The organism is Romboutsia sp. (assembly GCF_035470145.1).
In the GTDB taxonomy this organism is placed as follows: Bacteria; Bacillota; Clostridia; order Peptostreptococcales; family Peptostreptococcaceae; genus Romboutsia_D.
The window spans coordinates 1-57,671 of the sequence record NZ_DATIRC010000245.1; the positions used below are offsets into that span (position 1 = coordinate 1).

Below are 57,671 nucleotides of genomic sequence, written 5' to 3' on the forward strand. Positions count from 1 at the left end.
CAGATGCAGACGCAGACGCCGATGCAGACGCCGATGCAGACGCCGACTCAGACGCAGATGCAGATGCAGACGCAGACGCAGATGCAGATGCAGATGCAGACGCAGATGCAGATGCCGATGCCGATGCAGACGCCGATGCAGACGCAGATGCAGACGCCGAAGCAGAAGCCGATGCCGACGCAGACGCCGATGCAGACGCCGACGCCGATGCAGACGCAGACGCCGATGCAGATGCAGACGCCGAAGCAGAAGCAGAAGCCGAAGCCGAAGCCGATGCAGATGCAGACGCAGATGCAGATGCAGACGCAGACGCCGAAGCCGACGCCGACGCAGATGCAGACGCCGAAGCAGAAGCAGAAGCCGAAGCCGATGCAGATGCAGACGCAGATGCAGATGCAGAAGTCGACGCCGAAGCCGACGCAGACGCCGATGCAGAAGCAGAAGCAGAAGCATAAGCAGAAGCAGAAGCCGAAGCCGAAGCAGAAGCAATGGCAGAATCTAATGCAAACAATAATAACCAATCTAATGCAAGTAACAATGTAGGACCTATAAATGTTCATACACCAATAAATATATATATAACTTGTGGTTGTTGTGGTAAAAAGCATAAGCATACAATAGACGAATGTGTTGAACATGAAGGATGTATTGAACTTCAAGATGAAGACTAAAAATTTAGATCAGTTATTAAAAACTCATTTGTAATAAGGAGCATATATTAATATGAAAAATATAGAAAACTCAAGTGATAGTAAACCAAAAAAAGATATAAAATTATCACATGATAGTCAACATTCGCATGATAGTAAATCAAAAAAAGATATAAAATCATCACATGATAGTCAGAATTCGCATGATAGTAAATCAAAAAAAGATATAAAATCATCACATGATAGTCAGAATTCGCATAATAGTAAACCAAAAAAAGATATAAAATCATCACATGATAGTCAACATTCGCATGATAGTAAACATTCAAAGGGTAATAAATAAGATTAAGGAGTGGTCATATTTGACCACTCTTTTTTTAGCACTCACTTTTTGTTTTTAGAGTATAAAAATTTATAGCAACGAACTAGATATTTTCACAAATAAAAAGGGTTCCAACTAAAACAGTTGAAACCCTTTAAAGCACTTATTGGTGCCGGATATGGGACTTGAACCCATACGGTATTGCTACCAACGGATTTTGAGTCCGTCGCGTCTGCCATTCCACCAATCCGGCAAAATATTGAATATACATATATTATATCAACTCAGCCAAACGTTTGCAATATATTTAATATTAATATCATCGTAATATTGTGGTAATATTAAATAATAGAATATTGGGATATAATAGATATAAAGAAAAGAATTTAAAAGATTTAAAGTATAATTTTTTCGGGATAAATATAAACTTGCTATATTTATCTGTAATTATAAACTTGCTATATAGTATAAAAAATAGAGAAGTAGTAGGAGAGATAAATTTGGATAAGAGATTAATTATAATAGATGGAAACTCAATAATAAATAGAGCATTTTATGCATTACCAGAGATGAATAACAAAGAAGGATTAAAAACCAATGCTATTTATGGATTTACAACAATGCTATTCAAGATTATAGATACATATAAGCCGACTCATATAAGCGTTGCTTTTGATAGAAAAGCTCCTACTTTTAGACATTTGGAATTTGAAGAATATAAAGCGGGAAGAAAAAAAATGCCAGATGAACTAAAAGTTCAATTTGAGCCATTAAAGCAATTATTAGATAAATTTAATATAAATAGGATAGAAATAGATGGATATGAAGCAGATGACATAATAGGAACAGTTTCTAAGCTAGGTGAAGATAATGGATATAAAGTATATATAGTTACAGGAGATAAGGATGCTATTCAACTTGCATCAGATAAAACAACTACTTTAATAACTAAAAAAGGTATTGGAGAAGTAGAAGAATATGACTTTAATTCTGTCATAGAAAAATATGAAATGACTCCAAATCAGTTTATAGATCTAAAAGGACTTATGGGTGATAAATCGGATAATATACCAGGAGTACCAGGCGTAGGTGAAAAAACAGGTATAAAGCTTATAAAAGAATATTCGAATATAGAAGGTATAATCGAAAATATAGAAAATTTAAAAGGAAGTATAAAAAAGAAAATAGAAGAAAATAAAGATTTAGCTATAATGAGTAAAAGGTTAGCTACAATAATAAGAGATGTTCCAGTAAAAGTTGATTTAGAAAGTTTACAATATGGAGATTTTGATAAAGAAAGTGTTGTAGAGGCTTTTAGATATTTAGGATTTACAAGCTTAATTCCTAGACTTGTAGATTTAGACGGAGGTCAAGAAAGAGAAGAAGAAGTAATACAATTAAATGTACAAAAGTTAGAAGATATAGATAATTTTATAAAAAAAGTAAATGAAAATAATAAAATAATACTAAAAACAGTTAAAAAAGAAGGTAATATTTTAGACAAGAATATAATTTATATGTTTGTAAGTATAGATGGCACGAATATATACTATTTAACCGAGGATGAAATAATTAAATTAGAAAGCATACTTTCTAGCAAAGAAATTAAGAAATTTGGGTATAATCTAAAAGATGATTATATAGCTTTAAGACCATATAAAGTAAAATTAGAAAATATGAATTTTGACATAACTATAGCAGAATATTTAATAGATTCAACTTCATCTACATCTTATGAATGTAGCGCAATAGCAATGAAGTACTTAACAAGAAAAGTTAAATCGAGTGAAGAGTTATTAGGGAAGGGTGTAAAGTCCAAAAAATATCAAGATTTAGACTTTAATGAATTAAGCAACCATATATCTCAAGTAATAAATACTATATATAATGTATCTTCTATCATGGAAAAAAGTTTAAACGAAATGGATATAGATGGATTATTTTACCATGTAGAAATGCCATTAGTTGAAGTATTAGGAGATATGGAATATGAAGGTATAAAGGTAGATAAGGAAAAATTACATGAATTAGGTACTGAATTTAAAGAAGTAATAAAAAAATTAGAAAAAGAGATATATGAAATAGCAGGAGAAGAATTCAATATAAATTCACCAAAACAATTAGGAGTAATATTATTTGATAAATTAGGATTACCTATAATTAAAAAAACTAAAACTGGATATTCAACTAATGCAGATGTATTAGAAAAATTAAGAGATAAAAACCCGATAATAGATAAGATTACAGAGTATAGACAAATAGTTAAGTTAAATTCGACTTATGTAGAAGGTTTATTAGGAATAATAAATCCAATAAGCCAGAGAATACATTCATCTTTTAATCAGACTATAACTACAACAGGAAGGATTTCTTCTACAGAGCCTAATCTTCAAAATATACCTGTAAAGCTTGAGATAGGAAGAAATATAAGAAAAGTATTTATAGCAGATAATGGATGCGAATTAGTAGATGCAGATTATTCACAAGTAGAGCTTAGGGTGTTAGCTCAAATGAGCCAAGATGAGAATATGATAGAAGCATTTAAACATAATGAAGACATTCATACAAAAACAGCTTCTCAAGTGTTTAATGTAGATATGAAAGATGTTACAAGTGAATTAAGAAGTGCAGCAAAAGCAGTAAATTTTGGTATAGTATATGGAAAGAGTGATTTTGGATTAGCAGATGATCTTAATATACCAGTTAAGCAAGCTAAAGAATATATTGAGAGTTATTTTAATAAATATAATAAAATAAAAGAATACATGGATGAAACTATAGAAAAAGCTACAGAAGATGGATATGTAACTACTATATTTAACAGAAGAAGATACATACCAGAAATAAAATCAAGTAATTTCATGGAGCGAAATCGTGGAAAAAGATTTGCTATGAATGCACCTATTCAAGGTAGCGCTGCAGATATAATAAAAATAGCAATGGTAAATGTATATAAAAAGTTAGAAGAAAAGAATTTAAAATCTAAACTTATACTACAAGTACACGATGAACTTATTGTTGAAGCAATAGAGGAAGAAATTGATATAGTAAAAATAATAGTAAAAGAAGAGATGGAAAATGCAGTTTTAATGGATGTTGATTTAGATGTAGACTTAAATGTAGGATATTCTTGGTATGAAACAAAGTAGGTGAAAGCGTGTTAATATTAGGCCTTACAGGAAATATAGGTTGTGGTAAAAGCAGCCTATCTAATATATTTAAAGAAAATGATATTGAAATAATTGATGCAGATATAATATCTAGGCAAATATTTGAAGATAAAATTCTTTTAGAAGAGGTTTTTATTCAGTTTGGTGAGGATATAAAAAATAGTGATGGAAGTTTAGATAGAAAAGCATTAGGAAGAATAGTTTTTAATAATAATAATAAACTTATAGAATTAAATAATTTAACTCATCCTAAAATTCGCAATAAAATATTAGACAAGATAGAAACGGCTAAAAATTACAATAAAAAAATTGTGGTTATAGATGCAGCACTATTAATAGAAAGTGGGTATTTAACTATAGTACATAAGTTACTAGTTGTAAATTGCAATAAAGAGGTACAGATAAAAAGGATACAAGATAGAGATAATTGTACAAAGGAAGAAGCTATAAGTAGAATAAATTCTCAAATGAGTCAGAAAGAAAAAGTTAAGTATGCAGATTATATAATAGATAACTCAGGTACTTTTGAAGAATTAAGGGAAAAGGCTAATAACTTTATATTGTACATGAAGGAGAATTGGTGTGAATAAGAAAAGGATATTAATAATTCTATCTATTTTCATGATTTTATTTGCAGCATTTTTGGCTGAAAGAAAGATAATACATAAAATAATTTATCCTAAAAAATATTCTGAATATGTAACAGAATATGCTAAAGAGTTTAAGATAGATGAGAATCTAGTATATAGTATTATAAAAGCAGAAAGTAAATTTAAAGAAGATGCAATATCTTATAAAAGTGCCAAGGGATTAATGCAGATAAGTGACATAACTAGGGACTGGGCAATAGAAGAGTTAGAATTAGATGAAATAGACATTTTCAACCCAGAAATAAATATAAGAATTGGATGTTGGTATTTAAATAAGCTTTATAAAGAATTTGGCAAACTAGATTTAGTTATAGCTGCATATAATGGAGGTTCAGGAAATGTGAATAAATGGTTAAGTAATAATAACTATAGTAGAGATGGTAATAAATTATATAATATACCATTTAAAGAAACTTCAAATTATGTACAAAAAGTAAAAAAGAATTATGAAAATTATAATAAGATATATGGCAAGAAAGGAACAAACTAATGAAAAAATTAAAGATTCTATCCATAATCTTAGCAATATCGATTATGGTAGTTGGATGTAGTGATAAAATAGAAAGTGGTCAAAAAAAAGATACAGATAAAAGTAGTATGAATTTAGAATATATAAATTTAACTATGGTAAAACCAACCACAATAAATCCAATATTAAATAAAGATAAATCTGTAGGATACATAACTAATCTGATTTATGATGGTTTATTTACAATAGATGAAAATTATAATGTGGTACCACAACTAGTTAAAGAATATGGTATATCTCAAGATGGTATGAGTATAGATATTAAACTAAAAAATGCAAAATGGCATGATGGAACTACAGTAACATCTCAAGATGTGAAATTTAGTGTAGATTTAATACAAAAAAACACAGATAGCCCATACAATGTATTAACACAAAATATAGCATCTATATCTATAGCAAACAATAGTGAATTTACAATTAACTTTAAAGAAAAATATGCTTTCTCAGTAGATACATTAATATTTCCAATAGTATCGCAATCTAAACTAGGTTCAGTATCAGATAAAGATATAAAAGATTATAAGAAAAATTTAATAGGCAATGGTCCGTATAAAATAGAAAAATATGAAGAACGAGATGGAATGATATTGACTAGAAATGAAGAATATTATAATGAATTACCGAATACCACAAAGGATATAAAGGTTGGAATAGTACCTGATGAAGAAGCTCAAGTTTCTATGGTTATGGCATTAGATAGTGATATAGCAGGTGTATCATTAAATGACTTAAGTAAATTTTATGAAAAAGAATTCAATATTACAAAATACGAAGGAAGAGATTATGAAAGTTTAATTTTTAATTATAATAATCCATTTTTAAGGGATGTTAACTTTAGAAAAGCAATAGCGCATGCTATAAATAGAGAAAAAATAGCAGAAGAAGGATATATGGGAGATGCTAAATTAATAAATTTCCCTCTTAATTCAAATTCAAAGTATTATAATAAGGATGTAAAAGTTGTTGATTATAACAAAGACAAATCAAAGGAATATCTTGATAAAGTTAAGCCAATAACAGATGAACAGATACAAAATTTAATTAATAAAGATAATGCAAATAAAAGTTATAAAGAAGCAGAAAAAAATAAAACTGATATAAAAGATAACGATCAAAAAAATAGTGAAGAAAACATTAAAAAGATGATTACTAAATTGAACTTAAAAATTATTGTTAATAAAAACAATACAGAAAGAGTTAAATCAGCTCATATGATAGGGGAATATCTAAAAACTATAGGTATAAAATCTACCATTGAAGAGTTAGAAGATAAAGACATAGAAGATGCTATAAATTCTAAAGATTATGACTTAGCTCTAGTTGGGTGGGAGTTATCTATTGTGCCGGACGTTAGAAGTATAATTGAAAGTTCAGGATATAATGATGAAAAATTAAATAATTATATGGAATCTTTATCAAGTGCAACTAGTCAATCACAAGTAGAGGATATATACAAATCAATACAAAAATATATAAATGATAATGTGATTTTCATGAGTTTAGTAATCAGAGATGATTATATGGTTACGAATAGAAGAGTCCAAGGTGAGATATCTCCAAATGACTTTGATGTGTATGAGGGAATAATAAATTTAACGATAAAAGATAAATAATAAACCTATTATGGTTTAAATTTAAAAATTTTAGATAAACTTATTGACTTATAGCATTAAAACGCATATTCTTTATTGTATAATAATGTATATGCGGGGATGGCGGAATCGGCAGACGCACTATCTTGAGGGGGTAGCGAGTTTATACTCGTGCGGGTTCAAGTCCCGCTTTCCGCACCAAAATATAAAAAGGGTAGGTTTAATTTGAGTTAAACCTGCTCTTTTTATATTTAAATAATATAGATAAAGATTTAAGATAGGTGAAAATTTTATAATTTATTTAAAGAAATTATAAAAGAGAATTATATTTGTAATATTTATAGGAAAATATAAAATATATATTAATTAAAATATGTTATAATACCCATGTAGGGTATATAAGGAGGTGGAAATATGAAAAAGAAGTTATTAATAGAAGGTATGAGTTGTGGGCATTGTGTAAATCATTTGAAAACAGCACTTACAGAAGATATAAAAGGTGTGGAAGTAATAGAAGTAAATTTAGATGAAAAATACGCAATAATTGAAATGGAAGATATAGTAAGTAAAGATGAATTGAGTTCAATAATAGAAGAATTAGGATTTGAGCTAAACGGAGTAGAATAATCACAAAAATAAGAACTAGCAATTTGCTAGTTCTTATTTTTGTGATTATTTAATGGTATAAAAAAAGACTTCTATTGGGGGAAAAGTAATAGAAGTCTAAAATGGGGGAGATTGAGTATGTTTGATTTTACCTTAATAGTATGTCCATACTCAGACTATATATACATATAAATACACAATTAATAATAAATCATATATATCGAAGAAGAATTTGACTTGAAATATAAAAAACATATTTGATGTATTAGAATTATTAAATTTGGCCAAGAAGGTAACTCACATTTTTTAAAAAGTTTGAATATAATATAAATAACTAAGGGGGGAGTATCATGGATGAAAGAGGATATAAAGAAAATTTAAGAATAATGATACTTGATATGGCCCAAAAAGAACTTGATAGCTATGTATCCCAAAAGGGAGTACAAAAGTACTTAGAGGGAAATGTTGATAAAATAATAAATGAAAATATCAAAAAGATAAATCAAGGTATAGGGGTGAACAAAAAATACTTGGAAATATTAAAAAAGGGTGCATGTCAAGAAAATATTTCTTCCATTGCAAGAACTATAAAATCAGAAGAAGTATTCAAATCTAAAAATGAATTAGTAAAGTTCGCAAGATATTTAGGTATAAATGCAAATATGAAGAATTCATACAATCAAACATTAAGAAAATTATCTACGCATATATATTCTAATAGAAATGAATACTCTAAAAAGTATTTTTCATATAAAAGAGGAGAAGATGAATATATATTAGAACCAGAAAAAATAAAAACAGACTTAATAGAAAGTTATAAATCAAAAACAAGGAATGATATGAGGTCTATAGCTAGATTACTAGATATAAAGGTAGAAGATGAAGATGGAGCAGAGGATATAAGGAAAAAAGTAATAAATTATATCATGAAGGAAAAGCTTGCTAAAAAATAAATAGAATAATGTAGAATTGAAGGCGCTTATAAAGCGTCTTTAATTTTGAAAATAGCATATAATATAAAAGAAATCAAACGAGGAGTTGATGGCATATACGTATTAAAAAAATAGGTATAATAATAACATTAGTATTATTAATTAATATAAGTTTCATTATAGAAAGGAATTATTTTCCGACTAAAAAGGAAATAAAGATAGTTAGTTATAATATTCATAGTGGATTAAATAAAGACATGTTTCCTACACTTTTTGATACAATTGATTTCTTAAGAATTTCAAATGCAGATATGATATGTCTTCAAGAAGTTAATGAATCTGCAAAGGCTGGTTTTCAGGTGAGTAGCTTTAAAGAAGAATTAAATATGTACTCTCATTTTGGAGCTAATGTAGTAGGTTTAGGATTAAACTATGGACTAGTTACATATTCAAAATATCCTATAAAAAGTGAAAATCATATTTATTTAAGCAGTGATAGAGAACAAAGAGGTATGTTACATACTGTAGTTAATGTTGAAGGTAGAAAGGTAAATATTATAAATGTACACTTGGGTCTTGGAGACAAAGAAAGAGAAATACAGCTCACTGAATTGGTAGATTTCATAAGTAAATTAGATAATGAACCATATATAGTAGTTGGAGATTTTAATCAAGGTAGTATGTCTTTAGATGATAGAGTTTTGAAAGATGTAGCAAAGGAGCTGAACAAAGAAAATATATTAACCTTTGCTACAGGCCTTGATAGAATAGACTATATATTTGTATCTCCTAAAATTGAAGTTTTAGATTATGATGTTTTAATAAAAAATATGTCTGATCACTATCCAATAATAGCAAAGATAAGAATATAAAACTATACCGAACATAATAAATATATAACAGGTGTAGTTTTATATTTTGAAAAATTTATAAATGGACTAACGATTTGCTTATTGAACGAAGCTAATTTATTATTTGTTAAAAAAAATAATAAATAATCATAAATTAATAATTTTAAAAATATATATTATTAATAATACTTTTAGGGGGGACAAACTAATGAATAAGAGAAAGACAATATACAGGGGGTTCAATAAAAGACGTAAGACAAAGATGATAAAAGTACTTTTAATAACAGTAAGTTTATGTCTAATTGGTGGATATGGGTACATAAAAGTTAAAGATAGTGATATTATTCAAAATTTATCTAAAAAAATATCATTTTTAAAATTGGACAACTTTTTTTCAAGAGAAGGTGAGTTTTTAAGTTATGATGATTATAAATTAAAAAATAATGAAACAGATGAAGATGTAGAAGTACAAAAAGACCCTGAAGATAAAATAAACAATGAAGAAAATAATAAAGTAAGTGAAGAGGTTAAAGTAGCAGTAATAGATTCATGGAATATTTACACTATTCAAGTAGCTTCAGTTAAAGATGGAAAAGATATAGATAAAATAGAAGCTCAATTAGTAGAAAATAAAATACCTTTTTCAGTAGTAGAAATGGATGGAGCAAAAAAAGTACAAACATATGCATTTTTTGATAAAGATATAACTAGAACTCATATGGAAAAAATAAAAACTGTATTTCCAGATGCATTTATATCAGAAATGAAAATACCTGTATTATCATTAGAATACACTAGTAAATACTCATATGTAGAAAATATATCAAAAGAATTAAATAAATTGATAAAAAACTTTAAAGAAGAATCTGAATTTTGGTCAACAAAAGAAGAAAAGAGAGACTTAAAAGCGTACAACACAATTTTAACAAATAGAAAGCAAATAATATCAGGTATACAAAAAGAAGCTGATAAAATTGATTATTCTAAAATGAATGTGTTTAAAGATAATTTAATAAAATATACAAAGGATGTAAATGATAAAATTGATATGTCATCAAAAGCGGCAAAAGAACAAAATTATAATATAAGTAAAAGTTTATATTTATCTTCTATGCAAGGTTATTTTTCATTTATTAATTCTATAAAGGAAGCATAAAAAGGTTACTTCATAACCACTAGAGCTGTGTCTAGTAAATATTTAAAACTTGATTTTTACAAAATTTATATAATTAAAAAATAACCTCCTTTGAATGGAATTAATTAAAAAATTCATACACAGGAGGTTATTTTTTATAATATTACAAAGAAAGTTAATCTATTATCAGTATTTATCTCCTAAATTGAATATAAATTTAATTTAATGTAAATATATATATATAGTTACTGAAATTCACTAAAGAATAAGTATATGAAAAATTAAAATGGAGTAATTTTAAACCACATAATCATAGAGCGTTAGCTCCAGAACCATGGGGTTTATTGTATAAAGTATTAAATTTCACAGTAATTCAACACTAGTAGCTTTATAGCAACTTTTTTTGAAGTGAAAAAACTAAAAATTATAAAAATATTTTAAAAACGGATATTTTTTTAACAATTGTTAAGTTTTTATATTATATATAGTATACTTATATTAAAGTGAAAATAAATTATTCTAATTTATAGATAAGGGGGTAAAAAAATGAAACTCTTAACTTTCAAGGGAGGTATACATCCTCCATATAGAAAGGAGTATTCTAATCAAAAGGCTATTGAAAGATTAGAAAATCCTAAAGTAGTATATATACCTCTTCAGCAGCATATAGGGGCTCCGGCAAAGCCTATTGTTGAAGTGGGAGATTTAGTAAAGGTAGGTCAAAAAATAGGAGAGCAACAAGGATTTGTTTCTTGTAATGTACATTCATCAGTATCAGGAAAAGTTATAGCAATAAAAGAACATGAGTTAGCTGGGGGCCCAGGCGTATGTATTGTTATAGAAAACGATTTCTTGGAAGAGGCGCATGAAAGTGTTAAGTCAAAAGGTGAATTAGACAGTTTGAGCAAAGAAGAGATAGTAGGAATAATAAAAGAAGCAGGAATTGTTGGTATGGGAGGAGCTACATTCCCAACGCATGTAAAGTTATCACCGCCACCAGATAAAAAAATAGACGTAGTCATATTAAATGGTGCAGAATGTGAGCCGTATTTAACAGCAGATCATAGGTTAATGCTTGAAAATCCTGAAGATGTAGTATTTGGATTAAGAGTCTTTATGAAAGCGTTAAATGTATCTAAGGGATATATAGGAATAGAGGTTAACAAGCCAGATGCATTAGAAGCAGTAAAAAAAGCAGCACAAAAATATTCTGACATAGAAGTAGTTAGTCTTGAAGTTAAATATCCACAAGGAGCAGAAAAACAACTTATTTATGCATGTACAGGCAGAGAGGTACCATCAGGAGGATTACCTATGGATGCTGGTGCAGTAGTTAATAATGTTGGAACAGCTGCTCAAGTAGCACAGACTATAAAAACAGGAATGCCATTAGTTGAAAGAATTACTACTGTAACAGGTAGTTGTATAAAAGAGCCTAAAAACGTAATAACAAAAGTAGGAACGCTAGTATCTGAAATTATAGAACAGTGTGGCGGGTTTAAAGAGGACAAAACAATTGGTAAAGTTATAATGGGTGGACCTATGATGGGAGTAGCACAGTATACAATAGACATACCTACTAATAAAGGGGCATCTGGAATATTATGTTTAGATGAAGAAGAATCTCGTACTCCAAAACCACAAAATTGTTTAAGATGTGGTAAGTGTTTAACTGTATGTCCTGCATTTTTACAACCATTATATATAAGTGCATATTCTTTAAAAAATGATTTTGAAAGTGCTGAAAATCATAGGGCATTAGACTGCATAGAGTGTGGGTCTTGTTCATTTGTATGTCCAGCGAGAAGACCATTACTTCAATCAATTAGAAATGCAAAAAGAGAAATAATAGCAAATAAAAGAAAACAATCAGCTAATAAATAAGGAGAGTTAGGAGGGATAAGAATGGATAGCAAATTGATAGTATCATCTTCTCCTCATGTGAGAAGTAATGAAGATACATCTTATATAATGAAGCAAGTTATAATAGCGCTTCTTCCTGCGACATTAGGATCATTGTACTTTTTTAGATTAAGCGCATTAAATGTAATATTCTTTTGTATAATTGGGGCAGTAGGTGCTGAATTTTTATATCAAAAAATAACAAAACAAGAAAGTACAATAGGTGATTTTTCGGCAGCAGTAACTGGATTACTGCTAGCATTCAATGTTCCAGCATCACTTCCATGGTGGATGTGTATACTAGGATCAGTGTTTGCAATAATAGTAGTTAAAATGGTTTTTGGAGGAATTGGTAACAACTTTATGAACCCAGCACTTGCAGCAAGAGCATTTTTATTAGCATCTTTCCCAGTAGCAATGACAGCTTGGACTAAAACTGGAGTTAACTGGGTAAGTTCTGGAAATATAGATGCGTATACAACAGCAACTCCGTTAAGTTTTTTAAAGAATGGGGTAGAAGGTATATCGGGTCTTGCTAGCAACGGAATAAGTCTTACAGATATGATGATAGGAAATATTGGAGGGTGTATAGGTGAGACATCAGTTATATTAATTTTAATTGGTGGACTTTATTTAATGTATAAAGGGATAATTAACTATGTAATACCAGTATTTTATATAGGTACAGTCTTTATATTATCATTTATACTCGGAGGATTTAATTTAAACTTTGCTATATATCAGTTAGTAGCAGGAGGACTTATGTTAGGTGCATTTTTCATGTTAACTGACTATACAACATCTCCTATGACTACTAAAGGTCAAGTGATATACGCAGTATTAGCGGGTGTAATAGCAACGGTTATAAGATTATATGGAGGATATCCAGAAGGTGTGTCATACTCAATATTACTAGTTAATGTTATGGCACCACTTATAGATAAATATGTAAAAAATAGAGTCTTTGGGGAGGTGGCTAAGTAATGAATAATATAGCGAAATTAGGTGCGAATTTATTTATTATATGTGCAGTGGCAGCCTTAGCACTTGGTCTTACAAATCAAGTGACAGCTCCTAAAATAGAAGAAAGAAGTATACAAGCCAACAATGAATCAAGAAAAGTTGTATTACCAGAAGCGAAAGAATTTAAACAACTTGAAAATAGTGAATTCGAAGGAAATGATGGTTTAGTAGCTGAAGTTTATGAAGGTACAAATGAATCACAATTAGTGGGATATACTATAAAAACACTTCCAAAAGGATATGGAGGTAATATAGAGCTTATAGTAGGTATATCAAAGGATGGAGTTATAACAGGCATTAATATAGGAAATATGTCTGAAACTCCAGGGCTTGGAACTAAGGCAGCAGAACCTCCATTTAAGGATCAGTTTAATCAAAAACCAGCTAAAGAGCTTAGTGTAGTTAAGGGAAAGGCATCAGGAGAAGACCAAATAGAGGCGATATCAGGGGCAACTATTACATCTAGTGCTGTTACAAAAGGAGTAAATGCAGCGATAGAAGTATTTAATAGTAGCCTTAGTAAATAGGAGGGTAAGCTTATGAAGTTAGCTAAAATATTTAAAAATGGGCTAATAGATGAAAATCCAGTATTTGTGCAAGTAATGGGTATGTGTCCAACATTAGCTGTTACGACATCAGCTATAAATGGACTAGGAATGGGGCTTTCAACTACAGCGGTTTTACTTTGTTCCAATGTAGTTATATCTTTAATGAGGAAAATAATACCAGGAAAAATAAGAATACCTGCATTTATAGTTGTTATAGCTACATTTGTTACTATAGTAGGAATGCTTTTAAAAGCGTATGTACCATCACTTGATGCAGCGCTTGGATTGTTCATACCGTTAATAGTTGTTAATTGTTTAATATTAGCGCGTGCTGAAAGTTTTGCATCTAAAAGTGGGCCAGTAGAATCTGCGATAGATGGTTTAGGTATGGGGCTTGGATTTAGTATAGCACTTACAATATTAGGTGCAGTAAGAGAATTACTTGGAAATGGTAGTTTATTTGGATTAAGTTTATTTGGAACATCATTCCAACCAATGTTATTATTTATATTACCTCCAGGTGCATTTTTAACATTAGGATTTCTTTTAGCAGGATTTAACAAGTTAAGAAGTAAGAACGTATAATGGGGGTGAAGTAATTGAATTTAGTACTTTTATTTTTAAGTGTTGTTCTTGTTAACAACGTCATAACATCTCAATTTTTAGGGATATGTCCTTTTTTAGGAGTTTCTAAAAAAGTTGATACAGCAGTTGGTATGGGGGTTGCAGTTACATTTGTTTTAACATTAGCTTCTGTAATTACGTACTTCATACAAAAATTACTAGTTGCAACACAAAATGAGTTTTTACAAACAATAGCGTTTATATTAGTTATAGCATCTATAGTTCAGTTTGTTGAAATGGTAATACAAAAAATGAGTCCATCTTTATATCAAGCGCTAGGAGTTTTCTTACCTCTTATAACTACAAACTGTGCTGTCCTAGGAATAGCCCTAGTTAATGTAAATAATGGATATAATTTAGTAGAAACAATAGTTAATGGATTTGGAGCAGGTATAGGTTTTACATTAGCAATAGTATTATTTGCAGGGATAAGAGAAAGATTAGAATTAGCGGATATACCGGAAACTTTCAAAGGAATCCCTATAACGCTTATATCAGCAAGCTTGATGTCAATAGCATTCTTAGGATTTGCTGGACTTATAAAACTATAAAATAGGGGGTGAAGATAATGTCTATACTTAATTCAGTTTTAGTTTTAGGAGTTTTAGGGCTTATATTTGGTGCAGTCCTTGCATATGCATCTAAAAAATTTGCAGTAGAAGTAGATGAAAGAGTAGAAAAAATACTTCAAGTACTTCCAGGTGCAAACTGTGGTGGATGTGGATTTCCAGGATGTGGCGGTCTTGCAAATGCTATAGTAGAAGGAAGTGCACCTATAAATGCATGTCCAGTTGGAGGAGCAGGTTGTACAGCTAAAATAGGTGAAGTAATGGGGCTTAAAGCAGAAGAAGGAGAAAAGAAAGTAGCTAAAATAATATGTAAAGGAAATTGTTTAAGCTCTAAAAATAAATACGAGTATGAAGGAATACATGATTGTAGATCGGCAAATACTTTGAATTTAGGAGCTAAATCTTGCAAATATGGATGCTTAGGTCTAGGAACTTGTAGAGATTACTGTAAGTTTGGAGCTATTTCTATAGTTGATGGATTAGCTATAATAGATGAAGAAAAGTGTGTAATGTGTGGAAAATGTATAGAAGTTTGTCCAAAAAGAATAATATCTCAAAAACCAGTTAAGCAAGAGGTAGTTGTAGAGTGTAATAGTGAAGATTTTGGAAAAACAGTAAAAGAAAAATGTAGTGTAGGATGCATAGGGTGCGGATTATGTGTTAAGGCGTGTCAATTTGAAGCTATAGAATTTGAAAATAAAATAGCAAAAATAAATTATGATAAGTGTGTGCAGTGTATGGCATGCGTTGAAAAGTGCCCAACAAAAGTTATAAAAGGGAACTTAGATAATAGAAAAAAAGTTACTGTAGATGAAGAACTTTGTATAGGATGTACAATTTGTAAAAAGCAATGCAAATTTGATGCTATAGAAGGTGAATTAAAAGGAAAACATAAAGTAGATGAAAAAAAATGTGTTGGATGCCATTTATGTATTCAAAAATGTCCTAAAAAGGCTATTAAAACTATATAATATGGATAAGATAAAGGTATGGGTTTCCATACCTTTTGTTTTATTTTTAAATAAACAGGTTAAGTATAGAGTTCGTAAATATATAGTAAAAATATTATGAAATTTAAATTTTATTTTGTATCTAAAACTATATCCAAGGATAAGTAAACAAGAGATTTAAAACTATCATAAAAATATAATAGCATTTAATAATTATTAATATGAAAATATGACGATAGTGTAATAAAATCGTTCGACATTTGTGTTGAATTTTTTACAATATAATGATAGACTAAATAAGTATAAATTTGAAGTACCAAATGAGGTGAAAAAATGAATATAATCTTAGCATCAGCATCGCCTAGAAGAAAGGAAATTCTAGAAAATACAAATGTTAAATTTGACGTAGTAAAAAGTGAAATAGATGAGGTTATATTGGATCAGGAATTGCCATCTCAAGTAGTAATGAGACTTGCATTTGAAAAGTGTATGGATATAGCAGGTAGATATGAAGATGATTTAGTTATAGGTGCAGATACTATTGTCGTATTAGATGGTATTATCCTAGGTAAGCCAAAAGATAAAGATGATGCTACATCTATGATTAAAAAATTATCAGGCAAAACACATCAAGTTATAACTGGTATTAGCCTGATAAATTTAAATGCAAATAAAAAAATAATTGATTATGTAGTTAGTAATGTTAAATTCAAAGATTTATCTGAAGAGGACATAAAAGATTATATACAAACTAATGAATCACTAGATAAGGCCGGAGGATACGGAATACAAGGATATGGAGCATTATTAGTTGAAGAAATACAAGGCGATTACTTTAACATAGTGGGACTTCCTATATCAAGATTAAGTGATTTATTAAAAAAATATTTTAGTATAAATCTTTTTTATGGAGGGTGATCTAGCTGAAGGAGTCTTTTAATGTACAGATGACAGTAAAGGAAATGGCATTAGAAGAAAGACCAAGAGAGAAAATGCTTGCTAAAGGAGAAAAGAGTTTATCAAATGTTGAGTTGTTAGCAATTCTTCTTAGAACGGGTACTAAATATAAAAATGCTATAGAATTAGCTAACTATATTATAAACAAGGATACGCAAGGATTAAGATATCTACAAGATATGACTATAGAAGAATTATGTGAAATAGACGGAGTAGGGCTATCTAAAGCAACTATGATAAAAGCAGCACTAGAGTTAGGAATTAGAGTTGCAAGTATTAAACCAAATAAATATAAGGTTAAAAATCCTTGGGATATATATAAATATTATATGGACAGTTTAAGATATCAAAAACAAGAGATTTTTAAGGTAGTTTTTTTGAATACAAAAAATGAAATTATATCGGATGTAGATGTATCTAAAGGAACTTTAAACTCATCGTTAGTTCATCCGAGAGAAGTTTTTAGAGAAGCAATAAAAAGAAGTACAAATAAAATAATTTTAATGCACAATCATCCATCAGGTAATATAGAACCATCAAATGAAGATAAGAGCGTAACTTCAAGACTTATTAAATGTGGAGAGTTAATAGGGATAGAAGTTATTGATCATATAATTATAGGAGATGGATTATATTTTAGTTTTAAGGAAAACATGATAATTTGATTTGATAGAGCAGGAAGGAGTAGCAATATGGCTAAGGAAAAGAAAGAGAAAAAAGAAAAAAGAGGACTTATGTCTATGTTCGGATTTAATAAAATGACAAAGGATATGGGTATAGATTTAGGAACTGCAAATACACTAGTTTATATAAAAGGACAAGGAATAGTAGTAAAAGAACCATCTGTTGTGGCTATAAGAGATGATAGCAAGGAAGTTTTAGCAGTAGGTGAAGAAGCTAAGAAAATGATAGGTAGAACACCTGGAAATATAGTAGCTATAAGACCTATGAAGGATGGAGTTATAGCTGACTTTGATATTACTCAATCTATGTTAAGTTATTTTATACAAAAAGCAGCAGCTAAAAAAGGTGTTGTAAGTCCTAGAATAGCTATATGTGTTCCTTACGGAGTTACAGAGGTAGAAAAGAGAGCAATAGAGGAAGCTGCTAGACAAGCAGGGGCTAGAGATGCATATCTTATAGAAGAGCCAATGGCAGCAGCTATAGGAGCAGGTTTAAGAGTTGAAGAGCCAGAAGGAAATATGGTAGTAGATATAGGAGGAGGTACTGCAGAAATAGCTATAATATCTTTAGGTGGTATAGTTACTGCTAAATCAATAAGAATAGGTGGAGACGAGTTTGATGAATCTATAGTAAATTATGTTAAAAGAGAATATAACTTAATGATAGGTGAAAGAACTGCTGAAGACGTTAAGATAAGCATAGGGTCAGCATTTAAAGATGATCAAGAAACTAGTATGCAAATAAGAGGTAGAGATTTAATATCTGGATTACCTAAAACAATAGAAATAGGATCTGCAGAAGTTAGAGATGCTTTAAAAGAGCCAATAAACTCAATAGTAGATGCTATAAAATCAACTTTAGAAAAAACACCACCAGAATTAGCATCAGATATAATGGAAAATGGAATAATGTTAACTGGAGGGGGAGCATTACTTAGAGGGCTTGATAAATTAGTTAAGCAAGAAACAGGAATGCCAGTACAAATAGCTGAAAATCCACTAGATTGTGTTGCCTTAGGAACAGGAAAATCAGTAGAAGATCAAGAAATATTTGAAAAAGTATTAATGATGAATGCTAGAAAGTAATTAAAAGTTGGTGATATCTTGAAATTTGATAAGAATAAAAAGGAAAAAAAGAGGATTAACATTAAAGTGATAGCAACGGGGATTGTTGCTATCACTTTAATTGGAATTGTAGGAATATCAATAGGCAAATTTTCTGGAACTAATCCTGTAGGCCCAGGAGTATTATTAGATGGAATAACAGTAATAGAAGGAAACTTTAATAAAGGATTTACATTTTTACAAGGTAGCTTTAAAGATTTAATAAATTATAAAAAAAATGCTAAAGAAATATCAGAATTAGAAAAAGAAAATGATAAGTTAAAACAAGAAGTAATAGATTTAAATAACAAACTAGATGAAGGAGAGTCTTTAGGTAGCTTAAAAAAATCGCTTAATTTTATTGATGAAAAGTATAAAACGAAAAGTATATCAACTAGAGTAGTAGGGAAAAACGACGGCAACTGGTATAATAGTTTTACAATAGGTGCAGGAAGTAGTGATGGCGTAAAAAAAGAAAGTATAGTAGTTAATGGAAATGGATTAGTAGGTATAGTATATGAAGTTTCAAAAAATTATAGCAAGGCAATTTCTTTATTAGATACAAAGTCATCTGTAAGTTTTAAATTATTGAAAGATTCTAACTTTAAGGGTATTATCACTCAAAATTTAACTTTAGATCATAAAGAAAGTTATAAGAATAAAGGATATTTACATGGGTATATGTTTGACACATCTTACGATGTGTTACCTGGAGATGTAGTTGTAACTTCTGGGCTAGGTTTATATCCAAAAGGAATACCAATAGGCGAAATTGATCAAGTGATAGATGATAAAAATAAATCTATGAAATATGTAGTCGTAAAACCATATGTTAATTTTAAAAATTTAGATGATGTTATGATTATTGAGCCGAGAAATATAGGATAAAGGAGACTAATTAATAATGAAAAAAGTTTTACTTTGTCTTTTAGGTGTTTTATTGGTAATGGTAGAAAATAGCATTACTAATTATTTAGATATACTTAGTATAAGTTTTAATATAGTTATTATATATATGACGATTATTTCATTATATATAGATGAGTTAGAAGTAGGTGTAATAGGTGCCATATTGGGGTTAATAAAAGATATAACTGTAGGTGGTATATTTGGAGTTAATGGTTTGATTTTATTTGTAATAGCATATTCAATAAGTCATTTAAAAGATAAAATATATAAAGAAAGTAGTATAACTATATTTGCATTAGTATTTATAACTAATTTATTTGACTCTATGGTAAATATAGCTACAGTTAGTGCAATTTATAATAACTATGGAATAATAACTCTAGCAATAAAAGGAATAATTATAATTCCTCTAGCAAATAGTTTGCTGAGTATATTGCTATACAAGATATCAAAAAAATCTGTATTAAAACTTAAAGAAGATTAGTTGGTGATTTGATGGAAGAAAATAAAAAAGTCGATAGATTATCTATAATGAAAAAGATTATATTAGCAGCTTTTATAGTAATTTTATCGAAGGTAATATATATGACAACGTTTAAGCATGAACATTATACTCAATTAGCTGAGAATAAAACTTACAAGGAACTTCCTATAAAGGCTCCTAGAGGAGAAATCAAAGATAGATATGGAAGACTAATAGCCGGAAATAAAAATTTATTTACGGTTCAAGTATCTGGAGATGAAATTAACAAAAAAAACTCTAATGGAGAATCTATAGCAAATGAAATATGCTTAAAGCTTATAAATCTTTTAGAAGATAATAAAGAAGAGTATATAGATGAATTTCCTATATACCTTGAAAATGGGAAGTATTATTATACATTTGATAAAAATATAAGAGAATATAAAAGTAAATCTGAAAATAATATTCCTCAAGATTTAAATGCAAAAGAAAGTTTTTATTTTATTGTTGATAAAGCTATAATAGATGGAAAACTTACACAAGAAGATAGAAAACTAGAACCTAGCAAGCTTCAAAAAAAATTAAATGAAAATGCGATTTATCCTCCAATACTTGTAAGCAAGTGGATGTTTACGGAAGAAAAAAATAAGAAAGATTGGTTAGAAAGCTATAAAATAAAAAATTCTAACATAAGTGCAAAAAATGCTTTTAAAGAAATTAGAAACAGTAAAAATTATCAAATTAATAAAAAGTTAAGTGACAAAGATGCAAGAAAAATACTTATTGTAAGAGACCTTATAAAATCACAAGGATATTCGGGATACAAACCAGTAACAATAGCTAAAGACATTAATCAAAAAACAATAGCTCAAATAGAAGAAAGTGCTATTGAATTACCGGGGATTTCAGTAGCTGTTGAACCAGTAAGAGATTATCCAGAAGCAAATTTAGCATCACATATAGTTGGATATGTAGGAAAAATGTCATCAAGTGACGAGAACTATTATTTAACTGATGATTTAAATAAAGAAGAAGACAAAGAATACTATGAAGGTGATAAAAAATACTATAAAGGCGATACTGTAGGGAAAACAGGAATAGAAGAAAGTTTTGAAGAACAATTAAAAGGTGTTGATGGATATAAAAAAGTTCAAGTAGACGCTTTAGGTAGAGTTACTAAAGAATTAGAAGTTTCAGAACCTAAATCTGGAGATACTGTATATCTTAGTATAGACAAAGACTTACAAGCAACGGCAGAAGATGTATTAAAAAGGACTATAGATGCTGCTAGAACAGGAGGAACTTTCCAAAGTCCATTTGGTAATAAGAACTTCTCAACACCAGCACCAAATGCAAAGTCAGGAGCTTTAATAGCTATAGATGTAAAAACTGGAGATGTTTTAGCTATGGCAAGTTATCCTGATTATGATCCAAATAAGCTTGTAAATGGTATATCATATGACGATTACAAAAAATATTTTAAACGTGAAAATGAAAATGATGTGTTATCACCAAGTGCTCAGGTGAACTTAGCTACACAAGGGGTTTTCCAACCAGGCTCTACATTTAAAATGGTAACAGGAATGGCGGCAATAGATAATGGGTTAGATCCTAATTATGCAATAAATGATACTGGTGTAATTAAATTAGGTTCAAGACCTTTTGCAGATTATATATGGCATAAATCTAGAGGCAATCACGGATATACTAATTTATATAAAGCAATCCAAGAATCATGCAATATATATTTCTATACAATAGGAAGTGGTAAAAATTGGATAGGTGGTAAGGATCCACAAGTGAAAATTGGACCAAATGATATATTAGAATATGCTAAAAAGTTTGGATTGGATGATTATACAGGACTAAATGAAGAAATATATGAAAGAGAAGGTAAAGTTCCAAGTATACAAGCAAAATTAGAATCAGCAAAAGCTTTATTAAGGAGATTTCTTGATAAAGAGATGGCTAATGCTTTTACTGATATAACAAAGAAAAAAGATAAAGGTAAGTATGAAGCTAGAATAGAAGAGATTATTAAATGGGCGGAAGAAGATAAAACAGTTAATAGAGTTGAAGCTATGAACAGATTAGCTAAACTAAATGTTAAAGAAGATAAAATAGAATACTTTGCTGATAAAATAGTATTTGATCATTTAAAATTTGCTAAATGGAGTACTGCAGATACATTTAACTTAGCAATAGGACAAGGTGAAAATCAATATACACCAGCACAAATAGCAAGGTATACAGCTGCTATTGCTAATGGTGGTGATTTGGTCGAACTATCAGCTGTAGATAAAGTAATATCAAGTGATTACGCATCAGTAACGATTGATGAAAATAAAAAAGAAAAAATAGAATTTAATGATAGTGAAAATTTAAAACATTTAACTGAAGGTATGAAAAGAGTTACAACTCAAAGTTCGGCTAAAAGTTTATTCGTTAATTTGCCGGTTAGTGTAGCGGGAAAAACTGGTACGGCAGAAAAAAGTGGTAAAATACCTACTGAAAATGAATATGAATATTTGATAAATCATATGGCATCATATGGGGTATCTACTGAAGAAGCGATTAAACTTTCTAAAAAAATGAAACTAGAAAGAGAAAAGGAATTATCAAAAGAAAGAGAATTAGAAATAAAAGAAGAATTAAAAAATAAAGAATTAAAAGAAGAAGAAATAAACAAATTAGAAGAAGAATTAAAAGATGGTGTACATGTAAAATTAGAGAATGTAGATAGAGTTAATGTGGCTTACTTAAGAAAAGCGATAAAAGAATTAAACCCTAAAATTAATGATGAAAAGATAGATCAGTATAAGGAAAGTTATGGAGCATTTGCATGGAGTGTAGGATTTGCGCCAGCAGATGATCCTGAAATTGCAGTAGTAGCTATGATACCACAAGGTGAAAGTAGTAGCTATGCAATGCTAATGGTTAGAGAAGTTATGGGTAATTACTTTGGATTAGGTGAAGATAGAGTAAAATCAGAAGAAAGTAAAGTTAAAGATGATTCTGATAAATTTAAAAATAAAGATATAAATTTTGTATCACAAATGAAAAAATAAGAGGAATTAAGGTTTTTTTGCAGAATATATAAAATGATATATCACTCTGGAGGTTGTTATGTCTTTGAAAGATTTTGATGTCAAAGAACTAGTTGAGTTCAAAGGTAGTAAAAGAGGGATAATAGTAAATATTAAAAGAGTTGCGTCTTTTGATGAGATAAAGCAAGGTATAGTAGATAGGCTAGAATCATCTGTAGGTTTTTTTAATGGTGCTAAAATTTGTGCAATTAATTGTGATTGTTTAAGTGATATACAAATTATAGAGATAAAAGACGATATTTTATCCAGGTTTGATGTAGAGTTTGTTGAAGCGTATGAAAGGAAAGAAGATTGTAATTTTCAAACTAAATATGTTAATAATCTTAGATCAGGAGAAAATATTGAATTTGATGGTGATATAATTGTAATGGCAGATATGAAATCAGGTTCACAAGTAAGCTCCACTTCAAATGTAGTTGTTATGGGAAATGTAGATCCTGGTGCAAGGATTGTAGCTAATGGGAATGTTATTGTAATGGGAAGTGTAAAAGGATTTATACATGCAGGATCAATAGGTAATGAAAATGCATATGTTGTTGCTAATAATCTTAATGCAAAAGTATTGCAAATAGCAGAAAATATAGCAGAAGCTCCAGATGATGAAAATTATGAAGAAGAAAAACTAGTTAGCCCAGAGATAGCCTTGGTAAGTGATGGTACAATAGTGATAGAAAGTTATTTACCAAAAATAATAAAATAATAAGGATAAATCCATAGGGGGTAGTAATATGAGCGAAGTTATAGTTATAACATCTGGTAAAGGTGGAGTTGGAAAAACTACTACCGCAGCAAACTTAGGAACTGCTCTAAGCTTGGAAAACAAGAAAACAGTTATAGTAGATGCAGATATCGGACTTAGAAACTTAGATGTAGTTATGGGTCTTGAGAATAGGATTGTTTATGATATTGTAGATGTTGTTGAGGGAACATGCAGATTAAAACAAGCATTAATAAAAGATAAAAGATTTGATAATCTATATTTACTACCAGCTGCTCAGACAAGAGACAAAAATGCAGTGTCAGTAGATCAAATGTCTGAGTTATGTGACAAACTTAGAGAAACATTTGATTATGTACTAATAGATTGTCCAGCAGGTATTGAACAAGGATTTAAGAATGCTATAGCTGGAGCAAATAGAGCGATAGTAGTAACAAATCCAGAAGTATCTGCTGTAAGAGATGCAGATAGAATTATAGGTTTATTAGAAGCACATGAAATTAAAGATATTCAACTAGTTATAAACCGAATAAGACAAGATATGATAAGACGTGGAGATATGATGGATAAACAAGATATCATAGAAATTTTAGCAATAAAATTATTAGGATTAGTTCCTGATGATGAAAGTATAATAGTATCTACAAATAAGGGAGAGCCAGCAATTTTAGATTCCAAGTCTAGTGCAGGACAATCATACAAAAATATTGCTCAAAGAATATTAGGTAATGATGTACCTTTAATAGAAGTAGAAACTGATAATAATATCTTTAGTAAAATTAAGAAAATGTTTGGTATGGCCAAGTAGTAAGGGGGGATATATCCGTGTTAGATTTATTTAAAGTTTTTTCTAACGAACCTAAGGCTAGTAAATCTGTTGCAAAAGAAAGATTAAAATTAGTTTTAGTGCATGATAGGGTGGATTGTTCTCCACAACTTTTAGATATGATAAAAACAGATATTCTTAAAGTCATAGCAAATTATGCAGAAATAGAAGAAGAAGGTCTTGAAATTAAAATGTCTAAGGCAAGAGGGAATGAAGATGATATGCCAGTATCTGCGTTAGTTGCGAATATACCGCTAAAACATATAAGAGGTAGAAGTATATAAATATATTTTAAGGGGGAATAAAATCCCCCTTTATTTTCATTAATAAAGAAAATGATTTTATATTCATAAAGTTAGGAAGATGGTGAGCTCATGATAGAATATAAATCTACCATTAAATTAATAAAGCGATTAGATTGGAAACTTATAATTACAGTCCTTGCTATATTTTGTTTTGGATTGGTAGTATTAAGTAGTGCTACCCATGTACAAGATACAGGGAACTATGGACAAATATATAAACAAAGTTTAGCTTTTGGATTAGGAATGGTTATGATATTAGGAATACTTTTGTTTGACTATAATTTTTTAGGAAAACATTACAAAGCATTATATATAATTAGTTTGATATTATTAGCTATAATTTTAATTCCAGGAATTGGAGCGGAAAGAGGAGGAGCTAGATCATGGCTAAATTTAGGGCCACTAGATTTTCAAACCTCGGAGCTAGTTAAATTAACATTTATATTAAGTTATGCGAAAATAGTAGAATATAGAAAAGGCAAGTTAAATACTATAAAGGAAATAGTACCTGTGATTGTATATGCGGTTCCTTTTTTAGGTTTATTATTTGCTCAACCAGATTTAGGCACAGCTATAGTATTCAGCTGTATAATAGTAGGTATGTTATTTACAGCTGGGCTAGATATAAAGTTAATAAAAAGAGGAGTAGTAGTTATACTAGTATCATTACCTCTTATATATCTGGTTATGGCACCTCATCAAAAAGATAGAATAGAAGCTTTTTTAAATCCAGAAGATCCTACATTAAAAGGTAATTATCAAGTAATGCAGTCTATGATTGCCATAGGTTCAGGAGGCGTAACTGGAAAAGGTCTATATAATGGAACTCAAAATCAAGAAGGTTTTTTACCAGTTCAAGAAAGTGATTTTATATTTGCAGTTATAGGAGAAGAGTTAGGAGCTATAGGAATGATAATTGTAATAAGTTTGTATGCTCTATTTTTAACTAGAATGATTGTAATATCTCGGGAAGCAAAAGATTTTTATGGTACACTTATTGTAATTGGAGTTATGAGTATGTTTGCTTACCAAATTATCCAAAATATAGGTATGACGATGGCGTTAATTCCTGTAACTGGTGTAACACTACCATTTATAAGTTATGGAGGTAGTTCATTGCTAACATCTTTAGCAAATTTAGGATTAGTTTTAAATGTATGTATGAGAAGAAAGAAAATAAACTTTTAATAAATTTGGAGGACATATGAATATTGCATTAATAGCACATGATGAAATGAAGAACACAATGATTGGCTTTTGTATAGGATATGAAGCTATATTAAAAAAATATGGAATATATGCAACTGGAACTACAGGCAAAAAGATTATGGATGCAACTGATTTGAAAATAAATAGACTCGCATCAGGTCCGCTTGGAGGTGACCAACAAATTGGTTCATTGATAGTATCTCAAGATATAGATTTAGTAATTTTTTTAAGAGACCCACTTACATCTCAAGCTCATGAACCAGATATACAAGCATTAATTAGATTATGTGATGTTTATCATGTTCCTGTAGCTACCAATTTAGCTTCAGCGGAGATATTTGTAAAGGCGTTAGATAGAGGAGAACTTTCTTGGAGAGAAGTTAGAAAAACTGAAAGTCAAAGAACTTAAATTATAAAATTAAAAAAATAGAGTATTATGTTAAAAAACATAATACTCTATTTTTATAGTAAGGGAAACTATCATATTATTTAATTAACTTACCGTATTCAACACCGAAATTAAAACATTCATTTAAAGTATCTTGACTTGGAAAAAATTTCTTCTTAATTGTCTCAACAGGCATTTTAAATGACATTGATTTTAATAAATTTTCAGCCATAGTTATACCTTCTCCACTCCAACCATATGAACCGAACACTCCTGCAAATTTACCTTGATTAGCCATAGGATCTATTGTAGAAAATAAGTCCCACATAGGTTTAACCATAGTTCTGTTTATAGTTGGAGATCCTAATAATATAACTTTTGACATTACGACAGCATCATGCATTTCTTTTAAATTCATAGTTTCTAAATCATATAAAGTAACTTTAGCTCCTTCAGAAACTAGTCCTTCTTCTATTTTTTTACCCATTTCTAGTGTATTAGTATAAGCGGATAAGTAGAATATAGCCACTTGATTTTGGTTAGTAGTATTTATAACTTCCGTTGACCAATCTAAATATCTTTTAACGGCTGCCATAGGATCTTTAGTAAGTATTGGACCGTGAGAAGTTAAAATTGTATCGAAATCTATCTTTAAGTCAACCACCTTATTTATAGCATTTAACACATGCTTAGCAAAAGGCTTCACTATACAATCATAGTAGTGTTTAGTTGATTTTAAGTAATCTTCATTTTCTACAGCATCAGCATCAATATTAGCAAAATGACATCCGAAAGCATCACAAGTAAATAAAGTCTTATCTTCCTCAATATAAGTAAACATTGTATCTGCCCAGTGTAAGAATGGAGCAGTTATAAATTTAATATTTCTTTTGCCTATATTTAAAGTTTCGCCATCTTTTATAACATGACACTTAAATGGTTTATTTATCTGTTCACTTAAGTACATCTTGGCTGCATTCGTACAGAAAACTTCTATATTAGGATTTAAATCTAAAAGATACTTTAAGCTACCAGCATGATCAGGTTCCGTATGATGAATTACAACATAATCTATATCAGCTATATCAGTAACTTCTGATACATTTTTCAAAAAGTCTTCTTTAAAGTTTGGTTTTACAGTATCAAACAAAACTGTCTTTTCATCTTTTATTATATAACAGTTATAAGTAGTTCCAAACTCTGTTTCCATTATTATATCAAATACTTTTAAATCTTTGTCTACAACACCTGTAAAATAAATATCTTTCTTTATTTCAAATACATTACTCATTATAAATCCTCCTAAAAATAACATTATATTAAGATTATACCCACATAGTATGTACTCAAACAAAATAATTTAATGTAGGATAAAAACTATGATTATAAATATAATATAACACACTTTTAATAAAAAAATGTTAGAAATATAACTTTAAAATAGATTGTTACAGTATAAATAAAAACATAAATTTTAAAATCTACTTTTCACGGTAGCTTTTAAAATAAAATTTAATATTATTTACTATAATAAGGAAACAAATTGGAAAAACTATATTTAAATAGTTAATAATATTTTGATACATAATATCATATCGTGTATAATAATATCTATGTCTAGAAAATAATAAACTTATTGGAGGTTTTAAGATACATGAACAAGGTAGACTTAAAAAGAATTTTAAAGAAGGTTGAAAAGCCTGCTAGGTATCTTGGAAACGAGATTAACTCAGTACATAAAGATACATCAAATGAAAGCCTAATAAGATATGCTCAATGTTTCCCGGATTTATATGAAGTTGGGATGAGTCACTTAGGAAGTCATATATTATATGATGTAATAAATAAAGATGAAGACGTATTTTGTGAAAGAGTATATTCTCCAGCGGTTGATATGGAAAATATAATGAGAGAAAAAAATATACCTTTATTTGCATTAGAGTCAAGACAACCAATAACTAATTTTGACTTTGTAACATTTACGCTTCAATATGAACTTTCTTATACTAATATATTAAATATATTAGATTTAGCTAATATACCGCTACTAAGAGAAGAACGAAAGTTAGAAGATCCATTCATATTAGTTGGTGGACCTTGTGCATACAATGCTGAGCCTCTAGCTGATTTTGTTGATATAGTAATATTAGGAGAAGGTGAAGAAGTAAACTTAGAAGTTGTAAATGCTTATAAAGAATGGAAGAAAAATAAAACTACTAGAGAAGATTTCTTATATAACATATCTTCAATAGAAGGTGTTTATATACCAAGTTTCTATGATGTTGAATATAATGAAGATAATACAATAAAATCAGTACTTCCAAATAGAGAAGGAATACCAGCTAATCCTCATAAGAGAATAATAAAAGATATGGAAACAGTATCATATCCTGAAAAACTAATAGTACCATTTATTGATACTGTGCATAATAGAATAGTTTTAGAGTTATTCAGAGGATGTACAAGAGGATGTAGATTCTGTCAAGCTGGTATGATATATAGACCGATAAGAGAAAAAAGTGTAGAAAGACTTAAAGAAGTATTAGCAAACATGGTTAAAAATACAGGGTATGATGAAATATCATTATCATCTTTAAGTACAAGTGATTATAGCCAATTAGAAGAACTTACAGATTATTTAGTAAATGAATATGCCTCTAGAAACATAGGAATATCACTTCCATCACTAAGACTTGATAACTTCTCTATGGAAATAGCAGAAAAAATTCAACAAGTGAGAAAATCAGGACTTACTTTTGCTCCAGAAGCAGGAACTCAAAGATTAAGAGATGTTATAAACAAAGGTGTAAGTGAAGAAGACTTAGAAAATGCAACAAGAAAAGCATTTGAAATGGGCTGGAATAGTGTTAAATTATACTTCATGATAGGTCTTCCGACAGAAACATATGATGACTTAGATGGTATAGCTAAACTTGCTTATGATGTTATAGATACCTATAGACAAGTTCATGGTGGGAAATTAAAGAGAAGCTTTGGGGTTACAGTAAGTACATCTACATTTGTACCAAAGCCATTTACACCATTCCAATGGCATGGCCAAGATAGTACAGAAACAGTTATAGAAAAACAAAGACATTTAGTTAGGAAACTTAAAAATAATAATATAAAGTACAATTATCATGATTCTAAGACTAGCTTAATGGAAGCCGTAGTAGCTAGAGGAGATAGAAGAATTGGTAAAGCTATATATGATGCATTTAAAGCAGGAGCAAAATTCGATGGATGGTCTGAACACTTTAATTTAGATACATGGAAAGAAGCTATGGAAAAAAATAACCTTTCTATAGAATTCTATGCAAATAGAGAAAGAGAATATGAAGAAGTATTCCCTTGGGATCATATAGATGTAGGAGTAACTAAGAAATTCTTAGTTAGAGAAAACGAAAAAGCAAGACAAGATGTAATTACTCCTGACTGTAGACATAAGTGTAATGCATGTGGTATAAATGCGCATGATATCGGAAGGGGGATGTGTTAATTATGAGTAAAATAATAAGAACTAAGTTCAATAAAGAAGGAGATATGATATACATATCACATCTTGATTTACAACAATTGTTACAAAGAGCATTTAGAAGAGCTGAGATAGAGTTGGTTCATTCTCAAGGGTTTAACCCTCACCCGAAGATAAGTTATGGAAATGCCTTAGCTTTAGGGACGGAAAGTCAAGGAGAGTATGTAGACGTTGAAATAGAAGATGATTTAAGTGTAGAAGAATACTTAAGTAGAATGAATGAACAATTACCAAAAGGTATAGAATTCATAAAAGCTATGGAAATAACTAAGCAAACTCCATCGTTAGCATCAACTATAGAATATGGAGAATATATATTTACTATAGAACTTGAAAAGATTTTAAGTAAAGAGTTTATAAAATCTAAAATATTAGAATTTATGAGTCAAGAAGAAATAATGATAACTAAGAAAAATAAAAAAGGAAAAATAGTAGAATCTAATATAAGACCAATGATAAAACAGTTTGATGTATTAGACTTAAGTGACAAGATTATAACTTTAGAAGCTATGATTGCTACAGGATCTAAAGCAAACTTAAACAATTCTGTGTTTATTCCTAAAATATTAGAAATGTTAGAATTGGAAATAGACCCATTAGATGTAGATATATTAAGAAGAGATTTATATGTAGTAGAAGATGGACGATTAGTATCTCCTATGTAGATAAAAAGGTGGGTAAAACCACCTTTTTTTATATAGTAAGATATTTTATTTAGATATATATTGTTTATGCAAGGAGCAAATTTATGAAAAAAATAATAATAGAATCACTAGTAGCATCTCAGAAGACTGCTATACTTGAAGACGATAAATTAAGTGAAATATTTATAGAAGATAATAAAAAAGAAAAAAAAGTATCTAACATATATAGAGGCATAGTAAAAAAAGTACTTCCTGGAATAGATGCTTGCTTTGTAGATGTTGGTTCTGAAAAATTAGCATATCTTCAATTAAAAAAAGACAATATTATAAAGTCTGGACAAGAAATTTTAGTACAGATAAATAAAGAAGAGGTAGGAACTAAAGGGGCTAAGTTGAATCTTGAAATAAGTCTAGCTGGAAGGTATTTAGTTTATATACCGTCAAATGACAGGACAACTATATCAAATAAAATCACTGAAGAAAAAGAAAGATTTAGATTAAAGAAAATTGCTAAATCTATAAATAAAGAAAATTTAGGGTTAATCATAAGAACAGAAGCCGTAGGGTGTAGTAAAGAAGAATTAGAAGCGGATATAGAAGAATTAAAGAAACAATATGAAAATATTTTGAAAGAATATAAATTAGGGATGGGCCCTAAACTTTTATATAAAGGTTTAGACGTTGCAACTAAATATGTAAAAGATAATGTAAATGAATATGTAGAAAAAATAATAACTAACGATAGTGTGAAATATGAAGAATTAAAAAGCATATTAAAATCTATAAACAAAGAATATGTAGAAAAACTAGCATTAGAAGAAGATAAAGATGTGTTTGATTTATATAGAGTTAATAATCAAATAGAAAAATGTTTAAATAAAAAGGTATGGCTAAAAAGTGGAGGATATTTAATAATAGAAAAAACAGAAGCTCTTACAGTTGTAGATGTTAACACAGGAAAGTTTACAGGAAGTTTAAAGCTAGGAGAAACAGTGTATCAAACCAATATAGAAGCAGCAGTAGAAATTGCAAAGCAATTAAAGCTTAGAGATATTGGTGGAATAGTTATAATAGACTTTATAGATATGCATAAAGGTAAACATAAGGAAGTACTTTTAAAAACACTAGAAGAAGAATTGCAAAAAGATAAAAGAAAATCTGAAGTTTTAGGTATGACTAGGTTAGGGCTAGTAGAAGTAGCAAGAAGAAGGGAAAAAGATTCTATAGATAAGTATTACTTAGATGAATGTATTGAATGCGAAGGTAAGGCTTATACAAAATCAGTTAATTATTTAATAGATACTATAGAAAAAGAAGTTATTAGGATTAGTCAACATACATCATACAATGATATTACTATTCAATTAAATGATAATTTATATAATGTAATAAATAAAAAATTTATGGACATAATTGAAAAAATTAGCAGAAAATATGATATAATAATAATGTTAGAGAATAGCAGTAAATTAAATTACGAAAAAATAAATATAATTTATAATACTTAGTTGACAAATCGACAACAAAGTAGTAATATTAATAACTGTAATGCCGCACAGAAGAGGTTGAAACTTCCTAGGGGAAGTACCTACATGGCGAGTTTAAGACCGAGGAGGTGTATTTAATGTACGCTATAGTTAAAACAGGTGGAAAGCAATATAAAGTTGCTGAAGGTGATGTATTATTCGTTGAAAAGTTAGAAGCTAACGCAGGTGATGTTGTTACTTTAAACGAAGTATTAGCTTGCACTAAAGATGGAGAGTTAGTAGTTGGAGCTCCTGTTGTTGAAGGTGCTTCTGTTCAAGCAAAAGTTGTTGAACAAGGTAAAGCTAAGAAAATAGTAGTTTTCAAGTATAAAGCTAAGAAAGACTACAGAAGAAAGCAAGGACATCGTCAACCATACACTAAGATAGTTATCGAAAAGATAAACGCTTAATTGTTGGTTTAAGTAATGATAAAAGTTAAATATTATTATGATGATGACTTTTCACTAAAAGGATTTTGTTTAAAGGGTCATGCTGATTTCGCTGAAATAGGTTATGATATAGTATGTTCTGCAGTTACATCTAATGCTATTGCAGTTATAAATTCTTTAGACAAATTAGTGAAGGTTGAATTTGATAAAGTAATAGGAAAAGAAGGTCATATAGAGTGTATTGTCAAAGATGATTACTTAAAAGATTCTCAGCTATTATTAAACCATTTTCAATTATCTATTGAAGGAATTAAACGGGAATATCCCAAAAATATAAAAATCTTAAAAAAGTAGGGGGTGACTCCATATGTTAAACATGAACTTACAGTTACTTGCATCTAAGAAAGGGGTAGGATCTTCTAAAAACGGTAGAGATTCTATAGCTAAGAGATTAGGTGTTAAGAGATTCGACGGACAAGTAGTAACTGCTGGTAGTATAATAGTAAGACAAAGAGGTACTAAGATACATCCAGGAACTAACGTAGGTAAAGGTGGCGATGACACTTTATTTGCATTAGTTGACGGTGCTGTTAAATTCGAAAGAAAAGATAAGAAAAGAAAGAAAGTAAGTGTATATCCAGTATCAATAGCTGAGTAATATGCCAAAAAGGAGTGTTAATACACTCCTTTTTCTTGTAAATAGATATTTATAGAATTATATATGTTTGTTTTGGTAAAAATAAATAAAAAAGTTATAATCAAGTAGGTGATTAATGTGTTTATAGATAAAGCAAGGATTTTCGTTAAAGCCGGAAATGGTGGGAATGGTGCAGTAGGATTTAGAAAAGAAAAGTACGTTCCAGCCGGTGGTCCAGATGGTGGAGACGGAGGAAATGGTGCTAGTGTTATATTTGAAGTTGATTTAGGTCTTAGAACATTAATGGATTTTAAATACCAAAGAAAATATTTAGCAGAACCAGGTGGAGACGGAACAAAAGGAAAAAGAGCAGGTAAAAATGGAGATGATTTAACTCTTAAAGTTCCTGCAGGAACAATAATAAGAGATGAAGCGACAGGTCTTATTTTAGCTGACTTAAAAGAAGAAGGCGATAGAGCGGTAATTGCAAGAGGAGGTAGGGGTGGAAAAGGAAACCAACACTTCGCAAACGCAGTAAGGCAAGCTCCAGCTTTCGCAAAATCAGGTACGGATGGACAAGAAAGATGGATAACTTTAGAGCTTAAGATGATAGCAGATGTAGGTCTTTTAGGATTCCCTAATGTAGGTAAATCTACATTCTTATCAGTTGTTACTAAAGCTAAGCCAAAGATAGCTAATTATCACTTTACAACTTTAACTCCTAATTTAGGGGTCGTTCAAACGAAGTTTGGAGATAGTTTTGTATTAGCTGATATACCAGGTCTTATAGAAGGTGCTGCTGAAGGTGTAGGATTAGGTCATGATTTCTTAAGACATGTTGAAAGAACTAAAGTATTAATACATATAGTAGATATATCTGGACTAGAAGGTAGAGATGCGTTAGAAGATTTTGATAAAATAAATGATGAACTTAAAATGTATAATGAAAAATTATCTTCAAGACCACAAGTAGTAGTAGCTAATAAGATAGATATATTAGAAGATGAAAGTATATTTGAAGAATTTAAAAACGAGTTAGAAGGTAGAGGTTATAAAGTATTTAAAATGTCTGCAGCTACTCGTCAAGGCATAGATGATGTAATAGCATATGTCTCTCAATTATTAAATGAAGTTGAAGATATAGAGTTAGTTACAGAAGAAGAAATGTATAAACCAGAATTAGATGTACAAGAAGACGAAGCATTAACGATAGAAATAGAAGATGGAGTATATGTTGTTAAAGGTAAAGCACTTAGAAGAATTATGTACTCTGTTAACTTTGACGATATGGAATCACTTCAATTCTTCCAAAAAGCTATGGAAGGTCAAGGTGTATTTGACAGACTTAGAGAAATGGGAATTGAAGATGGAGACACTGTTAGAATTTACGAATTAGAATTCGAATTCTACAACTAGAATAAAAGAGGTGGAAATATGTTAAAAGGAAAACAAAGAGCATACTTAAGATCAATAGCAAATACTTTAAAGCCTGTTACTCAAATAGGTAAAGAAGGTGTAACAGAAAGTTTCTTAGAGCAACTTGATGATATGTTAAGAACTAGAGAAATAGTTAAAGTAACAATACTAGAAAATGCAGGACTTGACACTAAAGAAACTGCAAATGCAGTATGTGAAGCTTTAAGAGCTGAATTTGTTCAGGCTATAGGATTTAAGTTTACTGTATATAAAAAGAATTTAGAAGAGCCTAAAATAGTGTTCCCAGGACATGAACAAGCTAAGGCTAAGGTTAAAGCTGAAGATGTTACTAAAAAAGGGAAACCAACAAAAAGAGCATCAAGAAGATAGTTCAAATAAAGCATCTGTTTTTACAGATGCTTTTTATTTTTTACTTAAAATAATTAAATGAAATTACAAAAATTGTAATGAAATGTATTATGATGTGAATTTTCATATAAAAAATATGTTAATAGGATAATTAGAAATGGGTATATATAATATTAATGAAAACATAAACTTAATATATGAGTGTGACTATTTTAGGAGGATTAAAGATGAGAGTTATAATAGTAGGGGCAGTTGCGGCGGGTATGAGTGCAGCCGCAAAATTAAAAAGAATGCAACCAGAGTATGAAGTTGTGGTTTATGAAAAAACTGAGGTAGTATCATTTGGAGCATGTGGATTACCATATTTTGTTGGTGGTTTCTTTGATGATGCAAATAATATGATAGCAAGAAGTCCAGAAGAATTTAGAGAAACTGGAATTGATTTAAATATATTTCATGAGGTTGTTAATGTTGATGTAATTAATAAAAAGGTTACAGTTAAAAATATAGAAACTGGAGTAGAGTTTGAAGATTTTTATGATAAATTAATGATAGCAACGGGAGCAAGTAGCATAATACCTCCTATAAAAAACGTTCAATTACAAAATGTTTCTACATTAAAGAGTATGGCAGATGGAATAAAGATAAAAGAATTATTAAATAAAGAAGAAAACAAGAATATAATTATAATAGGTGCTGGGTTTATAGGGTTAGAAGCAGTGGAAGCAGCTAAGCAATTAGGGAAAAATGTAACTGTATTCCAAGCAAGTGATAGAATACTAGAACAAGTTTTTGATAAAGAGATAACAGATATTTTAGAAGACGAAATAATAAGACATGATGTAGACTTAAGGTTAGAAGAACTTGTTTCTGAATTAGTTGGAGAAACTAAGGTAGAAAAAGTTATAACTAATAAAGGAGAAATTGATGCAGATGTAGTTATAATAGCTACTGGAGTTAGACCAGCTACAGCATTCTTGAAAGATAGTGGTATAGAAATGTTACCAAATGGTGCAATAGTAGTTGATGAGTTTGGTAGAACTTCTATAGAAGATATATACGCAGCAGGAGACTGTGCAACTATAAAAAATATAGTTAGTGGTAAAGATACTTATGTACCATTAGCAACGGGAGCTAATAAATTAGGAAGAATAGTTGGGGAAAACTTAGCAGGAACTAACAGTACATTCCAAGGTTCATTAGGTTCGAGTTGTTTAAAGGTTATGAACATGGAAGCTGGTTCAACTGGTCTTACAGAAGGTCAAGCTCAAAAACTAGGACTAGATTTTAAAGTTAAATTTATATCTGATTTTAACCAAACTAACTACTATCCTGGTAGAGATAAGATATATGTAAAGATTGTTTATGATACAAATACAAAGGTAATATTAGGGGGACAAGTGGCTGGATTTAAAGATGCAGTTCAAAGAACTAACGTAATAGCTACAGCTATATTTGGAAAGTTAACAACTAGTCAATTAGGTATGTTAGATTTATGTTATGCACCACCATTTGCTAGAACGTGGGATATATTAAATGTAGCAGGAAATGTATGTAAATAATAAACAAAACTTATTATAATCAACTATGCTAAAATGTAATTCTTACAAAATATTTAAAAGAGTATAGTTTCTATGACACTCATACAATTGAGTGTCATAGAAAATTTAAAAAAGTTTAGTATAGAACAATACTTGGCTCTATTACATAATGAAATTAATCGTTTATTAAGTTAATCTTTAAAATTTAAATTAAGTTCTAACTGATCATATCCAATTATTGTGTTTTGAAAAATAGTAGTAGCATTGTCTATATACTTATACGGATCTTCAAGAGAAGGACTAAAGTGAGTTAAAAGTAGTTTTTTAACATTACCTAATCTTGCTAAATTTGCAGCTTCTCTAAAAGTCATATGATTATTTTTAACAGCCTTAGAAATATCCATATCATCACCATACATAGCCTCGCAAACAAATAAATCACTATCTTTTATAAATTCAGGTATTGAAAATATAGGCCTAGTATCTGTTACGAAACTAATTTTAATACCTTTTCTATCATCTCCTAAAACCATCTCTGGTTTGTATTCAAATCCATCCATTGTAATACTTTTTCCTGATTGAAGTTTTTGCCATAAAATAGTAGGCACATTATTTAAAGTAGCTTTATCTTTATTAAACTTCGGGCATCTTTTAAAATATAAGCTGTAGCCTAAGCATTCTGTTGAATGTTCTAGCTCAATAGTTGAAATCTCTATATCTTTTAAATACTCATGGCACAAAGAGAAGGATCCATGAGGATTTTCAATGACATTTATATTGTATGGCAAGTATTCAACTAATACTCTAACGGCATTCATATGTTCTTTTATTCCATATGGACCTATTATAGTTAAATCTTCAGTTCTAGAACTATTTGCAATAGTGGATAAAAGTCCAATAAGTCCATTAAAATGATCCCCATGAAGGTGAGTTATACATATTAAGTCTATATTTTTAAAACCACAATTTTTCATTTTCATAGAAATTTGAGTTCCTTCACCGCAATCTATAAGTATTTTTCTACCTCTATAATTTATAAATAAAGAAGATAAAAATCTATTAGGCATTGGCATATTACCACCAGATCCAAGTAAAACTAAATCTATCATAAAATTCTCCTTATATTTTAGTAGTTAATATAGTATTTGTATTTTGAAATATATTTATTATTATTGTATCATTTAATATAGCGTACTATTAAATAATGAAAATAAAATTGATTAAAATAAATAAGTAAATATGAAAAGACATAGAGGCTTAACAAGAATAGAAAATAAATGATTTTTTATAAAAAATCAACGTTATAAGAATTAAAACTATAAATAAATAGAATATGTTATAATTTTAAATGTATTTACTAAGAAAAAATATTTACAGGGAGAATTTTAATGAAAAAAAGCAGAAGATATTTAGTGTCATTGATGATTACAATAGTGATTATAACACAGATATTTACTATTTATGCACAAGAAGCTACTAATGGAGAATCGGCACAACCAATAATAGTTGACTCTAAAATAGAAAAAGAAGAAGATAACAATGAAAATACAAAAGATGAAAGTGATAAAACGGAAATAACAATATTTCATACAAATGATATACATGGTAGATATGTGCAAGAGGGCAATAAAATTCAAATAGGAAATATAGCTACTTTAAAAAAAAATGTACCAAATTCGATGTTAGTAGATGCAGGAGATAACTTACATGGACTACCATTCGTTAACTTAAACAAAGGTATGGATGCGGTTACTTTGATGAAATTTGCAGGATATGATTATATGGTTCCTGGAAATCATGACTTTAATTATGGATATGAAAGGTTATTAGAATTAGCATCTATAGCAAGCAAAGATAATGGTTTTGAAATAATAGCATCAAATATATCAAAACAAGGGAGCAATATATTAAAAGAAAATGATATAAAATATATAAATGGAGTTAAAGTAGGAATTTTTGGCCTATCAACTCCAGAGACTACATATAAAACTAATCCTAAGAATGTTATAGGATTAGACTTTGAAAATCCTATAGAAAGTTCTAAAAAGCAAGTAAAATCTTTAAAAGGTCAAGGTGCAGACGTTATAATAGCACTTTCTCATATTGGTATGGATGAATCGATCAACCCAACAACTATAGATATAGCAAAACAAGTTGAAGGCATAGATGTAATAATAGATGGCAATAGTCATACTGTATTAGATGAAGGAAAAATAGTAGGCAATACATTAATAGTTAGTGCCGGAGAATACCTTAATAATATAGGGGAAGTAAAAATAACTATAGATAATAATGAAAAAACTATAGTAAACAAAAGTGCAAGGTTAATCGGCAAAGAAGAAGCATTATCATATGAATCAGATGAAATTATTGATGCAAAGATTAATGAGATAAAGGAAGCTCAAAAGCTAATGTTATCCAAAGTAGTAGGGAAAACTACTACGATATTAGATGGAGATAGCCAAAATGTAAGAACTGGTGAAACTAACTTGGGTAATTTAATAAACGATGCAATATTATATGAAACAAATGCTGATATAGCTATAAATGCTGGTGGGAATATAAGAAAGACTATACCTAAAGGAGATATAACAAAAGGAGATATAATAGATGTTCTTCCTTTGAGTAATATAACAGTAACAAAGACTCTTACAGGGTCGCAAATAAAGCAAGTATTAGAACATGGTATAAAAGACTATCCAGCCCCCAGTGGAGGATTTCCACATGTAGCAGGAATATCATATTCATTTGATCCTGAGCAAAGTGCAGGATCAAGAATAGTTAGTATAATAAAAGATGATAAACCGTTAGATATGAATAAAAAATATGTAGTAGCAACCAATTATTTTCTATCAGAAGGAGGAGATGACTTCCCTTGTTTTGATGATGTACCTATTATAAATGAATTTGGAGGATTAGAAGAATCTCTTGAAAGGTTCATAACAAAATTAGGAATAGTTTCATATGAAAAAGAAGGAAGAATAACTATTGAAGCTATGCCAAACCAAGATTCAGTAAATGCTGTTATAGAAATGATAGATAAGCTACCAGAAGAAATAACTATAAAAGATAAACCTCAAGTAGCAGAGATTGTAGATGCTTATGAAAGACTTACAGAAAAAGAAAAAGAATTAGTAACTAACTTAGAAAAACTAATTAAAGCAGAAGAAAAATTAAAAGAACTCGAAAATATAAAACCAGATAAAGATATAAGTAAGTCTGATGATAATAAACCAGACAGTGGAAATGAAAATTCAATAAAACCACCCCAAACAGGGGATGTAGAATTAGCTGTATTACTATTTGGATTAGTATCTTCAAGTATAGGATTATACAATTTTAATAAAAATTAATAATACAGGAGAAAGGGAGAAAATATAAAGTTACCTCTATTTTGAATTTCCTAAAAAATAGTATTTTGGTGTTTTATGTAATAATAGTATTTATTTATGATTTTCTAAATTAGATGATATATAGTTTATATTTTCGGCGGTTAATTTAATTGAATAAAAAAATTTCAAAGTATAAAATAATATAAGATAATTAAATTAGCGAATAGATAAGAGGATAAAAGATGGATATTAAAGTTAAAGAAAATATAATTAAAATTATATTATGGAAAGAAGTTTTTGCTATACCTACATATACAGTACTATTTAATCACTTTAAGCTTGAGTTTTGGGTATTATTTATAATTGATAGACTTATAGTGCTAGCTATGATTGCAAAATCTATAAATATAGAGAAATTAATAGAATACATTTTCGAAAATAATAATAGTGAACTAATCAAGTTAGCTATATTTTCAGTTATATGTAGTATCGTATTATACATTATAACCTTTATAAAAAATAAACCCTTATTTTACATACTTATAGTATCGGAAATGGCAGATTATATAGTAACAAAAATTTTGGATAGATGAAAATAAAAATCTTATCGTGTTTAGTTCCCTTAATTAAAATCATATTATAGTTATAGGATTAGGTGTTAAAGAATATATTAGAGTAAAAAAGAGATTATTGTTTAATAATCTCTTAAAATTTACTTTATGATATCTTGTTTATATAGTTGAATAACATTGTATAATCCTATCGCTAAACTAACTGCACCTATAATTAATCTTTTAATTTCACCCAAAATAAAGCCTCCTATTTAGTAATAATATGCATATTATACATTATACTCATCTATATTTAAAAGCTTATTTAATACTCTTTTTATAATATCGTAATTAAATCCTTTATAAGCAAGATGTTGAGAAATTTTTTGATATATTTTTCTTTTATCTTCATTTTTTACTCTATCGTATCTTTTTTTTGCTAAATATAAAGCATTTTCAAATTCAACATCATTATCTATATCAGCAATAGCTTCATTAATAGATTGTTTATCAATACCTTTATTATATAGATTTTGTTTAATTCTATTTTTACCACATTTATTTAAATTAATATTAGTATTGACTATTTTCTGAGCTAGTAAATCATCATCAATAAATTTATTTTTCTTAAGAAATTCTATGACAGTATCTATTGTATCTTCTTCAAAGTCCGAAGATAATTTTTCTCGTATCTTTTTCTCTGATTGGTCAGCTTTAGATAAAATATTCAAAGCTTTATTTTTTGCTTTGGTGTACATTTCCTCTTTTAAAATATGTTTTAAATTTTCCTCTTCTATAGTCATACCCTTTTTTAGATTAAATGCATATACTAACTCAGTAAATATAGCAATGAAAAATTCATCATTTACATAAATGTTAACTCTGTCACTATTTTTCTTTTGTACTTCGATTTTAGTAATTATAGCCATGAAAAATCTCCTTTATGTTGTGTATAACTATAAGTATATACCAAAAAATAATTTATAACCTTTAATATTATGAAAATAATGATACAATAATAATATAATTGCTATAAAGGAGAAGAAAAATGAGTATTGACAATCTGATTAAGGAAGCAGAGATAAAAAATACTGTTAAATTAGAATATTTTAAAAAAACCAATAAAAAAATCAAAATAGGCATAATGGGAGGAACTTTTGATCCTATACATTATGCACATTTAGCTACTGCTGAGTTTATTAAGGATAAATATAAACTAGATAAAATTATTTTTATACCATCAGGAAATCCACCACATAAACAAAGTAACATAACTAATAAATATGATAGATACAAAATGGTGACTATTGCAACTATGAATAATGATGATTTTTTAGTTTTAGATTTAGAAATAAAAAGAAACGAAAAAACATATACAATAGATACACTAAGATATCTTAAACAAGCATATAAAAATATAGATATACATTTTATAACGGGTGCAGACGCTATATGTGAAATTGAAACGTGGAAAGATGTAAGTGAAAATTTTAAACTAGCAACATTTATAGCTGCTACTAGGCCAGGAATAAGTTTACTAAGAGCTCAAGAAAAAATCGAAAACTTAATAAAAAAATATAGTGCAAATATTATAAGTGTTTATGTTCCTTCATTAGATATTTCATCTACATATATAAGAGACCAATTAAAAGAAAATAAATCTGTAAGGTATTTAGTTCCTGAAGATGTTGAAAAGTATATATATAATAATGGATTATATAAAGATGGAGATGAATAAATGAATTTAGAGAATATTAATAATAGAGTAAAAGAAATGTTACCAGAAAGAAGATTTAAACACTCATTAAACGTAGCAAATTGTGCTATGAAGCTGAGTGAAATTTATAATTATAGTAAAGAGAAAGCATATTTAGCAGGAATTGTACACGATTGTGCAAAGTATTTAAGTAATGAAGAAGTAGAGTACTATGTAAATAAATATAAAATTGAATTAGATGAATTAGAAAAAGGAAATTTAGCATTGTCGCATAGTGTAATAGGTTCATACATTGCAAAATATGAATTAAACATAGATGATGAAGATATAATTAATGCAGTTAAATACCATACTACAGGTAAACAAAATATGAATTTATTAGAAAAAATAATTTATATAGCAGATTTGATAGAAGAAGATAGAGATTTTCCAAGTGTAAATTTATTGAGAGAATTAACTTATAGTGGCAATTTAGATGAAGCTTTATTAACATCTTTTAATAATACGATAAAATTTGTTATTCATAATGGACAACTGATACATCCAAGAACTGTAGAAGCTAGAAATTATCTTATGCAAGAAAAATCATTATAAGGTAATAATAATATTAAAAAATAAAATACCATGGTGTATAAATATATATTTATGGTATAATATTTAAATGTGTTTAAAATTAGGAAAGTGAGGAAATAATATGACAGTAGAACAAATGACAAAAGTTATATACGATGCAATAGATGATAAATTAGGACAAGATATATCTATAATAAACATAGGTGCGGTTTCAAGTTTATGTGATTACTTTGTTATAGCTACAGCTTCTTCTCAAAGACAAGTAAAAGCTATAGCTGATAACGTAGAAGATGAATTAACTAAACTTGGAATAGAGCCAAGAGGAAAAGAAGGATATGATTCTCAAGTTTGGGTACTTCTTGATTATGGTGATGTTATGGTTCATGTATTTAATGAAGAAAATAGAGGATTCTATAACTTAGAAAAGTTATGGAAAGATGCTCCATATATTGATGTTGACACGCTATCATAAAGATGATAATATAAATTATTATAGTTAGAAAATTTAAAAATATTAAATAGACTAGAGTAGTAAAAGAATATATTTTTTCAGAGAACTAGTGGTGGTGAAAACTAGTAAAATATACCTTTGAACTTGCTAGGTAATATCTATTTAGCCGTAGTTGGCATAAAAACTATCTAAGAGAGTCTAGAAATAGGCTAATTAGGGTGGTACCGCGAAGATAATCCTCGTCCCTAAACATTATGTTTAGTGATTGAGGATTTTTTTATATTCTAAGGTATTATAACTTATTTGGTTTGTGGATAAGTTTTAATACTAACTGCTAAGCTTGAAATAGTTCGCCAACATGTTGCTTAAGCAGCGAACCTGGTTTATAGGTCATTGGCGGCATGAGCGAAGTAAATTTTTTATTAAAATAACTAATTATATAAGGAGGAAATTTGAATGAGCGTTTATAAACCAAATGAAGTTGAAGCTAAATGGCAAAAAACTTGGGTAGAAAATGAACAGTATAAGACAAATACAGAGGATTCATCAAAGCCAAGTTACTACACACTAGAAATGTTACCTTATCCATCAGGGAAAATACATATGGGACATGTTAGAAATTATTCTATAGGTGATGTTATAGCTAGATTTAAGAAAATGGAAGGATTTAATGTTCTTCATCCAATGGGATGGGATTCATTTGGTCTTCCAGCTGAAAATGCAGCTATAAAGCATGGAATACATCCGCATAAGTGGACTATGGAAAACATAGAAGATATGAAGGGTCAATTAAAGTTATTAGGACTTAGCTATGATTGGGATAGAGAAGTTGCAACTTCAACTCCAGAATACTATAAGTTTACTCAAGAAATATTTTTAAAATTCTTAGAACATGGATTAGCATATAAGAAGAAATCTTTTGTTAACTGGTGCCCTTCTTGTGAAACAGTTCTTGCTAATGAGCAAGTGGTACAAGGTGAATGTGAAAGATGTGACTCAGTAGTTGTTAAGAAAGACTTAGAACAATGGTATTTTAAAACGACTCATTTTGCAGAAGAACTATTAAATGACTTAGATACTTTAGATGGATGGCCAGACAAGGTTAAAACAATGCAAAGAAACTGGATAGGAAAGAGTACTGGAGCAGAAATAACTTTCGATATAGATGGAAGTGATAAATCTGTAACAGTATTTACAACTAGACCAGACACTACATATGGAGTTACTTATATGGTACTTGCTCCAGAGCATGAATTAGTTAAAGAATTAGTAGCTGGAACAGAATATGAAGAAGCAGTAGACGCTTTTGTTGCTAAAATGTATACTATGACTGAAATTGAAAGAACTTCTACAGATACTGAAAAAGAAGGTATGTTTATAGGAAAATATGTTATAAATCCATTAAACGGAAACAAAGTACCTTTATGGATAGCAAACTATGTACTTGCTGACTATGGTACTGGTGCAGTTATGGCAGTACCAGCTCATGATGAACGAGATAATGAATTCGCTACTAAGTACGATTTAAATATAGTTGAAGTTATAGATGAAGACAATAAAATGGTAAATTCAGGAGAGTTTGATGGATTAGATGCTTCTGAAGGATTTGAATCAATAGTTGGAAAGATAGAAGAAATGGGCAGAGGAAAGAAAACTATCAACTATAGATTAAGAGACTGGTTACTTTCTAGACAAAGATACTGGGGATGTCCTATACCTGTAGTTTATTGTGAAGAATGTGGTGTAGTTCCAGAAAAGCAAGAAAATCTACCAGTATTGTTACCAACTGATATAGAGTTCACTGGAAAAGGAGAATCTCCACTTACTACTTCTAAGGAATTCATGACAACTGAATGTCCTTGTTGTGGTAAGTCGGCTAGAAGAGAAGTTGATACAATGGATACATTTGTTGATTCTTCTTGGTATTTCTTAAGATATATAGATCCTAAAAATACTACTGAGCCATTTGGAAAAGACGTAGCTAATAAGTGGATGCCAGTAGACCAGTATATAGGTGGAGTAGAACACGCTATAATGCACTTACTTTATGCTAGATTCTTTGTTAAGGCATTTAATGAAATGGGAATGATAGACTTTAATGAACCATTCAAAAACTTACTTACTCAAGGTATGGTACTTAAAGAAGGTGCTAAAATGAGTAAATCTAAAGGAAATGTTGTATCTCCTCTTGAAATAATAGATGAATATGGAGCAGATACTGCTAGATTATTCGTATTATTTGCAGCACCACCAGAAAGAGACTTAGATTGGTCGGAACAAGGTGTTGAAGGATGTTTTAGATTCTTAAATAGAGTTTATAGATTAGTAGATGAATTAGTTGACGTAGCTAAATCTAACATAGAAATGGGAGACGTAACTAAAGACGATAAGGCTATGAGATATACTATACATGCAACTCTTAAGAAAGTTACAGAAGACTTAAGTGAAAAGTTTGGATTTAATACTGCTATATCTGCATTAATGGAATTAATAAATGAAATGTATAAGTACAAAGAGTTAGATAATAGAAATGAAGCGGTTATAAAAGAAGGTATAGAAACTATAATAACTATACTTGCACCATTTGCCCCTCATATTGGTGAAGAGTTATGGACTATGATAGGTAAAGAAGGCAGTATATTTGATATATCTTGGCCAAAATACGATGAAACTGCATTAGTTAAAGATGAAGTTGAAATAGTGGTTCAAGTAAATGGAAAAGTTAGAGGAAAATTAAGTGTTGCTACAAATATTTCAAGAGAAGAAATGGAAAAGATAGCAATGGAAGATAATAAGATAAAAGCACTAGTTGAAGGAAAAACTGTAGTTAAAGTAGTTGCAGTTCCTAAAAAATTAGTTAATATAGTTGTTAAGTAAGTAAAAATTATAAATGATTTATATTTTTAGAATTATTGAAAAGGGAGATAGCCTAGGCTATCTCCCTTTTCAATATGAGTTAATAGACTTTTTAAATATGAATAATTTACATGATACTCTAAGAAAATTTACAAAATATGAAAAAATAGTACAAATTTTAAAAAATAAAATGTATATTAAAATAATATAAGAATATATTAAAATTATAAATTAGACTTAATAGTGTATAAAAATATATAAGATAAGGGAAAAATGATATATAATCTTAAAAAATAAAATATAATAAAAAAATATTTAATAAATTAAACAAATTTTACTAATTATAGAATTTATTTAGAAAAATAAAAAGATTATGAAATAGCGATTTCCTGTTGATTTTTGTAAAAAAAAAGTATAAAATAAGAATTGTTAGAAATGAAATAATTAAATTTATTATATAAGGGAGATAAATACAATGACAAAAGTTACTTTACAAGACATAAAAAATGCTAGAGAAACTATAAAAGATATAGTAAAAAAGACAGATGTGTTAGAAAGTGTTAAACTTAGTGATATAACAGGGGCAAATGTTTTCTATAAATGTGAAAACTTACAAAAAACTGGTTCTTTCAAAGTAAGAGGAGCTTGTAATAAAATAGCTTGTTTAACTGCTGAAGAAAAGGCAAACGGTGTTATAGCATCAAGTGCTGGAAATCATGCACAAGGGGTTGCATTAGGAGCAAAAATGAGTGGAATAAAAGCTACAATAGTAATGCCAGCTACTGCACCACTTGCAAAGGTTACTGCAACTAAAGGATATGGAGCAGAAGTAGTACTAAATGGATTAGTATATGATGATGCTTATGCAAAAGCTGTTGAAATACAAAAAGAAACTGGAGCTACTTTCTTACATCCATTCAATGATAAAGAAGTTATAGCAGGACAAGGAACTATAGCTCTTGAAATATTTGAACAATTAAATAATGAAATTGATACTATATTATGTCCAATCGGTGGAGGGGGAATAATAGCTGGTGTAGCAGTAGCAGCTAAAGCTTTAAACCCTAATGTAAAAATAGTAGGAGTTCAAACTGCAAATATACCTTCAATGCAAGAATCAGTTAAGAATGGAAAGGTAACAACTGCATTTAAAGACACTACAATAGCAGATGGTATAGCTGTTAAGACGCCTGGAGATATGACGTTTGAAATAATAAAAGAATTAGTTGATGAAGTTGTAGTTGTAGAAGAATCAGAAATTGCACAAGGTATGTTATTCTTAATGGAAAATCAAAAAGTTGTAGCAGAAGGTTCTGGAGCAGTAACTACAGCGGCGTTATTAAATAAGAAATATGTACCTCAAGAAGGGGAAAATGTAGTTTGCATAATATCTGGTGGGAATGTTGATGTTAACACATTATACAGAGTAATAGGAACTGCTTTGGCTAAAGAAGGAAGAAGATATTCATTTAATACGGTAATACAAGATAAGCCAGGTGGACTTGCTGAATTAACTAAAATAATAAGTGAAAATAATGGAAATATATTAAGTGCTAACATATCAAGATTAGCAATGGGTGGAGCGTTAGGAAAGCAATCTGCTGAAATAGTGTTAGAAACATTCACTACAGAACATATAGAAACTATAAAACAATCTGTTAAAAATGCAGGATTTGAAATAGTAGAAATGTAAATTAATTTACAAACATACAAAAAAAGACAAAAAACTTGAAATTAAATGCAGGCTAAAGATAAAATGAAAAAAAGATTATATTTTTAGCCTGCATTTTAAAAAAATATGTGCACAATGACTTATAAAATAGTATAATAGTATTTGAAAATGAATACGATATACATAAAAAATTATATTTACAGGGAGGAATTACAAAATGAAACATCAAGTAATACACACAGATAACGCTCCTAAAGCAATAGGACCATACTCTCAAGCTGTTAAAGCTGGAAATATGTTATTCGTATCTGGACAAGTTCCATTTGTACCAGAAACTATGGAAATAGTTGAAGGAGATGTTAAAGCTCAAACTGCTCAATCTTTAAAGAATGTTAAAGCTATATTAACACAAGCTGGATTAGATTTTTCACATGTAGTAAAATCTACAGTATTCATAAAAGATATGAATGAATTTGCAGCTATAAACGAAGTTTATGCAGAATACTTCGGAGAAAACAAGCCAGCTAGAGCTTGTGTAGAAGTTGCTAGATTACCAAAAGACGTTAAAGTTGAAATAGAAGTAATAGCTATAGGATAATTCTTTTTAAGAATAATTAAAAAATGACCAGCTAAGTAACTGGTCATTTTACAATTAAATCAATAATTGGAATAAATTTCCTTTTGAATTATAGTTTTAAAAAAACTTCATATAATGAAGATATTATTAATTTTTATTTATAATTTAAGTAAGATAAGCTTAATTTTTCACTAGAAAATATTTAGATATTGTAAAAAAATATTTTATAATATTTAGTTTATATATAGTTTTAAGGATATAAATAAAATATGTATATATATTAACTTTAGATAAATAATATTTATAGAAGTTATCTAAAAGATAAATATTTTATATACTAAGAATTTATAACTAATCTGATTTGTAGGTAAGTTATAAATGTAATCACTAAGCTTGGCAATGGACCTGTTTTTGATCCACATATTTGCGAATATGTTTAAGGTTGTTGGTGACATGAAGTAATTCGCCGACACGTCGCTCAAGCGAAGTGAGTTTTTTGTTTATAGGTTTTAAATATATAATAGACACTAAAGAGATATTTAGATTAATTTAAATAAGACATTAAAGAAAAAGAAAGAGGTAATATAATGGCTAAAGATTATAGTGTATTTGATATCGTAGGGCCTAACATGATAGGTCCATCTAGTTCTCATACAGCAGGAGCGGCTAGACTTGGAAAAACTGCTTCTAAAATAGCAGGAAAGCCTGTAAAGGAAGTGAAATTTTTACTTCATGGTTCTTTTGCAGAAACTTATAAAGGTCATGGTACTGATAAAGCGATAGTTGGTGGAATACTAGGATTCCAACCAGATGATGCTAGAATAAAGGATTCTTTTGAATTAGCACAACAAGCAGGTGTTAAATTTGAATTTATAAAAACTGATTTAGGTGATAGTGTACATCCTAACACAGTAAAAATAGAAATGGTTTTAGAAGATGGATCAAAATCAACTGTAATGGGTGCTTCTATAGGTGGAGGTAACATAAAGCTTACAGAAATGGATGGACTAGCAATAGACTTTAACGGAGCAAGATCAGCTGTAGTAATAGAAATAAAAGATATCCCTGGTGCAGTATCGTTCGTAACAGGATTACTTGCTCATAATAATAAAGATATAGCAACAATGTCAACAAATAAGCCAGCTAGATCTGAATATACATTTGTTACAATAGAAACAGTTGATGAGTTAGAAGAAAGTCTGATAGATCAATTAAGAAAATTTGAAGTAATAGCAAAGATTGTAGTTTTAGATAAATTCTAATAAGTAAGGAGAGACATAAAAATGAAATATAACTTCACAAGCGGAGCAGAATTATTAGAAAAATGTAAAGAATTTAACATGTCAATACATGAGATATGTTTAGAGAGAGAGGCTGAACTTTCAGGATTATCTAAAGAAGAAGTAAGAGAAAAAATGAGAGTTAGTTTAAATATAATGAAGGCGGCTACTGAAAGAGCTGTTGAAGAAGATATAAAATCTATGGGTGGACTTATAGGTGGAGAAGCTAAAAAATTAACTAAATACAGAGGTTTATCAAGAAGTGTATGTGGAGAGTTAATGAATAAGGCTATGGTTGCTGCTATGGGGACTATGGAAGTTAATGCTTCTATGGGATTAATAGTTGCTGCACCAACAGCAGGTTCTTGTGGTATACTTCCAGGAGCTGTTGTAACTATAGGTAAAGAGTATGGATTTAGTGATGAAGAAATGATAGACGCTTTATTTGCAGCTTCTGCAATAGGTGTTATAATAACTAGAAATGCTACAGTATCTGGAGCTGAAGGTGGATGCCAAGCTGAAACTGGAGCAGCAGCAGCAATGGCTTCTGCTGGTGTAGTAGAAATGATGGGTGGATCTGTAGAGCAAGCTATACATGCTGCATCTCATTGTTTACAAAATGTAATGGGGCTTGTATGTGACCCAATAGCAGGACTTGTTGAAGCTCCTTGTCAAGGAAGAAATGCAATAGGAGTTGCAAATGCTTTAATATCAGCTGAATTATGTTTAGCAGGAATATTAAACATAATACCATTTGATGAAACAGTTGCTGCAATGTACAAAGTAGGTAAAACACTTCCAATGGAGTTAAGAGAAACTGCATTAGGTGGAGTAGCTGCTACTTGTACTGGATGTTCTTTAACTACAAAAATATTCGGATAGTATATAATATAAAAAAGCTGGTTATGCTAATGCATACCAGTTTTTTTGTATTATTGACATAAAATTTCAAATACAATAAAAAAGAAATAGGTTCAATGTAGAATGAATACTATTTTTAAATTATGAATATTTCAATTTGATTATTTTAGAATTATTTAGCTGAAAATTAATGAATACTATAACAAAATAGAAAAAATGTACAGACTAATAGTATATTAAATTATTATAAACATGAAACAATTAAATAAAAATATTACAAATTAGAATTAAATAATAGAAATAGAGTAACAATTTGAGAATGTGGAACAATAAATAAAGACACATTAGAGAAAAAATTAAGGCCATATGATTCTATTTATATAAACTAATGTAATGTGCAATAAAATTATAAAGGATTGATATTATGCTTAACTGGCAATGGAAATTTGCAGATGAATATGAAGATTGTGGAGATTGGATTAGTGCAAGGTCATATATGTACAAAGAATGGATTAATGATAAATATAATATAAAAAAATTATTAAGGTTAAGTTTTTTATGTTGGATAGTAGTTATTGATGTAGGGCATTTAGTAGATGAGAGAAAGATAAATAAAAAAGAGTTTGAGCAAACATTAAAAGAAATATTTAATTTTGGACTTAAATTTTTTAGAAATAATGTTCATTTTTTATGGTTATATGGATATATGATTTCTATAACTCCTTCATTATTTGGAGAAGAAAGTATGTTTGAACAAGTAGGTAAACAATGGACGTATGAAGCATATTTAAAAGTACCACAGGATCCTATAATTAAAGGTATTTTCTTACAAGGTATAGAACCTAAATTTAGAGATAGGTTGGGATACAAACAAGTTTGTAGAGAAATTATGTCAATTATTAATGATAATTTTAAAGGAAATGGATATATGCAAAAATATTTTAGAAGTTTATTTTTAGCAGAGGTATTATCCGAAGATTAATAAAAAACAAGCTCATGAATTTATATAATGAGCTTGTTTTTATTAGTATTACAACATTCACAACTCATAATAAAGCCTCAAAAGTATACATAAATTATTTCATATTATAGATAAGTATTAAATAAAAGTCTGTAACAGATGATATAAATTTATATAAAAAAGATTTCATTAAAAAGGATAGCAAGATAAATTGCTATCCATATTTTTGTTATAAAATTTTAATGTTAATAAAAGCTTTTATCTTCGTCTTTTTTTGTAATGATATTTTTTGTTAGAATAAATATTTTTGGTTTTTCTTCTATTTCTTCTATTTCTTCTATTTTTCTTTTTTACAATAATAAAAATAACAAATATTATTAAGATGAATAAAATTAATAATAATATTTTTAGAGCTGCCATTATAGCTTTATTTTCAGTAACAAAAGCAAATATGCTATTAACATTATCCTTAGCTACTAAATTTATAGTATGTTCTACTTTATTTCCGTTATGTATTTCTAAAGTACCTACTTTATCACCTTTACGAATAGGTAAATCAACATTATCTAATTTAATCTCTGTAGTATATTCACTTTCTTTAGTTCCTTTAGGTAAAACTAATTTATAACTATATTGAGGTTCATAAACTAATTTCTTTTGTTGGCTAAATAAAACTTTTTTACTATCTATGTAATCTTTTTTATTAATTATAGTAGTAGTATAAAAATTATCAAATCCATAATCTAATAAGGTTCTAGAGTCTAAATACAAATTATTTCCATTAGTTTTAAAAACTGCAGAAATAAGTCTCATGTTATTTTTAACAGCACTAGACAAAAGGCATCTACCAGCTTCATCAGTATACCCGGTTTTTATCCCATCAACTATATCATATTTGATAGGTATTTCTTTGCCTTTATAATTTATCGTTTCCTTATCTGATGTTAAAAATTTATTAGTATTTCCAAAATTTCTTATATAAGGATTTTCTTTAGTGGATTCAAAATGAACAGAATCAGTTTTGACAATTTTTCTAAAAATCTCGTTACTCATAGCCTCTCTTGCCATAAGAGCCATATCATATGCTGTAGTGTAATGATTCGCATCTGGCAATCCGTTGGAATTGTTAAAATGAGTGTTTTTAGCACCAATAGCCTTGGCTTCTTCATTCATTAGCTTAGCAAAATTCTCTACAGAACCACTCACATAATTAGCTAATACAACAGCTACATCATTAGATGAGTGAATTAATAAACCATCCAATAATTGTTTAACAGTGAAAGATTCACCATTTTTTAAATACATACTAGATCCTTCTATAGGTGGCAAGTCTTTTATTTCAATGACTTGATTTAAATCAGGAACATGCTTTATAACGATATAAGCTGTCCAAGCTTTCGTAGTTGAAGCTGGATAAAGCTTAGAATTACCATTTTTACTATATAAAACTTTTCCAGTTTCGTAATCCATCAAAACTGCATATTTAGCAGTGAGATTAAGTTTTGTATCAGCAGCAAAGGACTTACCTGTATTACCAAAAACAGAGGTAAGTGTTATAAGGAATGCTACTAAAAGCGATAGAATTCTTTTCATGCGGGAACCTCCAAATTTAAAACTTATATTTTAGTATATCATATTTTAGTCAATAATAAAAATGAAGGAGTGATTTAAGTTTGAATAAATTTGGTAAAATTATAATATTTTCAGTAGCAATTATTTTGAGTATATGCACAATTATATTAAAACAAGATTTGGCAATTAAAGAAAATGTATATATAGTTAGTAAAAGTGAAGATAAAAGAATAGATATACCCAAAGGTATAAATAAAGAAGTAGATAAAGAAAAGTATAAAATAGATAGAGAAAAAATAAGTGAAAATAATAAAAATATGATAACAATATTCATAAGTGGAGAAGTAAAAAAACCTGGGGTTGTAACTATAGAAAGTAATAAGAGATTACATGATGCTATAGAACAACTAGGGGGTTTTACAAATGAAGCAGATTTAAACCAAATCAATTTAGCGATGAGAATTGAAGATGAAAATCACTATATTATACCTAAAATAGGTGATAATACAGAGACTAATGATGCCTTAACAGATATAAATTATAATATATCTATTAAGGATGATAATCAAAGTAAAACACAAAAAATAAACATAAATACTGCAAGTATACAAGAATTAGATACCTTGCCAGGAATAGGTGAATCAACTGCAAATAAAATAATAAACTATAGAGAAGAAAAAGGAAAATTTAATACAATTGAAGCAATAAAAAATGTGAATGGAATAGGTGATAAAAAATATGAAGATATCAAAGATATGATTAGTGTAAACTAAAAATAGATATTAAATGAAAGTTAGTTTAATAATAAGAAGAATATCTACTAAATAATTTAAAGAAATACATTAAAATATGATATCATAGTTATATAAAAGATATATCAAGGAGATACACAAATGGAAATTATAAAAAGACTTACAGATATGACGACTTCAGGTGGGTGAGCTGCTAAAATAGGGCCAGAGGTTCTGGCTTCAGTTTTATCTCAGTTACCAAAGAATGAGAACACAAATAAATTATTAGTAGGATTAGAAACATCAGATGATGCAGCTGTATATAAATTAAGTGAAGAAATGGCATTGATACAGACATTAGATTTTTTTACACCTATGTTAGATGATCCATACATATTTGGACAAATAGCTGCATCAAATTCATTATCAGATGTATACGCTATGGGTGGAGTTCCTTTAGTTGCAATGAATATAGTTTGCTTTCCAGGGTGTCATGATATGAATGTACTAGCTCAAATACTAAAAGGCGGATTTGATAAAGTAAAAGAAAGCGGAGCACTTTTAGTAGGAGGACATACTGTTGATGATAAAGAGCCTAAATATGGACTTTCTGTATCAGGTATAGTACATCCTAAAAAAGTTTTATCAAATGCAACTTCGAGAGTTGGAGATAAGCTAGTTATAACTAAGCCTATTGGGGTTGGTATATTAAACACGGCTATGAAAGAAAATCTAGTTGAGAAGGATCTAGCAGATAAAGTTATTGAAGTAATGGTACATTTGAATAAATATGCAGCAATGAGTTTTGATAAAATAGAGGTAAATTCAGCCACAGATGTAACTGGATTTGGACTTTTAGGACATGCCTTAGAAATGGCAAAGGCATCTGATGTAAGTATTGAGATAAACTCAAAAGAAGTTCCTATATTAGAAGGTGCTGTTGATATGGCGAAAATGGGAATTATACCAGCAGGTATGTATAGAAATAAAGAATATGTAGGTAAAGATGTTGAATTACAAAACATAGAAACTGAAATAGAAGATATTTTATATGATCCACAAACATCAGGAGGATTGCTAGTATCAGTTGATGCTAATTTAGCAGACATACTTGTTGAAGATATGAAAAAGAATGGATCTATAGAAGCTAAAATAATAGGTGAAGTAAAATTAAGGGGAGATAAATATATTAAGGTTATATAAAAATAACCGTATTTTATGTTATAAGAATTAATTTCTTATTCATTTAAAATTAAAATAAGAGAGAGTGATTATTTTGAATAAAAGAGAGTTATTTGCTATGTTGCCATCAGTAGATGAAGTTCTGGGAGATAAAAGGATAATAGATGTACTAAATGAATATCCAAGAAACTTAGTTCTAGAGTCAGTAAGACAGATTATAGACTTAAAAAGAAAAGAAATTGTAAATTTAAATGAAGATAGAAAAGAAAAGTTAAATATAGAATTTAATGATATAATTGAAAGTTCGATAAATAAAACTAAAATAAATTATTCTTTGTCTTTAAAAAAAGTAATAAATGCTACAGGAACAGTTATACATACTAACTTAGGTAGGTCATTGCTTAGTGAAACTATAAAAGAAGAGTTATGGAATTCTGCATCTAGATATTCTAACTTAGAATATAATTTAGAAAAAGGAGAAAGAGGTTCAAGATATTCTCATTTAACAGAAACTATAAAAAGGCTTACTAAAGCAGAGGATGTATTAGTTGTAAATAATAATGCAGCAGCAGTACTTCTTGTTTTAAATACATTAGCAAAAGATAAAGAAGCTATAGTATCTAGAGGAGAGCTTGTAGAAGTTGGAGGTTCATTTAGAATACCAAGCATAATGGAACTTAGTGGAGCAAAATTAGTAGAAGTTGGAGCAACTAACAAAACACATTTAAAAGATTATGAAAACGCTATAACTGAGGATACTAAGGTTTTAATGAAAGTACATACTAGTAACTATAGGATATTAGGTTTTACACAAAACATAGAAATAGATGAATTATCACAACTTGGTAAAAAACACAATATTCCGGTTATAGAAGATTTAGGAAGTGGAGTTTTTATAGATTTATCTAAATATGGGCTATCTTATGAACCAACAGTTTTAGATTCTATAAATCAAGGAGCAGATATAGTTACATTTAGTGGTGATAAAATGCTTGGAGGACCGCAGGCAGGTATAATTGTAGGTAAAAAAGAATACATAGAAAAGATGAAGAAAAATCAACTTACAAGAGCGCTAAGAGTAGACAAACTTACTATATGTGCTCTAGAGGCAACTCTTAGAATGTATTTAGATGAAGAAAAAGCTATAAAAGATATACCTACGTTAAGAATGCTTACATACAAGATTGAAGAATTGCAAGAAAAAGCAGATACTTTATTAAATAAAATAAAAGTATTAAATTTAGATGCAAGTATAAAGATAGAAGATGGATTTTCTCAAGTAGGGGGAGGATCTATGCCTTTAGAAACCATAAAAACAAAGGTAATAGCTATAACTCCTAATAAGATGAATGTATCTGCACTAGAAAGAATACTTAGAGTAAGCGAATCTCATATAGTAGCTAGAGTATATGATAATAAATATGTACTAGATGTGAGAACAATATTCGAAGATGAATATGATATTATTGTAAATGAACTAAAAAAGGCTTTTGAATAAAAGACTTTGATAGGGGGCTAAATATGAAAAATATAGTAATAGGAACAGCAGGACATATAGATCATGGAAAAACAACGCTTATAAAAGCACTTACAGGAAGAGAAACAGATACTTTAGCTGAGGAAAAAAAGAGAGGTATATCAATAAATTTAGGATTTACATATTTTGATTTACCAAGTAATAAAAGAGCTGGTATTGTAGATGTTCCAGGGCATGAAAAATTTATAAAAAATATGTTAGCAGGTGCATCGGGCCTAGATATGGTTTTATTTGTAGTTGGAGCGGATGAAGGTGTAATGCCACAGACTGTTGAACATTTAGATATATTAAGTTTTTTAGATGTAAAAAATGGAATAATAGTTTTAACAAAATGTGACACAGTAGATGAAGAATTTATAGATTTAGTAAAAGAAGATATAAGAGAAAAGGTAAAAGGAACCTTCCTTGAAAATGCAGATATTTTAGAGGTTGACTCTATATCTAAAAAAGGTATAGATGTACTTATTAATAAAATTGATAAGATGAGCAATGAAATAGAATGTAATAATGAAAATTCACCAGCAAGGCTTAATATAGATAGAGTATTTTCCGTAAAAGGTTTTGGAACAGTAATTACAGGAACTTTAATAGAAGGAAAAATTAGTATAGAAGATGAGCTTGAAATATACCCTAAAAAAATAAAGACTAAAATAAGAAGTATTCAAGTTCATGGGGAAAATGTTGACACAGCTTATGCAGGTCAAAGAACAGCAATAAATATTTCTAATGTCAAAGTTGAAGATATTGAAAGAGGATATGTATTAGCGTGTAAAAATTCATTAGAAGAAGCTATGATGTTAGATGTTAAAATTTCTTTGGTTAATCATGCTGATAAAACTTTAAAGCATTGGGATAGACTAAGATTGTATCATGGAACAAGAGAAATACTTTGTAGAGCTGTACCTTTAGATAAAGAAATAATTGAATCTGGAGAAAGTGGATATGTTCAATTAAGGCTAGAGGAAAGTATAGTAGCTAAAAAAGGAGATAAATTTGTGGTAAGATATTATTCTCCTATGGACACTATAGGCGGAGG

General features: G+C 29.0%; 56 protein-coding genes, 2 tRNA genes and 1 other annotated feature (1 of these 59 running past the window's edge). Of the genes, 53 read left to right on the forward strand and 5 right to left on the reverse strand.

All coding sequences use genetic code 11. From position 1 onward, the window contains the following. The 3 genes from VLM92_RS10400 to VLM92_RS10410 all read left to right on the forward strand — a co-directional run. On the forward strand, positions 1 to 543 hold a 543-nt coding region (locus VLM92_RS10400), incomplete at its 5' end, for a hypothetical protein (protein WP_325276278.1). Next, entirely contained in the window at positions 489 to 671 is a 183-nt protein-coding gene (locus VLM92_RS10405; RefSeq protein WP_325276279.1) for a hypothetical protein, read from the forward strand. The genes VLM92_RS10400 and VLM92_RS10405, both read left to right, overlap by 55 nt. 52 nt (positions 672 to 723) lie before the next feature. After that, positions 724 to 993, forward strand: coding sequence for a hypothetical protein (locus VLM92_RS10410; RefSeq protein WP_325276280.1), 270 nt, complete (start codon positions 724 to 726; stop codon positions 991 to 993). Between the two features lie 146 nt (positions 994 to 1,139). On the opposite strand, the gene VLM92_RS10415 is transcribed toward VLM92_RS10410, so the two are convergent. Then, positions 1,140 to 1,225, reverse strand: a tRNA-Leu gene (locus VLM92_RS10415). A 247-nt stretch (positions 1,226 to 1,472) separates the two neighbouring features. Here VLM92_RS10415 and polA point away from each other — a divergent pair. The 26 genes from polA (at position 1,473) to mgsA (ending at position 26,746) form a co-directional block, all read left to right on the forward strand. Beyond that, a complete protein-coding gene (gene polA / locus VLM92_RS10420) occupies positions 1,473 to 4,121 on the forward strand; it encodes a DNA polymerase I (protein ID WP_325276281.1) in 2,649 nt (882 codons plus the stop codon). Positions 4,122 to 4,129: 8 nt separating this feature from the next. After that, the gene (coaE, locus tag VLM92_RS10425; protein ID WP_325276282.1) at positions 4,130 to 4,732 is read left to right on the forward strand and encodes a dephospho-CoA kinase; all 603 of its coding nucleotides are present in this window, start codon (positions 4,130 to 4,132) and stop codon (positions 4,730 to 4,732) included. Then, positions 4,725 to 5,282 (forward strand): lytic transglycosylase domain-containing protein, encoded by a 558-nt coding sequence (locus VLM92_RS10430; protein ID WP_325276283.1) that lies wholly within the window; start codon positions 4,725 to 4,727, stop codon positions 5,280 to 5,282. The genes coaE and VLM92_RS10430 overlap by 8 nt, the downstream gene beginning before the upstream one ends. Then, the gene (locus tag VLM92_RS10435; RefSeq protein WP_325276284.1) at positions 5,282 to 6,937 is read left to right on the forward strand and encodes a peptide ABC transporter substrate-binding protein; all 1,656 of its coding nucleotides are present in this window, start codon (positions 5,282 to 5,284) and stop codon (positions 6,935 to 6,937) included. Before VLM92_RS10430 ends, VLM92_RS10435 begins: the two co-directional genes overlap by 1 nt. Before the next feature lie 93 nt (positions 6,938 to 7,030). Beyond that, positions 7,031 to 7,117, forward strand: a tRNA-Leu gene (locus VLM92_RS10440). Positions 7,118 to 7,330: 213 nt separating this feature from the next. Then, positions 7,331 to 7,543 (forward strand): heavy-metal-associated domain-containing protein, encoded by a 213-nt coding sequence (locus VLM92_RS10445; RefSeq protein ID WP_325276285.1) that lies wholly within the window; start codon positions 7,331 to 7,333, stop codon positions 7,541 to 7,543. Between the two features lie 329 nt (positions 7,544 to 7,872). Continuing rightward, positions 7,873 to 8,475, forward strand: a complete 603-nt coding sequence (locus VLM92_RS10450) for a hypothetical protein (RefSeq protein ID WP_325276286.1) — start codon at positions 7,873 to 7,875, stop codon at positions 8,473 to 8,475. Positions 8,476 to 8,633: 158 nt separating this feature from the next. Next, positions 8,634 to 9,326, forward strand: a complete 693-nt coding sequence (locus tag VLM92_RS10455; protein ID WP_325276332.1) for an endonuclease/exonuclease/phosphatase family protein — start codon at positions 8,634 to 8,636, stop codon at positions 9,324 to 9,326. 187 nt (positions 9,327 to 9,513) lie between these two features. Beyond that, the gene (locus VLM92_RS10460) at positions 9,514 to 10,461 is read left to right on the forward strand and encodes a hypothetical protein (protein WP_325276287.1); all 948 of its coding nucleotides are present in this window, start codon (positions 9,514 to 9,516) and stop codon (positions 10,459 to 10,461) included. Positions 10,462 to 10,986: 525 nt separating this feature from the next. Next, complete coding sequence (gene rsxC / locus VLM92_RS10465; RefSeq protein ID WP_325276288.1) at positions 10,987 to 12,324, forward strand: electron transport complex subunit RsxC; 1,338 nt, start codon at positions 10,987 to 10,989, stop codon at positions 12,322 to 12,324. A gap of 21 nt (positions 12,325 to 12,345) precedes the next feature. Continuing rightward, positions 12,346 to 13,326 carry an RnfABCDGE type electron transport complex subunit D gene (locus tag VLM92_RS10470; RefSeq protein ID WP_325276289.1) on the forward strand — a complete coding sequence of 327 codons (981 nt, stop codon included), beginning with the start codon at positions 12,346 to 12,348 and terminating at the stop codon, positions 13,324 to 13,326. Continuing rightward, positions 13,326 to 13,892 (forward strand): RnfABCDGE type electron transport complex subunit G, encoded by a 567-nt coding sequence (locus VLM92_RS10475; RefSeq protein WP_325276290.1) that lies wholly within the window; start codon positions 13,326 to 13,328, stop codon positions 13,890 to 13,892. The genes VLM92_RS10470 and VLM92_RS10475 overlap by 1 nt, the downstream gene beginning before the upstream one ends. A gap of 12 nt (positions 13,893 to 13,904) precedes the next feature. After that, positions 13,905 to 14,498 (forward strand): electron transport complex subunit E, encoded by a 594-nt coding sequence (locus VLM92_RS10480; protein WP_325276291.1) that lies wholly within the window; start codon positions 13,905 to 13,907, stop codon positions 14,496 to 14,498. 14 nt (positions 14,499 to 14,512) lie between these two features. After that, positions 14,513 to 15,088 (forward strand): electron transport complex subunit RsxA, encoded by a 576-nt coding sequence (rsxA, locus tag VLM92_RS10485; RefSeq protein ID WP_325276292.1) that lies wholly within the window; start codon positions 14,513 to 14,515, stop codon positions 15,086 to 15,088. Between the two features lie 17 nt (positions 15,089 to 15,105). Next, complete coding sequence (locus VLM92_RS10490) at positions 15,106 to 16,077, forward strand: RnfABCDGE type electron transport complex subunit B (protein ID WP_325276293.1); 972 nt, start codon at positions 15,106 to 15,108, stop codon at positions 16,075 to 16,077. A gap of 312 nt (positions 16,078 to 16,389) precedes the next feature. Then, complete coding sequence (locus VLM92_RS10495) at positions 16,390 to 16,974, forward strand: Maf family protein (RefSeq protein ID WP_325276294.1); 585 nt, start codon at positions 16,390 to 16,392, stop codon at positions 16,972 to 16,974. A 44-nt stretch (positions 16,975 to 17,018) separates the two neighbouring features. Continuing rightward, positions 17,019 to 17,678, forward strand: a complete 660-nt coding sequence (gene radC, locus VLM92_RS10500; protein ID WP_325276333.1) for a RadC family protein — start codon at positions 17,019 to 17,021, stop codon at positions 17,676 to 17,678. Positions 17,679 to 17,705: 27 nt separating this feature from the next. Then, positions 17,706 to 18,782, forward strand: coding sequence for a rod shape-determining protein (locus VLM92_RS10505; protein ID WP_334309501.1), 1,077 nt, complete (start codon positions 17,706 to 17,708; stop codon positions 18,780 to 18,782). An 18-nt stretch (positions 18,783 to 18,800) separates the two neighbouring features. Further along, positions 18,801 to 19,688: a rod shape-determining protein MreC gene (gene mreC / locus VLM92_RS10510; protein ID WP_325276295.1), complete on the forward strand. Its 888-nt coding sequence runs from the start codon at positions 18,801 to 18,803 to the stop codon at positions 19,686 to 19,688. Positions 19,689 to 19,704: 16 nt separating this feature from the next. Next, a complete protein-coding gene (gene mreD, locus VLM92_RS10515; protein WP_325276296.1) occupies positions 19,705 to 20,193 on the forward strand; it encodes a rod shape-determining protein MreD in 489 nt (162 codons plus the stop codon). 11 nt (positions 20,194 to 20,204) lie between these two features. Further along, positions 20,205 to 23,240, forward strand: coding sequence for a penicillin-binding transpeptidase domain-containing protein (locus VLM92_RS10520; RefSeq protein WP_325276297.1), 3,036 nt, complete (start codon positions 20,205 to 20,207; stop codon positions 23,238 to 23,240). A gap of 58 nt (positions 23,241 to 23,298) precedes the next feature. After that, complete coding sequence (locus VLM92_RS10525; RefSeq protein WP_325276298.1) at positions 23,299 to 23,979, forward strand: septum site-determining protein MinC; 681 nt, start codon at positions 23,299 to 23,301, stop codon at positions 23,977 to 23,979. Between the two features lie 28 nt (positions 23,980 to 24,007). Beyond that, on the forward strand, positions 24,008 to 24,805 hold the full coding sequence (minD, locus tag VLM92_RS10530; protein ID WP_325276299.1) for a septum site-determining protein MinD: 798 nt from the start codon (positions 24,008 to 24,010) through the stop codon (positions 24,803 to 24,805). 17 nt (positions 24,806 to 24,822) lie between these two features. Then, complete coding sequence (minE, locus tag VLM92_RS10535) at positions 24,823 to 25,107, forward strand: cell division topological specificity factor MinE (protein WP_325276300.1); 285 nt, start codon at positions 24,823 to 24,825, stop codon at positions 25,105 to 25,107. Between the two features lie 90 nt (positions 25,108 to 25,197). After that, positions 25,198 to 26,316, forward strand: a complete 1,119-nt coding sequence (rodA, locus tag VLM92_RS10540; protein ID WP_325276301.1) for a rod shape-determining protein RodA — start codon at positions 25,198 to 25,200, stop codon at positions 26,314 to 26,316. Positions 26,317 to 26,332: 16 nt separating this feature from the next. Further along, the gene (mgsA, locus tag VLM92_RS10545; protein WP_325276302.1) at positions 26,333 to 26,746 is read left to right on the forward strand and encodes a methylglyoxal synthase; all 414 of its coding nucleotides are present in this window, start codon (positions 26,333 to 26,335) and stop codon (positions 26,744 to 26,746) included. Between the two features lie 76 nt (positions 26,747 to 26,822). On the opposite strand, the gene VLM92_RS10550 is transcribed toward mgsA, so the two are convergent. Continuing rightward, positions 26,823 to 28,016 carry an FprA family A-type flavoprotein gene (locus tag VLM92_RS10550; RefSeq protein WP_325276303.1) on the reverse strand — a complete coding sequence of 398 codons (1,194 nt, stop codon included), beginning with the start codon at positions 28,014 to 28,016 and terminating at the stop codon, positions 26,823 to 26,825. Positions 28,017 to 28,379: 363 nt separating this feature from the next. Here VLM92_RS10550 and VLM92_RS10555 point away from each other — a divergent pair, with 363 nt between their 5' ends. From VLM92_RS10555 to VLM92_RS10595, 9 genes are all read left to right on the forward strand, one after another. Next, positions 28,380 to 30,224 carry a TIGR03960 family B12-binding radical SAM protein gene (locus VLM92_RS10555; RefSeq protein WP_325276304.1) on the forward strand — a complete coding sequence of 615 codons (1,845 nt, stop codon included), beginning with the start codon at positions 28,380 to 28,382 and terminating at the stop codon, positions 30,222 to 30,224. 2 nt (positions 30,225 to 30,226) lie between these two features. Continuing rightward, complete coding sequence (locus tag VLM92_RS10560) at positions 30,227 to 30,925, forward strand: TIGR03936 family radical SAM-associated protein (protein ID WP_325276305.1); 699 nt, start codon at positions 30,227 to 30,229, stop codon at positions 30,923 to 30,925. An 83-nt stretch (positions 30,926 to 31,008) separates the two neighbouring features. Further along, complete coding sequence (locus VLM92_RS10565; RefSeq protein ID WP_325276306.1) at positions 31,009 to 32,412, forward strand: Rne/Rng family ribonuclease; 1,404 nt, start codon at positions 31,009 to 31,011, stop codon at positions 32,410 to 32,412. Positions 32,413 to 32,528: 116 nt separating this feature from the next. After that, a complete protein-coding gene (gene rplU / locus VLM92_RS10570) occupies positions 32,529 to 32,840 on the forward strand; it encodes a 50S ribosomal protein L21 (RefSeq protein ID WP_325276307.1) in 312 nt (103 codons plus the stop codon). A 15-nt stretch (positions 32,841 to 32,855) separates the two neighbouring features. After that, positions 32,856 to 33,173: a ribosomal-processing cysteine protease Prp gene (locus VLM92_RS10575; protein ID WP_325276308.1), complete on the forward strand. Its 318-nt coding sequence runs from the start codon at positions 32,856 to 32,858 to the stop codon at positions 33,171 to 33,173. Between the two features lie 13 nt (positions 33,174 to 33,186). Next, the gene (gene rpmA / locus VLM92_RS10580) at positions 33,187 to 33,477 is read left to right on the forward strand and encodes a 50S ribosomal protein L27 (protein WP_325276309.1); all 291 of its coding nucleotides are present in this window, start codon (positions 33,187 to 33,189) and stop codon (positions 33,475 to 33,477) included. Positions 33,478 to 33,594: 117 nt separating this feature from the next. Continuing rightward, the gene (obgE, locus tag VLM92_RS10585) at positions 33,595 to 34,872 is read left to right on the forward strand and encodes a GTPase ObgE (RefSeq protein WP_325276310.1); all 1,278 of its coding nucleotides are present in this window, start codon (positions 33,595 to 33,597) and stop codon (positions 34,870 to 34,872) included. A gap of 18 nt (positions 34,873 to 34,890) precedes the next feature. Continuing rightward, complete coding sequence (locus VLM92_RS10590) at positions 34,891 to 35,262, forward strand: YhbY family RNA-binding protein (protein ID WP_325276311.1); 372 nt, start codon at positions 34,891 to 34,893, stop codon at positions 35,260 to 35,262. Between the two features lie 206 nt (positions 35,263 to 35,468). Further along, positions 35,469 to 36,803 carry a CoA-disulfide reductase gene (locus VLM92_RS10595; protein WP_325276312.1) on the forward strand — a complete coding sequence of 445 codons (1,335 nt, stop codon included), beginning with the start codon at positions 35,469 to 35,471 and terminating at the stop codon, positions 36,801 to 36,803. A gap of 170 nt (positions 36,804 to 36,973) precedes the next feature. On the opposite strand, the gene VLM92_RS10600 is transcribed toward VLM92_RS10595, so the two are convergent. Continuing rightward, complete coding sequence (locus VLM92_RS10600) at positions 36,974 to 37,891, reverse strand: ribonuclease Z (RefSeq protein WP_325276313.1); 918 nt, start codon at positions 37,889 to 37,891, stop codon at positions 36,974 to 36,976. A 279-nt stretch (positions 37,892 to 38,170) separates the two neighbouring features. Between VLM92_RS10600 and VLM92_RS10605 the strand changes: the two genes are divergently transcribed. Both VLM92_RS10605 and VLM92_RS10610 read left to right on the forward strand, forming a co-directional pair. Then, entirely contained in the window at positions 38,171 to 40,135 is a 1,965-nt protein-coding gene (locus VLM92_RS10605) for a bifunctional metallophosphatase/5'-nucleotidase (protein WP_325276314.1), read from the forward strand. Between the two features lie 221 nt (positions 40,136 to 40,356). Then, positions 40,357 to 40,707: a hypothetical protein gene (locus VLM92_RS10610; RefSeq protein ID WP_325276315.1), complete on the forward strand. Its 351-nt coding sequence runs from the start codon at positions 40,357 to 40,359 to the stop codon at positions 40,705 to 40,707. A 248-nt stretch (positions 40,708 to 40,955) separates the two neighbouring features. On the opposite strand, the gene recX is transcribed toward VLM92_RS10610, so the two are convergent. Beyond that, positions 40,956 to 41,594, reverse strand: coding sequence for a recombination regulator RecX (recX, locus tag VLM92_RS10615; protein WP_325276316.1), 639 nt, complete (start codon positions 41,592 to 41,594; stop codon positions 40,956 to 40,958). 119 nt (positions 41,595 to 41,713) lie between these two features. Between recX and nadD the strand changes: the two genes are divergently transcribed. The 9 genes from nadD to VLM92_RS10660 all read left to right on the forward strand — a co-directional run bounded on the left by nadD (position 41,714) and on the right by VLM92_RS10660 (position 51,634). Beyond that, positions 41,714 to 42,403, forward strand: coding sequence for a nicotinate-nucleotide adenylyltransferase (nadD, locus tag VLM92_RS10620; protein ID WP_325276317.1), 690 nt, complete (start codon positions 41,714 to 41,716; stop codon positions 42,401 to 42,403). Continuing rightward, positions 42,404 to 42,976: a bis(5'-nucleosyl)-tetraphosphatase (symmetrical) YqeK gene (gene yqeK, locus VLM92_RS10625; protein ID WP_325276318.1), complete on the forward strand. Its 573-nt coding sequence runs from the start codon at positions 42,404 to 42,406 to the stop codon at positions 42,974 to 42,976. Between the two features lie 100 nt (positions 42,977 to 43,076). After that, entirely contained in the window at positions 43,077 to 43,427 is a 351-nt protein-coding gene (rsfS, locus tag VLM92_RS10630) for a ribosome silencing factor (protein ID WP_325276319.1), read from the forward strand. Between the two features lie 33 nt (positions 43,428 to 43,460). Then, positions 43,461 to 43,656 (forward strand) — a binding site (T-box leader). 206 nt (positions 43,657 to 43,862) lie between these two features. Continuing rightward, complete coding sequence (leuS, locus tag VLM92_RS10635) at positions 43,863 to 46,283, forward strand: leucine--tRNA ligase (RefSeq protein WP_325276320.1); 2,421 nt, start codon at positions 43,863 to 43,865, stop codon at positions 46,281 to 46,283. 454 nt (positions 46,284 to 46,737) lie between these two features. Further along, positions 46,738 to 47,955 (forward strand): threonine ammonia-lyase, encoded by a 1,218-nt coding sequence (gene ilvA, locus VLM92_RS10640; protein WP_325276321.1) that lies wholly within the window; start codon positions 46,738 to 46,740, stop codon positions 47,953 to 47,955. Positions 47,956 to 48,151: 196 nt separating this feature from the next. Then, positions 48,152 to 48,532, forward strand: coding sequence for a RidA family protein (locus VLM92_RS10645; protein WP_325276322.1), 381 nt, complete (start codon positions 48,152 to 48,154; stop codon positions 48,530 to 48,532). Between the two features lie 566 nt (positions 48,533 to 49,098). After that, positions 49,099 to 49,773, forward strand: coding sequence for an L-serine ammonia-lyase, iron-sulfur-dependent subunit beta (sdaAB, locus tag VLM92_RS10650; protein WP_325276323.1), 675 nt, complete (start codon positions 49,099 to 49,101; stop codon positions 49,771 to 49,773). Between the two features lie 21 nt (positions 49,774 to 49,794). Then, entirely contained in the window at positions 49,795 to 50,673 is an 879-nt protein-coding gene (gene sdaAA, locus VLM92_RS10655; RefSeq protein WP_325276324.1) for an L-serine ammonia-lyase, iron-sulfur-dependent, subunit alpha, read from the forward strand. A 403-nt stretch (positions 50,674 to 51,076) separates the two neighbouring features. Continuing rightward, positions 51,077 to 51,634 (forward strand): hypothetical protein, encoded by a 558-nt coding sequence (locus VLM92_RS10660; protein WP_325276325.1) that lies wholly within the window; start codon positions 51,077 to 51,079, stop codon positions 51,632 to 51,634. Between the two features lie 237 nt (positions 51,635 to 51,871). Here VLM92_RS10660 and VLM92_RS10665 read toward each other — a convergent pair whose 3' ends face one another. Next, positions 51,872 to 53,206 carry a D-alanyl-D-alanine carboxypeptidase family protein gene (locus tag VLM92_RS10665; RefSeq protein WP_325276326.1) on the reverse strand — a complete coding sequence of 445 codons (1,335 nt, stop codon included), beginning with the start codon at positions 53,204 to 53,206 and terminating at the stop codon, positions 51,872 to 51,874. An 80-nt stretch (positions 53,207 to 53,286) separates the two neighbouring features. Here VLM92_RS10665 and VLM92_RS10670 point away from each other — a divergent pair, with 80 nt between their 5' ends. From VLM92_RS10670 to selB, 4 genes are all read left to right on the forward strand, one after another. After that, positions 53,287 to 53,958, forward strand: coding sequence for a helix-hairpin-helix domain-containing protein (locus tag VLM92_RS10670; RefSeq protein WP_325276327.1), 672 nt, complete (start codon positions 53,287 to 53,289; stop codon positions 53,956 to 53,958). 120 nt (positions 53,959 to 54,078) lie between these two features. Continuing rightward, complete coding sequence (gene selD, locus VLM92_RS10675; RefSeq protein ID WP_325276328.1) at positions 54,079 to 55,119, forward strand: selenide, water dikinase SelD; 1,041 nt, start codon at positions 54,079 to 54,081, stop codon at positions 55,117 to 55,119. 97 nt (positions 55,120 to 55,216) lie between these two features. Next, positions 55,217 to 56,596: an L-seryl-tRNA(Sec) selenium transferase gene (gene selA / locus VLM92_RS10680; protein WP_325276335.1), complete on the forward strand. Its 1,380-nt coding sequence runs from the start codon at positions 55,217 to 55,219 to the stop codon at positions 56,594 to 56,596. Positions 56,597 to 56,619: 23 nt separating this feature from the next. Then, a protein-coding gene (gene selB, locus VLM92_RS10685) for a selenocysteine-specific translation elongation factor (RefSeq protein WP_325276329.1) crosses the window boundary here: on the forward strand, positions 56,620 to 57,671 show its 5' portion. Its footprint extends 832 nt past the window's final position; the window shows 1,052 of its 1,884 coding nt (coding positions 1–1,052); its start codon is at positions 56,620 to 56,622; the stop codon falls past the right edge of the window.

Bases quoted from the DNA above. Each gene is read 5' to 3' on its own strand.
- VLM92_RS10405 (WP_325276279.1), top strand. From the start codon at position 489: ATGGCAGAATCTAATGCAAACAATAATAACCAATCTAATGCAAGTAAC.
- VLM92_RS10410 (WP_325276280.1), top strand. From the start codon at position 724: ATGAAAAATATAGAAAACTCAAGTGATAGTAAACCAAAAAAAGATATA.
- VLM92_RS10435 (WP_325276284.1), top strand. From the start codon at position 5,282: ATGAAAAAATTAAAGATTCTATCCATAATCTTAGCAATATCGATTATG.
- VLM92_RS10445 (WP_325276285.1), top strand. From the start codon at position 7,331: ATGAAAAAGAAGTTATTAATAGAAGGTATGAGTTGTGGGCATTGTGTA.
- VLM92_RS10450 (WP_325276286.1), top strand. From the start codon at position 7,873: ATGGATGAAAGAGGATATAAAGAAAATTTAAGAATAATGATACTTGAT.
- VLM92_RS10460 (WP_325276287.1), top strand. From the start codon at position 9,514: ATGAATAAGAGAAAGACAATATACAGGGGGTTCAATAAAAGACGTAAG.
- rsxC (WP_325276288.1), top strand. From the start codon at position 10,987: ATGAAACTCTTAACTTTCAAGGGAGGTATACATCCTCCATATAGAAAG.
- VLM92_RS10470 (WP_325276289.1), top strand. From the start codon at position 12,346: ATGGATAGCAAATTGATAGTATCATCTTCTCCTCATGTGAGAAGTAAT.
- VLM92_RS10475 (WP_325276290.1), top strand. From the start codon at position 13,326: ATGAATAATATAGCGAAATTAGGTGCGAATTTATTTATTATATGTGCA.
- VLM92_RS10480 (WP_325276291.1), top strand. From the start codon at position 13,905: ATGAAGTTAGCTAAAATATTTAAAAATGGGCTAATAGATGAAAATCCA.
- VLM92_RS10490 (WP_325276293.1), top strand. From the start codon at position 15,106: ATGTCTATACTTAATTCAGTTTTAGTTTTAGGAGTTTTAGGGCTTATA.
- VLM92_RS10495 (WP_325276294.1), top strand. From the start codon at position 16,390: ATGAATATAATCTTAGCATCAGCATCGCCTAGAAGAAAGGAAATTCTA.
- radC (WP_325276333.1), top strand. From the start codon at position 17,019: ATGGCATTAGAAGAAAGACCAAGAGAGAAAATGCTTGCTAAAGGAGAA.
- VLM92_RS10505 (WP_334309501.1), top strand. From the start codon at position 17,706: ATGGCTAAGGAAAAGAAAGAGAAAAAAGAAAAAAGAGGACTTATGTCT.
- mreD (WP_325276296.1), top strand. From the start codon at position 19,705: ATGAAAAAAGTTTTACTTTGTCTTTTAGGTGTTTTATTGGTAATGGTA.
- VLM92_RS10520 (WP_325276297.1), top strand. From the start codon at position 20,205: ATGGAAGAAAATAAAAAAGTCGATAGATTATCTATAATGAAAAAGATT.
- VLM92_RS10525 (WP_325276298.1), top strand. From the start codon at position 23,299: ATGTCTTTGAAAGATTTTGATGTCAAAGAACTAGTTGAGTTCAAAGGT.
- minD (WP_325276299.1), top strand. From the start codon at position 24,008: ATGAGCGAAGTTATAGTTATAACATCTGGTAAAGGTGGAGTTGGAAAA.
- rodA (WP_325276301.1), top strand. From the start codon at position 25,198: ATGATAGAATATAAATCTACCATTAAATTAATAAAGCGATTAGATTGG.
- mgsA (WP_325276302.1), top strand. From the start codon at position 26,333: ATGAATATTGCATTAATAGCACATGATGAAATGAAGAACACAATGATT.
- VLM92_RS10550 (WP_325276303.1), bottom strand. From the start codon at position 28,016: ATGAGTAATGTATTTGAAATAAAGAAAGATATTTATTTTACAGGTGTT.
- VLM92_RS10555 (WP_325276304.1), top strand. From the start codon at position 28,380: ATGAACAAGGTAGACTTAAAAAGAATTTTAAAGAAGGTTGAAAAGCCT.
- VLM92_RS10560 (WP_325276305.1), top strand. From the start codon at position 30,227: ATGAGTAAAATAATAAGAACTAAGTTCAATAAAGAAGGAGATATGATA.
- VLM92_RS10565 (WP_325276306.1), top strand. From the start codon at position 31,009: ATGAAAAAAATAATAATAGAATCACTAGTAGCATCTCAGAAGACTGCT.
- rplU (WP_325276307.1), top strand. From the start codon at position 32,529: ATGTACGCTATAGTTAAAACAGGTGGAAAGCAATATAAAGTTGCTGAA.
- VLM92_RS10575 (WP_325276308.1), top strand. From the start codon at position 32,856: ATGATAAAAGTTAAATATTATTATGATGATGACTTTTCACTAAAAGGA.
- rpmA (WP_325276309.1), top strand. From the start codon at position 33,187: ATGTTAAACATGAACTTACAGTTACTTGCATCTAAGAAAGGGGTAGGA.
- VLM92_RS10590 (WP_325276311.1), top strand. From the start codon at position 34,891: ATGTTAAAAGGAAAACAAAGAGCATACTTAAGATCAATAGCAAATACT.
- VLM92_RS10595 (WP_325276312.1), top strand. From the start codon at position 35,469: ATGAGAGTTATAATAGTAGGGGCAGTTGCGGCGGGTATGAGTGCAGCC.
- VLM92_RS10600 (WP_325276313.1), bottom strand. From the start codon at position 37,891: ATGATAGATTTAGTTTTACTTGGATCTGGTGGTAATATGCCAATGCCT.
- VLM92_RS10605 (WP_325276314.1), top strand. From the start codon at position 38,171: ATGAAAAAAAGCAGAAGATATTTAGTGTCATTGATGATTACAATAGTG.
- VLM92_RS10610 (WP_325276315.1), top strand. From the start codon at position 40,357: ATGGATATTAAAGTTAAAGAAAATATAATTAAAATTATATTATGGAAA.
- recX (WP_325276316.1), bottom strand. From the start codon at position 41,594: ATGGCTATAATTACTAAAATCGAAGTACAAAAGAAAAATAGTGACAGA.
- nadD (WP_325276317.1), top strand. From the start codon at position 41,714: ATGAGTATTGACAATCTGATTAAGGAAGCAGAGATAAAAAATACTGTT.
- yqeK (WP_325276318.1), top strand. From the start codon at position 42,404: ATGAATTTAGAGAATATTAATAATAGAGTAAAAGAAATGTTACCAGAA.
- rsfS (WP_325276319.1), top strand. From the start codon at position 43,077: ATGACAGTAGAACAAATGACAAAAGTTATATACGATGCAATAGATGAT.
- leuS (WP_325276320.1), top strand. From the start codon at position 43,863: ATGAGCGTTTATAAACCAAATGAAGTTGAAGCTAAATGGCAAAAAACT.
- ilvA (WP_325276321.1), top strand. From the start codon at position 46,738: ATGACAAAAGTTACTTTACAAGACATAAAAAATGCTAGAGAAACTATA.
- VLM92_RS10645 (WP_325276322.1), top strand. From the start codon at position 48,152: ATGAAACATCAAGTAATACACACAGATAACGCTCCTAAAGCAATAGGA.
- sdaAB (WP_325276323.1), top strand. From the start codon at position 49,099: ATGGCTAAAGATTATAGTGTATTTGATATCGTAGGGCCTAACATGATA.
- sdaAA (WP_325276324.1), top strand. From the start codon at position 49,795: ATGAAATATAACTTCACAAGCGGAGCAGAATTATTAGAAAAATGTAAA.
- VLM92_RS10660 (WP_325276325.1), top strand. From the start codon at position 51,077: ATGCTTAACTGGCAATGGAAATTTGCAGATGAATATGAAGATTGTGGA.
- VLM92_RS10665 (WP_325276326.1), bottom strand. From the start codon at position 53,206: ATGAAAAGAATTCTATCGCTTTTAGTAGCATTCCTTATAACACTTACC.
- selA (WP_325276335.1), top strand. From the start codon at position 55,217: ATGTTGCCATCAGTAGATGAAGTTCTGGGAGATAAAAGGATAATAGAT.